General features: G+C 56.9%; 50 protein-coding genes (2 of these 50 cut by a window edge). 27 read left to right on the forward strand and 23 right to left on the reverse strand.

What is annotated here, in order from left to right; all coding sequences use genetic code 11:
• From ccoN to FEM03_RS10885, 5 genes are all read right to left on the reverse strand, one after another.
• A protein-coding gene (gene ccoN / locus FEM03_RS10870) for a cytochrome-c oxidase, cbb3-type subunit I (RefSeq protein ID WP_138086279.1) crosses the window boundary here: on the reverse strand, positions 1-1,108 show its 5' portion. The gene continues 1,307 nt to the left of window position 1, outside the view; only the first 1,108 of its 2,415 coding nucleotides appear in the window; its start codon is at positions 1,106-1,108; its stop codon lies off the left edge, out of view.
• On the reverse strand, positions 1,095-1,283 hold the full coding sequence (locus tag FEM03_RS24750; protein WP_206170965.1) for a hypothetical protein: 189 nt from the start codon (positions 1,281-1,283) through the stop codon (positions 1,095-1,097). Before FEM03_RS24750 ends, ccoN begins: the two co-directional genes overlap by 14 nt.
• Before the next feature lie 281 nt (positions 1,284-1,564).
• Positions 1,565-2,320 (reverse strand): GDSL-type esterase/lipase family protein, encoded by a 756-nt coding sequence (locus FEM03_RS10875; RefSeq protein WP_138086280.1) that lies wholly within the window; start codon positions 2,318-2,320, stop codon positions 1,565-1,567.
• Positions 2,321-2,718: 398 nt separating this feature from the next.
• Positions 2,719-4,761, reverse strand: a complete 2,043-nt coding sequence (locus FEM03_RS10880; RefSeq protein WP_138086281.1) for a DUF4132 domain-containing protein — start codon at positions 4,759-4,761, stop codon at positions 2,719-2,721.
• A 146-nt stretch (positions 4,762-4,907) separates the two neighbouring features.
• Positions 4,908-6,674, reverse strand: coding sequence for a hypothetical protein (locus FEM03_RS10885; RefSeq protein WP_138086282.1), 1,767 nt, complete (start codon positions 6,672-6,674; stop codon positions 4,908-4,910).
• Positions 6,675-6,840: 166 nt separating this feature from the next.
• Here FEM03_RS10885 and FEM03_RS10890 point away from each other — a divergent pair, with 166 nt between their 5' ends.
• The 8 genes from FEM03_RS10890 (at position 6,841) to FEM03_RS10925 (ending at position 14,786) form a co-directional block, all read left to right on the forward strand.
• Entirely contained in the window at positions 6,841-8,223 is a 1,383-nt protein-coding gene (locus tag FEM03_RS10890; RefSeq protein ID WP_240772750.1) for an MBOAT family O-acyltransferase, read from the forward strand.
• 27 nt (positions 8,224-8,250) lie between these two features.
• On the forward strand, positions 8,251-9,975 hold the full coding sequence (locus FEM03_RS10895; protein WP_166442784.1) for an alginate O-acetyltransferase AlgX-related protein: 1,725 nt from the start codon (positions 8,251-8,253) through the stop codon (positions 9,973-9,975).
• 233 nt (positions 9,976-10,208) lie between these two features.
• Complete coding sequence (locus FEM03_RS10900; protein ID WP_240772741.1) at positions 10,209-10,541, forward strand: Dabb family protein; 333 nt, start codon at positions 10,209-10,211, stop codon at positions 10,539-10,541.
• A gap of 16 nt (positions 10,542-10,557) precedes the next feature.
• Positions 10,558-12,042 carry a glycoside hydrolase family 10-like protein gene (locus FEM03_RS10905; RefSeq protein WP_138086285.1) on the forward strand — a complete coding sequence of 495 codons (1,485 nt, stop codon included), beginning with the start codon at positions 10,558-10,560 and terminating at the stop codon, positions 12,040-12,042.
• A gap of 64 nt (positions 12,043-12,106) precedes the next feature.
• Positions 12,107-13,138 (forward strand): NUDIX domain-containing protein, encoded by a 1,032-nt coding sequence (locus tag FEM03_RS10910; protein ID WP_138086286.1) that lies wholly within the window; start codon positions 12,107-12,109, stop codon positions 13,136-13,138.
• 57 nt (positions 13,139-13,195) lie between these two features.
• Complete coding sequence (locus FEM03_RS10915) at positions 13,196-13,507, forward strand: dihydroneopterin aldolase (RefSeq protein WP_425501959.1); 312 nt, start codon at positions 13,196-13,198, stop codon at positions 13,505-13,507.
• Between the two features lie 55 nt (positions 13,508-13,562).
• Positions 13,563-14,213, forward strand: coding sequence for an RNA polymerase sigma factor (locus FEM03_RS10920; RefSeq protein WP_240772742.1), 651 nt, complete (start codon positions 13,563-13,565; stop codon positions 14,211-14,213).
• 72 nt (positions 14,214-14,285) lie between these two features.
• Positions 14,286-14,786 (forward strand): hypothetical protein, encoded by a 501-nt coding sequence (locus FEM03_RS10925; protein WP_138086288.1) that lies wholly within the window; start codon positions 14,286-14,288, stop codon positions 14,784-14,786.
• 472 nt (positions 14,787-15,258) lie between these two features.
• Here FEM03_RS10925 and nadE read toward each other — a convergent pair whose 3' ends face one another.
• The 3 genes from nadE to FEM03_RS10940 form a co-directional block, all read right to left on the reverse strand.
• A complete protein-coding gene (gene nadE, locus FEM03_RS10930; protein ID WP_138086289.1) occupies positions 15,259-17,286 on the reverse strand; it encodes an NAD(+) synthase in 2,028 nt (675 codons plus the stop codon).
• 106 nt (positions 17,287-17,392) lie between these two features.
• Entirely contained in the window at positions 17,393-17,617 is a 225-nt protein-coding gene (locus FEM03_RS10935) for a hypothetical protein (protein ID WP_138086290.1), read from the reverse strand.
• A gap of 61 nt (positions 17,618-17,678) precedes the next feature.
• Positions 17,679-19,289: an FAD-dependent oxidoreductase gene (locus FEM03_RS10940; protein WP_138086291.1), complete on the reverse strand. Its 1,611-nt coding sequence runs from the start codon at positions 19,287-19,289 to the stop codon at positions 17,679-17,681.
• A 109-nt stretch (positions 19,290-19,398) separates the two neighbouring features.
• Between FEM03_RS10940 and FEM03_RS10945 the strand changes: the two genes are divergently transcribed.
• Complete coding sequence (locus tag FEM03_RS10945) at positions 19,399-20,418, forward strand: hypothetical protein (RefSeq protein WP_138086292.1); 1,020 nt, start codon at positions 19,399-19,401, stop codon at positions 20,416-20,418.
• A gap of 46 nt (positions 20,419-20,464) precedes the next feature.
• Positions 20,465-21,394, forward strand: coding sequence for an AEC family transporter (locus FEM03_RS10950; protein WP_138086293.1), 930 nt, complete (start codon positions 20,465-20,467; stop codon positions 21,392-21,394).
• A 21-nt stretch (positions 21,395-21,415) separates the two neighbouring features.
• Here FEM03_RS10950 and FEM03_RS10955 read toward each other — a convergent pair whose 3' ends face one another.
• Positions 21,416-22,381 carry a lysophospholipid acyltransferase family protein gene (locus FEM03_RS10955; protein WP_138086294.1) on the reverse strand — a complete coding sequence of 322 codons (966 nt, stop codon included), beginning with the start codon at positions 22,379-22,381 and terminating at the stop codon, positions 21,416-21,418.
• 42 nt (positions 22,382-22,423) lie between these two features.
• Between FEM03_RS10955 and FEM03_RS10960 the strand changes: the two genes are divergently transcribed.
• On the forward strand, positions 22,424-23,425 hold the full coding sequence (locus tag FEM03_RS10960) for a M20/M25/M40 family metallo-hydrolase (RefSeq protein WP_166442785.1): 1,002 nt from the start codon (positions 22,424-22,426) through the stop codon (positions 23,423-23,425).
• A 197-nt stretch (positions 23,426-23,622) separates the two neighbouring features.
• Here FEM03_RS10960 and FEM03_RS10965 read toward each other — a convergent pair whose 3' ends face one another.
• The 3 genes from FEM03_RS10965 to FEM03_RS10975 all read right to left on the reverse strand — a co-directional run bounded on the left by FEM03_RS10965 (position 23,623) and on the right by FEM03_RS10975 (position 26,068).
• Entirely contained in the window at positions 23,623-23,865 is a 243-nt protein-coding gene (locus FEM03_RS10965) for an acyl carrier protein (RefSeq protein ID WP_138086296.1), read from the reverse strand.
• Between the two features lie 157 nt (positions 23,866-24,022).
• Positions 24,023-24,439, reverse strand: coding sequence for a hypothetical protein (locus tag FEM03_RS10970; protein ID WP_138086297.1), 417 nt, complete (start codon positions 24,437-24,439; stop codon positions 24,023-24,025).
• 33 nt (positions 24,440-24,472) lie between these two features.
• Positions 24,473-26,068, reverse strand: a complete 1,596-nt coding sequence (locus tag FEM03_RS10975) for a glucose-6-phosphate isomerase (protein WP_206170975.1) — start codon at positions 26,066-26,068, stop codon at positions 24,473-24,475.
• A 265-nt stretch (positions 26,069-26,333) separates the two neighbouring features.
• Between FEM03_RS10975 and FEM03_RS10980 the strand changes: the two genes are divergently transcribed.
• The 11 genes from FEM03_RS10980 (at position 26,334) to FEM03_RS11025 (ending at position 40,769) form a co-directional block, all read left to right on the forward strand.
• Positions 26,334-28,682 carry a glycosyl hydrolase family 28-related protein gene (locus tag FEM03_RS10980; protein ID WP_138086299.1) on the forward strand — a complete coding sequence of 783 codons (2,349 nt, stop codon included), beginning with the start codon at positions 26,334-26,336 and terminating at the stop codon, positions 28,680-28,682.
• A gap of 79 nt (positions 28,683-28,761) precedes the next feature.
• Entirely contained in the window at positions 28,762-30,072 is a 1,311-nt protein-coding gene (gene xylA, locus FEM03_RS10985; protein ID WP_138086300.1) for a xylose isomerase, read from the forward strand.
• A 540-nt stretch (positions 30,073-30,612) separates the two neighbouring features.
• On the forward strand, positions 30,613-31,185 hold the full coding sequence (locus FEM03_RS10990; RefSeq protein ID WP_138086301.1) for a hypothetical protein: 573 nt from the start codon (positions 30,613-30,615) through the stop codon (positions 31,183-31,185).
• Between the two features lie 271 nt (positions 31,186-31,456).
• Complete coding sequence (locus FEM03_RS10995; RefSeq protein WP_138086302.1) at positions 31,457-32,194, forward strand: TetR/AcrR family transcriptional regulator; 738 nt, start codon at positions 31,457-31,459, stop codon at positions 32,192-32,194.
• 48 nt (positions 32,195-32,242) lie between these two features.
• Positions 32,243-33,379, forward strand: coding sequence for an ABC transporter permease (locus tag FEM03_RS11000; RefSeq protein WP_138086303.1), 1,137 nt, complete (start codon positions 32,243-32,245; stop codon positions 33,377-33,379).
• A gap of 3 nt (positions 33,380-33,382) precedes the next feature.
• Positions 33,383-34,090, forward strand: coding sequence for an ABC transporter ATP-binding protein (locus tag FEM03_RS11005; RefSeq protein WP_138086304.1), 708 nt, complete (start codon positions 33,383-33,385; stop codon positions 34,088-34,090).
• A gap of 6 nt (positions 34,091-34,096) precedes the next feature.
• Positions 34,097-35,038, forward strand: a complete 942-nt coding sequence (locus FEM03_RS11010; protein WP_138086305.1) for an efflux RND transporter periplasmic adaptor subunit — start codon at positions 34,097-34,099, stop codon at positions 35,036-35,038.
• A gap of 9 nt (positions 35,039-35,047) precedes the next feature.
• On the forward strand, positions 35,048-35,281 hold the full coding sequence (locus FEM03_RS24755) for a hypothetical protein (protein WP_206170977.1): 234 nt from the start codon (positions 35,048-35,050) through the stop codon (positions 35,279-35,281).
• Positions 35,190-36,044: an alpha/beta hydrolase gene (locus FEM03_RS11015; protein WP_240772743.1), complete on the forward strand. Its 855-nt coding sequence runs from the start codon at positions 35,190-35,192 to the stop codon at positions 36,042-36,044. The genes FEM03_RS24755 and FEM03_RS11015 overlap by 92 nt, the downstream gene beginning before the upstream one ends.
• 90 nt (positions 36,045-36,134) lie before the next feature.
• The gene (locus FEM03_RS11020) at positions 36,135-39,185 is read left to right on the forward strand and encodes a DUF1553 domain-containing protein (RefSeq protein WP_166442786.1); all 3,051 of its coding nucleotides are present in this window, start codon (positions 36,135-36,137) and stop codon (positions 39,183-39,185) included.
• A 192-nt stretch (positions 39,186-39,377) separates the two neighbouring features.
• On the forward strand, positions 39,378-40,769 hold the full coding sequence (locus tag FEM03_RS11025) for a DUF1501 domain-containing protein (RefSeq protein WP_138086307.1): 1,392 nt from the start codon (positions 39,378-39,380) through the stop codon (positions 40,767-40,769).
• A 63-nt stretch (positions 40,770-40,832) separates the two neighbouring features.
• Here FEM03_RS11025 and FEM03_RS11030 read toward each other — a convergent pair whose 3' ends face one another.
• The 4 genes from FEM03_RS11030 to hemW form a co-directional block, all read right to left on the reverse strand.
• Entirely contained in the window at positions 40,833-42,083 is a 1,251-nt protein-coding gene (locus tag FEM03_RS11030) for a beta-ketoacyl-[acyl-carrier-protein] synthase family protein (protein WP_240772744.1), read from the reverse strand.
• Positions 42,084-42,122: 39 nt separating this feature from the next.
• Positions 42,123-42,644 (reverse strand): GtrA family protein, encoded by a 522-nt coding sequence (locus FEM03_RS11035; RefSeq protein WP_138086309.1) that lies wholly within the window; start codon positions 42,642-42,644, stop codon positions 42,123-42,125.
• A gap of 36 nt (positions 42,645-42,680) precedes the next feature.
• On the reverse strand, positions 42,681-43,598 hold the full coding sequence (locus FEM03_RS11040; RefSeq protein ID WP_138086310.1) for a sugar phosphate isomerase/epimerase family protein: 918 nt from the start codon (positions 43,596-43,598) through the stop codon (positions 42,681-42,683).
• 91 nt (positions 43,599-43,689) lie between these two features.
• Positions 43,690-44,805: a radical SAM family heme chaperone HemW gene (gene hemW, locus FEM03_RS11045; protein ID WP_206170967.1), complete on the reverse strand. Its 1,116-nt coding sequence runs from the start codon at positions 44,803-44,805 to the stop codon at positions 43,690-43,692.
• 53 nt (positions 44,806-44,858) lie between these two features.
• On the opposite strand from hemW, the gene FEM03_RS11050 reads away from it, so the two are divergent.
• From FEM03_RS11050 to FEM03_RS11060, 3 genes are all read left to right on the forward strand, one after another.
• Positions 44,859-45,866, forward strand: a complete 1,008-nt coding sequence (locus tag FEM03_RS11050; RefSeq protein WP_166442787.1) for a squalene/phytoene synthase family protein — start codon at positions 44,859-44,861, stop codon at positions 45,864-45,866.
• Positions 45,867-45,930: 64 nt separating this feature from the next.
• Positions 45,931-46,197: a hypothetical protein gene (locus FEM03_RS11055; protein WP_206170968.1), complete on the forward strand. Its 267-nt coding sequence runs from the start codon at positions 45,931-45,933 to the stop codon at positions 46,195-46,197.
• A gap of 6 nt (positions 46,198-46,203) precedes the next feature.
• A complete protein-coding gene (locus tag FEM03_RS11060) occupies positions 46,204-47,085 on the forward strand; it encodes an EamA family transporter (protein ID WP_138086314.1) in 882 nt (293 codons plus the stop codon).
• A 13-nt stretch (positions 47,086-47,098) separates the two neighbouring features.
• Here the strand turns inward: FEM03_RS11060 and FEM03_RS11065 are convergent, their stop codons facing one another.
• Positions 47,099-47,608 (reverse strand): cation transporter, encoded by a 510-nt coding sequence (locus tag FEM03_RS11065; RefSeq protein ID WP_166442788.1) that lies wholly within the window; start codon positions 47,606-47,608, stop codon positions 47,099-47,101.
• 44 nt (positions 47,609-47,652) lie between these two features.
• On the reverse strand, positions 47,653-48,390 hold the full coding sequence (locus tag FEM03_RS11070; RefSeq protein WP_138086316.1) for a L,D-transpeptidase family protein: 738 nt from the start codon (positions 48,388-48,390) through the stop codon (positions 47,653-47,655).
• Positions 48,391-48,553: 163 nt separating this feature from the next.
• Here FEM03_RS11070 and FEM03_RS11075 point away from each other — a divergent pair, with 163 nt between their 5' ends.
• The gene (locus FEM03_RS11075) at positions 48,554-51,256 is read left to right on the forward strand and encodes a beta strand repeat-containing protein (RefSeq protein WP_138086317.1); all 2,703 of its coding nucleotides are present in this window, start codon (positions 48,554-48,556) and stop codon (positions 51,254-51,256) included.
• Positions 51,257-51,346: 90 nt separating this feature from the next.
• On the opposite strand, the gene FEM03_RS11080 is transcribed toward FEM03_RS11075, so the two are convergent.
• Both FEM03_RS11080 and FEM03_RS11085 read right to left on the reverse strand, forming a co-directional pair.
• Positions 51,347-52,225 (reverse strand): hypothetical protein, encoded by an 879-nt coding sequence (locus FEM03_RS11080; RefSeq protein WP_138086318.1) that lies wholly within the window; start codon positions 52,223-52,225, stop codon positions 51,347-51,349.
• A gap of 3 nt (positions 52,226-52,228) precedes the next feature.
• Positions 52,229-53,515 carry a polysaccharide pyruvyl transferase family protein gene (locus FEM03_RS11085; RefSeq protein WP_138086319.1) on the reverse strand — a complete coding sequence of 429 codons (1,287 nt, stop codon included), beginning with the start codon at positions 53,513-53,515 and terminating at the stop codon, positions 52,229-52,231.
• Between the two features lie 135 nt (positions 53,516-53,650).
• On the opposite strand from FEM03_RS11085, the gene FEM03_RS11090 reads away from it, so the two are divergent.
• Positions 53,651-54,430: a creatininase family protein gene (locus tag FEM03_RS11090; RefSeq protein ID WP_138086320.1), complete on the forward strand. Its 780-nt coding sequence runs from the start codon at positions 53,651-53,653 to the stop codon at positions 54,428-54,430.
• 121 nt (positions 54,431-54,551) lie between these two features.
• On the opposite strand, the gene FEM03_RS11095 is transcribed toward FEM03_RS11090, so the two are convergent.
• The 3 genes from FEM03_RS11095 to FEM03_RS11105 form a co-directional block, all read right to left on the reverse strand.
• Entirely contained in the window at positions 54,552-55,325 is a 774-nt protein-coding gene (locus FEM03_RS11095) for a transporter substrate-binding domain-containing protein (RefSeq protein ID WP_138086321.1), read from the reverse strand.
• A gap of 53 nt (positions 55,326-55,378) precedes the next feature.
• Positions 55,379-56,026, reverse strand: a complete 648-nt coding sequence (locus FEM03_RS11100) for a hypothetical protein (protein ID WP_138086322.1) — start codon at positions 56,024-56,026, stop codon at positions 55,379-55,381.
• 153 nt (positions 56,027-56,179) lie between these two features.
• Positions 56,180-57,388: the end of a PVC-type heme-binding CxxCH protein gene (locus tag FEM03_RS11105; protein WP_138086323.1), read on the reverse strand. The gene runs 2,967 nt beyond the window's last position; 1,209 of the gene's 4,176 nt are visible here — the last part of the coding sequence; its start codon lies off the right edge, out of view; the stop codon is at positions 56,180-56,182.

Genomic DNA, 57,388 nt, shown 5'->3' on the forward strand with positions numbered 1-57,388 from the left:
AGTAGAACATGCCGGCGGCCATGAAACCGTTCCAGCCGAGGGTGCCGGCGTGGACGTGGCCGATGGTCCAGTCCGAATAGTGGGAGAGGGAGTTGACGGCGCGGATGGAAAGCAGGGGGCCTTCGAAGGTGGCCATGCCGTAGAAGGTGACGGCGGCGACGAAGAATTTGATGACGGGATCGGTGCGCAGTTTATGCCAGGCACCGCGGAGGGTGAGCAAGCCGTTGAGCATGCCGCCCCAGCTGGGGGCCCAGAGCATGAGGCTGAAGAGCATGCCGAGCGTTTGCAGCCACTGGGGAAGGGCGGTGTTGAGAAGGTGATGCGGGCCTGCCCAGATGTAGATGAAGACGAGGGACCAGAAGTGGATGATGCTCAGCCGGTAGGAATAGACCGGGCGTTCTGCCGCTTTGGGCAGGAAATAATACATGATGCCGAGGATGGGGGTGGTGAGGAAGAAGGCGACGGCATTGTGGCCATACCACCATTGGACAAGGGCGTCCTGAACGCCTCCGAAGATGGGATAGGCGTGGGTCCAGGAGGTGGGGATTTGCAGGTGGTTGACGATGTAGAGCATCGCCACGGTGATGATGGTGGCGATGTAGAACCAGAGGGCGACGTAGAGGGAGGGTTCGTTGCGCTTTTTGAGGGTCCAAAAGAAGTTGATGGCGAAGACCACCCAGATGAGGGCGACGGCGATGTTGATGGGCCAGATGAGTTCGGCGTATTCTTTGCTGCGGGAGTAGCCGAGGGGAAGGGTGATGGCGGCGGCAACGATGATCAACTGCCAGCCGTAGAAGTGGATTTTCGAGAGCAGATCGGAGGCAGTGCGGACCTTGCAGAGGCGCTGGGTGGAGTAGTAGATGCCGGCGAACATCATGTTGCCAACGAAAGCGAAGATGGCGGCGTTGGTGTGGAGAGGCCGCAGGCGTCCGAAGGTGAGCCAGGAGGTGTTGAAGTTCAGCTGCCAGTAGTTGAGCTGGGTGGCAACGAGGACGCCGACGACCATGGCAATAAAGCCCCAAAAGACGGCGGCAAGCATGAACCAGCGGACGGTTTTGTCATCGTATTCAATGGTGATGGTGGTTCCGAGTTTATCAGGGGGTGTCATGGTGGGGTGATTTGACCTTGGGTTGGGGGTTGCCTGGGCATTGAGGCGGATCAAGAGGAAGCAGGGCCTCTTGTTCCAAGCTGTTGCGGGTGCCTTTCTGGCTGCCCAAAAACAGGATCACAAATCCTCCTGCCAGCAATAAACTGAGAAAGATGGTGACAGCTAATGCTTCCATTCTGAACGACCGGGTTACCTGATTTCCAGGTATCTCAATAGAGTCGCAAAACAGGTGTCAATCTCTGCACATATTGGGCATTGGATGCCGCTTCTTGAGATCGCGCGAGGGGTGGGTTGTGGGGCAATCAGACACTTTGAGGCGCTTGTTTTTCGAAGGGTTGGAGGCCTTCAACGACTGGGGGCACGCACGCGCGGGAAGTGGCTGGGCAAGTCACGCCGGTCGCCGTTGTCGGGGTGAATGAACGAGGGTTGACGCCAGGGGCGATTGGGGAGGGAATATCAAGGCAGATAACGTTGAAGAACTTCATGCCATTTGAGGTATCCTGAGCCGTTCAAATGGATCCCGTCGGATGTGTAGCGTGGATCCAGTTGATTGCCGTTGGAGACCATCGTGGAATAGAGATCGATGTAGATGATTTTTTGTCCATCAGCGATGGTTGCCATTTCTGTGTTAAACTCCTTGATGGACTGGGTAACGGCAGGACTTAGATTCATGCCTGTGGTGGAGCGCCACACGTCGGAATTGATGGGCAAAACGCTTTGAAGAAACAGTTGGGTTTGTGGTGAGGTGGTTTGGATTTGCACAACGAGATTGCGGTAATCTGCCATCACCTCGCTGCTGGGTCTGCCTATCCGAAGATCGTTGATGCCAATCATGAGGAAAAGCTGTTTGGGATGATGCTGCAGAATTTTGTCCAAGCGATGACGCAAACCTTCGATGGTGTCGCCGGCAATACCCCGGTTCAGCGCCGGACGTCGCAACAACTCGTTCCAAGGACAAAAATCGGTGATCGAATCTCCGGCGAAAATGATCGTGGCCTCTTGTGGAGGTAGAACGGCATAGGTGTTGGCCCGTGCTTGATAAGCGGGCGAGTCAAAGTAACTGGGGGCCCTCAACTCAGACCGTGACGATGGCAAGATCTTTGCAAGCAAATAGGAGACTCCGCCTTTTTTATGGACAAAAATCACGCCTGCTCCCAAGAATAACAGGTTGAGGACCAGGGAAAGGGCAAGGATCGTTCGCAATCGTTTCATGGTTCGATGTCCGATTCATTAAACAAGGACACTTCATCTCTCAAGTATAGTTGTCTCGACCGAGCATCCCGACACTGACTACGTCCTGGACGCCACCGATGTGCAGCAACTAAAAAAGGAAACCGATGACTACGCCGCAGTGTTGGTCGCACCCAGCTCCACCATCGCTCAGCGCAAATCACAAACGCAGCAATTGCGTGCCTTGTTTCGCGAAGCCCACTAGCAACTCGTCGGCATGGTCCGCCTCATCAAACGCTTCGAACGAGCCTCAGGCGGCCCCGCGATGATGTCCGCCTATCACGCCTCACGCGTGATCCGGGTCATCGCGCACCGTTCTGAGAACGGCACCGTCACGTCCCCGCTCGCTTAGACGATTAAGGACTCCTGCATGGGGCGCATCATCCATCTCCACTGTTCTCAGATGCAGGGATGTCATCTCGCCAACCGGTGTCTCGGGCCGCCTTGCTGGCGGCAATAAACAAACCGACATCTCGCATCACTTCGCTGAAGACGACGGCTGGCACCGCTTGCAGTGGTAGAGCTTCCGCCCTGCCGCACGCGAAGAATTTCACCCTGACAATGTGTAGCCAGATGATCAATTGCCCGGTCGTTGCAGAGGGACGAACGTTTTCAGTCACTTTGAGTGCGGCCCGGATGTCTAGTTTTAGGAATTCCACCGAAGGCTCAAACTGGCTGGGACCTCCGTGAAATTGGTAGTCCCAGCCTCGCTGTCGGCAAAGAGCGGCAAAAGTTCCCTGATGGAGAACTTCGCCTTTGAAGCGTGTGTCCTCGGTCTGGTCCTCTGGGCTGGCGTCCTGCCGATGAACTTCTCTCAAGGCCTGCTGGAAAGGCTGGATCAATCGCCGGGCCAGCACCCACCGCTGCCAGGCTTGAAATTGGTCATCGGACAACTCAGCCGGATGCCAGAGTCGCACCGAATCGGTGTCCGTCGGCGTGAAAAGTTCGCCCTCAATGGTAACCCATCGTCCGTCTTCGTTGGCCTTTTCGAACGGTTCGAATCCGACGACGGTGTCACCCGCCTCCCAAAGCAGCCGTCGACTCAAAGGACCAACGAGCGGATGAGACAGGTAATGGCTGCGCCACACCCCACCAGAAATCCGACGTCCGAGGCACATCATCGCTTCCAACCTCAGGATTTGATCCCGCCAGGTTTTCTTCAGGTTACGCAGTAGCATCTGCATTTCCGCCACGCTTTCGGAGTGGTCGCGCGCCACGCTGGCAGGAGGCTTGAAACTGGGTGGTGATGTCCCGTCACTCCACAGGAGAGTCGGGGTGCCGGTTCTTGCGAAGGCGAGGCTCACTGAAAAATCGCCCACTTTATACCCTAATTCACCGCTGCTCGTGAAACCATGATCTGGCACCGATGTTTCCTCCAGAACGGCCCACTCGGCACCACTGCGTTCTTCGACGGCAGTCACCGCCTTCGCGACGCCTTTGCGGGTGGACTTGTGCTTCGCCGCCGTCCGCAGCCGGACGATAGCCTGGGTGGCCGAGGAGTCTGCCTGCTGGCTCAGGACATGGGCGCAGGCAGCCGCGATTTTGGCTGATCGCGGACCGATGTTTTTGAGTTTGAGAAGGCAGCGTTCACCTGCGTCACGGAGATGGTCAACCAAGTCAACGTGAGGAATGCAGAGCCAGATTAGAGCACGTAGGAGATCGGTGAAATCTTCATCCAGCAGGTCCTTCCGTCCTGATACGTATCCCCGGAATCTCACTTCCAACGGACCGTCTCGCCCCAGCGATTCGAGAATATCACGCATGATGAGCGTGAACACGGGCAACTCCATGACGAGAGCCCCCGCTTCACGGAGATAAGCCTTGCCCGGCTTGGCAGAGTGCTGGCTATTGGCGAGCGCGAGGAGCGCATCCCATGTTTGACGTAAGTCGGCGGGCAGCGAGTTCTGCCAATTCCATGCCACCGCCGTCCATGCATCACGGATGTCCGGTAGGACGTCGTCGGTGGAGAGTTTCAATGCCACCGAGAGTCGCCTCATCAACGCCCGGTGCGCCTTGTCGGTTGCTCGTTTAGAAATGAGAGGCAGGTGTTTTCTTAGACACGTGAGCAACCGGATGGAGAACTTTCCAATCGTCTCCTGATGCTCGGTCCACTGAACCAATTCATCCAGCGGAAGACTGGAGAAAGGGTATCTTTTGGCAGCCTGAGCCTCAATCCAGCCGCACACGGCGGAGTCCGCGGCGGAAACGCCTCTTTTCAGCAATTCGCCCACAAGGCGCAGCACATCCCAAGATGAATTTTCTTGGTGATGGTGATAGCAAAGCCATTCGAGCGCCGCTTCTAAAACTCCCTGTTGTTCCTCCCGGCTGAGGTTTATTGCCGGATGCGGGTTGTTTCGAACCGGGTAGGGGCGCCACGTTTTTAGGCATGCTTGTCTGAAGCGTTCGAACTCGTCTGCGGTCATTTTGGGGCGTGAGCTGATTGTTATCTAGATAGGGTTGCAGTGATCTGGATTACCCATGATTAGTCGACAGCCTTGATCGCGCCACTTTTCCAGATCGATGGATATATCGGGGTTGGCGGATTTCTCGATATGAGACCCGAGTTGCTTCAACGTCTTTTGCCAGCACTAGCGTCCTTCCCGAGGGCGGGCGGCCGGTTCTGAGTTTCGGGGGAATCCTGAACTTGATGCATGACCATTTGGGGGAAGGGAATGGCCCAGCCGTGTTGGTTGCAGGAGTCGACGGCGAGGCGCTGGAGGGCGCGCTGGAGGGCGGGGTAGTTGTCGGCCTGGTCGCCGGTGAAGCGGGCGACGAGGATGTAGTCGAGCGATGACTCGGAGGCGCTTTTGAACTCGACCACCACGACGACGAGATGGGCGGGGTCGACTTGTTTGAGGAGGCCGGCGGTGATTTCTTCTTTGAGGATGTTGGGGATGGTGGTGGTGGCGTCTTTTTGATGACTGTAGTCGATGCCGAAGGTGGTGGAGACGGCGAATCCGTTGTGAAGGGAGGTGGCGTCGAGCTTCATGAAGTCGGCGGTGGCGATCCAACGGTGCTGGCCGCCACGGACGTCGAGTTCGACGTAGTCGGGGCCGAGGGCGATGACTTTGGCGAGGTCGGTGCCGTTGATGAGGATCCATTCGCCTTTTTTGCAGGGGAACCAGGTTTCGTCCTTGGTGGAGACGCGTGAGGTCATCTCCATAAGTTGCTCAAGGGGGAGTCGGACGCCGGGGCCACCGATGGCGGGGTTGGTGAGCTGGGTGAAGAGGTTGATGCGGCCGACTTTCCAGGGGACGCCGTTGATAAAGACGCGTTCGCCTTCGCGGACGGCACCGAGGTTGAGGAGCATGCGGACCTGCTCCATGTAGTTGGTGAGTCCGGATTTGGCGGCAAGGATGAGGCCGATGAGGGTGAGAACGGCGAGGGAGCCGAGGAGCCAGTCGCCGCGTGCGTAGAGGATGAGAAGGGCGGCGAGGAAGGCGAGGACGATGCTGACGCCCTGATGGAGGACATCAAGGAGGCGGGCGGCGAAGCTGAGTCGTTGATACTGCCGGAAGGGCAGGTATTTCATGATGTAGAAGTAGATGGCGCGCAGGACGGCGAGAACGATGATGAAGGTGAGGAGGGCGAGGAGGATGTTGAGTCCGCGGGCGAACACGGCGTCGCGTGCGGAGAGGGCGATCTGGCCCCAGAAGTCGGCACCGGTTTTGCGGAGTTCGGTGAGCTGGTAGCGGAGGACTTTGGCGCGGTCGGTGGCTTCTTCGAGCCGGGATTGCCAGGTTTGAGTGCCTTTATTGAGCAGGTCGAGGAGGGCTTTTTGATTGGCGGGGGTGGCGTTGGCGGAATTGCGTTGTTTGATTTCGCCGATGAGGTTCTCGATGTGGAGGAGGGCGGCCTGGGCCTGGGTGCTGCGATCGTCCTGGATGGCGATTTGTTGTTGGAGGGCTTCCATGGCACGGGGGCGTTTGGTGAGTTCACGGAGGTCGCCGATGAGCGGGGTGATGAGAGATTGGAATTCTTCCTGAACGGTGGGTGGGGTGGTGGGTTCGGAGGTGCCGTTGTAGTCCTGGTCGCTGATGCCGCTGGCGATTTGCATGAAATCGCGCTCGAGTTCGAGCCGGCGTTTGTCGAGGTTGGTGATCTGGGTTTCGAGGTCGGTCTTGACGGTCGGGTCTTTTTCCGCAGCGGCACGTTTGCGCAGGTCGCTGAGCTGGCGGACGATGTTCTGGTAGTTGTCGTGAAGGGTGAGGAGGGTTTCGGTGGTGCTGGAGGTGGTGGTAGCGGGGGCGGAAGGGGGGACGATTTCGGTTTGGGCCGGAAGGAACGGGCTGAGCAGGATCAGCAGAAGAGGGATGAGGAGATGGCGACCGGTCATGGTGGGGTTAAGTAGGAGTTCTTGGGGTGGAATGGCAAGCGTGGGATTATGGAAGAGGTGGATTCGACGGGAATGTGTGTGTTTTAATTGCGTGGGGGAGTTTCCTGCTTATTGGCAGACGGTGGTCTTTAGTTCGCACGTTTTCCTTTTCTATTTTTTGCCGCTGGTGGTTCTGGGGTATTATTTGATCCCCAAAATCGGGCGGCATTTGTTTCTCACGGTGGTGAGTTATGTGTTTTATGGGTGGTGGAATCCGTGGTTTACGTTGTTGATGCTGGCTTCGACGGCGGTGGATTACTGGTGCGGGAAGGTGATTGCGAGTGGGGAGGCAGTGGGGGATCGAGGGCGAATGAGGCTGGGGATGTTGATTTCGGTGACTTCCAATTTGGGGGTGCTGGCGTTCTTCAAATACACGGCATTTTTGATGGAGAGTGCGCAGGGGATGGCAAGCTGGATGGAGTGGGGGGTGCTGCCGGTGCCGGAGTTCTTCCGTAACATTGTGCTGCCGGTAGGGATTTCGTTTTATGTGTTTCAGAGCATGAGTTATTGCATTGACCTGTATCGGGGTCATGCGAAGCCGGCGGATTCGTTTGTGGATTTTGCGTGTTATGTCGCGTTGTTTCCGCAGCTGGTGGCGGGTCCGATTGTGCGTTACGGGAGTGTGGCGGAGCAGTTGCGCAGCCGGGTGCACACGGTGGAGAATTTTTCGTTGGGGGTGACGCGGTTTTGTTTGGGGTTTGCGAAGAAGATCATGTTGGCGGACCCGATGGGGGCGATTGCGGACGGGGCGTTTGGGGCGGGGACGGGGTCGCTGACGACGGCAATGGCGTGGGTGGGTATCGGGGCGTATGCGTTGCAGATCTATTTCGATTTTTCGGCGTATTCAGACATGGCAATTGGTTTGGGGCGGATGTTTGGGTTTCATTTTATTGAGAACTTTGCGTCGCCGTATAAGAGCGTGAGCATCACGGATTTCTGGCGGCGCTGGCACATTTCGCTGTCGACGTTTTTGCGGGATTATCTGTATATTCCGCTGGGGGGGAATCGGAAGGGACCGGCGCGGACTTACATCAACCTGATGGCGACGATGTTGCTGGGGGGGTTGTGGCATGGGGCTTCGTGGAATTTTGTGGCGTGGGGGGCGATCCATGGCGGGGTGCTGGCGTTGGAGCGTTGGTTTGGCAAACATGCGTCGCTGGCGCGGTTGCCGAGGGTGATCAAGATGGCCTACACGTTGGTGATTGTGCTGGTGGGCTGGGTGTTTTTCCGTGCGGAGAATTTTGAGGTGGCGGTGGGGTATTTGAAGGTGATGTTTGTGGGGGCGGAGGTGCGTCCGACGGCGTTGATGTTGCAGGCGGAGTTGTTGAGCGGGGCGAATTTGGTGACGATGGCGGTGGGGTTGTTTGCCGTGTGGTTGATGCCGAACACGCAGACGATATTGCGTCGGTTCGTGTTGTGGAAGGCGGTGCTGGGGCTGGTGCTGTTCGTGGTGGCGGTGGCGATGATGTTCACGAGTGGGTTCAGTCCGTTTTTGTATTTCCAATTTTAAGTTCCTAGAAATTTTTGTATGTCGCAGATGCATAATCCTTACGCGGAAGAGCGCGATCACACGGTGTTTGAGATTGGCCACGGGGTGGCGTGGGTGGTGGCGGTGGTGTTCATGTTGTTGTTGAGCGTGCCGCCTTTGGTGGAGCATGTGGACAAGGGGCTGAAGGAAAAGTGGGCGGAGAGTCCGGTGGGGAGGTTGCTGGGGTGGAAGCCGAAGGAGACGACGTTGCTGGCGCATATTCGCGCGGTGGAGGGCGGGCTGGATGCGGCGGGGTATAGCACTTGGATGCGGCAGACGACGCAGGGCTGGCTGACGAGGGAGTTTGCGTTGGGAAATCGGAAGTCGTTTATTGGCTATGAGGGGTGGTTGTTTTATCCGCCCGACTTGAGGGCATTGACGGGGCACGGTCCTTTGAAGAAGGAGCCGGTGAGTGTGATGAAGGCACCGGAGTTGGCGAAGCTGCCGGAGACGCGGGATGTGATTGTGGCGTTTGCAAAACAGTTGGAGGAGCGCGGGGTGAAATTGGTGTTGGTGCCGGTGCCGTTGAAACCGATGATTTATCCAGAGCATGTTTCGCCGTTGATCACGAATGAGTGGATCACCCACCCGGATGCACCGGCATTTTATGAGTTGCTGCGTCGGGAAGGGGTGGAGGTGTTGGATTTGACGCCTGATCTGGCGAAGGTGCGCAGCAAGCGTCAGCATGTGTTCGTGCGCGATCCGGACCGGCGCGACAGAGAGGCGGTGGCACAGGCGCAGGAGGATGCGCGGAAGTTACAGAAGGCGTTTTTGATGCAGGACACGCATTGGAGTCCGGAAGCGATGCGGGTGGCGGCGGAGAAGGTGGCGGGGTATTTGCGGGAGAATCATGGGGATTTATTGGAGCCGGTGGAGGAGATGATCCGGGCGGAGGACGGGGTGATGAGGAGCAGCTTGGGGGACCTGGTGCATTTGCTGGACCCGAAAGATGCGGACAGGATGTTTGCGAAAGAGGAGGCGTTTCTGCGGGTGATCGGTGAGGGAGCCCGCAGTCGTGAGAGTGGCCTGGTTCTGTTGGGGGACAGTTTTGTGAACATTTATGATGATGCGAGTTTGGGGTTTGATGATCCGGCGGTGGACAATCTTCAAGAGCCGAGGATGCGGGCGGGTTTTGCGGAGCAGCTGGCGGTGGTGTTGCAGCAGCCTCTGGATGTGATTGCAATGAACGGGCGGGGTTCGACGGAGGTAAGGAAGGAGTTTGCGCGGCGTCCAGATGACGAGGTGCGGTCGAAGAAGGTGGTGGTTTGGGTGATTGCGGCGCGGGATGTGTTGTTGAGCCGAAGCGCGGCGAAGCAGGCGGACATTGAGTGGGGATTCGTGGAATTTAATCCGAACAAGAGCAAGGCTGGGGCTGAAGTGGCGGTAGCGAGCAATGGGGAGATGCGGGTGGTGGTGGAGGCGATGTTGAGTGAGAAGTCGCCGAACCAGAGTCCGGTGGGCACTCCGTATCGGGAGGCGTTGCATGCGGCGGTGTATGATGTGGAGAAGGTGGTGGAGGGAAAATTGGAGGCGCAGCAGGTGATCGGGATTCAGTGGACGTTCAGGGACAAGGTGATGCAGCCAACTTCGGATTTTGCCGAGGGAGGCCGGTATCGGTTGACGTTGGTGCCTTGGGATTCGAAGCCGGAGTTGCAGGGTTTGAATCTGGAGGACACGACATCGGTGTTTGATGCGGAGCGGTGGTTTGTGGAGAAGGCAGAGGTGATGGAGTGATGAATGGGGAAGTAAGATTTTGCTAGTGGACTGAAGACCGACGAAACGTCGGTTGTCCCAGTGGTGGTTTGTGGAAAACGTCCATGATCCCAGTGTGGAGGTGATGGTGGTGAGGTGCTCGCACTCATTCCAGGGCCGATTACTATAAGAAGCATTGACGATTTCGTTCGTCTGGGGTTCCATTTGAGCTTATGAAAGCTTTCGCTGTTGTTACTCTGCTACTGTTGTTTTTTATGAATGCATCGTCTGTTTCTGCTGAGGCTCCTTACCGCCACATTGTGTTGTTCAAATTCAAGGAGTCGGCGACGCCGGAACAGGTGAAGGGAGTGGAGGAGGCGTTCAAGGCGCTGCCGGGGAAGATTGACACGATTGTGGATTTTGAGTGGGGGACGAACGTGAGTCCAGAGGGCAAGGATGACGGGTTCACGCATTGCTTTTTTGTGACGTTCAAGGACAAGGCGGGTCTTGAGGTGTATCTGCCACATCCCGATCACAAGGCGTTTGGTGCCGGGTTGAGGGAGATCCTCGACAAGGTGCTGGTGGTCGATTACGTGGCGACGAAGTGAGGTTTTCTTTCTCAAGATGATCAATTTGCGATGGCTGGTCGGGGTGTTGGTAGCGGTGACTGGCGTGGCTCCGGCTACTGTGTCAGCGCAGATGCCCGCTCCGCCGTTGCCGTTGCGGGAATTTCGGGGGGCGTGGGTGGCGACGGTGCATGGGGTGGACTGGCCGTTTGAGCCTGGCGATCCATCGGCGAAGCAGCAGAAGGAGCTTTTGCAGATCATCGAGAAGGCTTCACAGTTGCGGTTGAATGCGTTGATTTTTCAGGTGCGACCCGCGGGCGATGCGGTTTACAAGTCGGATCTGGAGCCGTGGTCGCCGTATTTCACCGGCGTGATGGGTCGGGCACCGAATCCGCCCTGGGATCCGTTGGAGTTCATGGTCAAGGAGTGTCATGCGCGGGGCATTGAGGTGCATGCGTGGTTCAATCCTTATCGTGCGCTGGCGAACACAAAGCATAAGGGAACGGGCAAACACATTGCCGCGCGGCATCCGGAGTGGTGCTGGAAGTATGGGAATTACACGTGGATGTGCCCTGGGGAGCGTGGGGTGCAGCAGCTGGGGATTGACGTGATCACGGATGTGGTGCGCCGTTATGATGTGGATGGCATCCACCTGGATGACTATTTTTATCCGTATCCGATCAAGGACAAGGCGGGAAACAAGATTGAGTTTCCTGATGATCGTTCATGGAATGCCTACAAGGCGACCGGTGGTGGACTGACGAGACCGGAGTGGCGTCGGGCGAATGTGGATGGATTTGTCCAGAGGTTGTATACGGCGATCAAGGCGGAGAAGAGATGGGTGAGGTTTGGGATCAGTCCGTTTGGAATTTGGAGACCAAACAACCCGGCGGGGATTGCGAAGGGGGCGTTGGATGCGTTTGAGGACCTTGGCGCGGATTCGTTGCGGTGGTTGCAGGCGGGCTGGTGTGACTATTTTGCGCCGCAGCTTTATTGGCCGTCGGAGCCGAAGAATTTGAGTTTCCCGTTGTTGTTCGACTGGTGGATTTCGCAAAACACGGCGCGTCGGCATGTGTGGCCGGGGATGGCGTCGGAGAGGGTGTTGAAGGACCGGCAGCCGCATGAGATTTTGAAGCAGATCAGTCATACCCGAATGCGGGGGAACTACATGCCGCCGGGGCACATTCACTGGAACTTCACGGCGCTGGCGAAAAACAAGGGGACACTGGCGGACCTGTGTGTGCAGCGGGCCTATCAGAACATGGCGATCCCGCCGTCGGCGGCATGGTTGGGAAGTGAGAAACCGGCGGCACCTTTGATGAAGCTGGAGGCGGGATCGGCAACCTGGGGATATGCGGACAATCGGCTGGATTCTTTTGTGAAATGGTGGCTGGTGCAGAGTTTTGAGAACGGCCGGTGGGTCGACAAGAAACTGCTGCCTTCGGACGTGCGGAGTTTTGCATTGACCAAGGAGATGACGGGATTGTCAGTCCGTGCGATAGGGCACACCGGGATGGCGAGTGAGCCTGCGTTGGTGCGGTGAGGCAGGTGGTGATTGAAGGGAATTTGCTTGGCTTGGTGGCGATTTGGTTGCAGGTCAGGGATGAATGATTCGAAATCTGATTTTTGACTGGTCGGGGACGCTGGCGGATGATTTGGCGGCAGTTTTGACGGCGACCAATGGAGTGCTCGGACATCATGGCCGTGCGGTGATGGATCGGGAGGAGTTTCGACGTTTGTTCCGGCTGCCTTACACGGAGTTTTATCAGGACGTGTTGCCAGGGATCTCGCTGGAGTCGGTGAAGGAGCAATACATGAAACATTTTCCATCGGATCATTCGGTGGTGCCGATGCTGCCGTTTGCGAGGGAGTTTCTGGAGTTTGGTGTGGCGACAGGGAGGCGGATGGTGGTGATGAGCAGTGCGCCTGAAGAACATGTGCGGGCGCAGGCGGAAGCAAATGGGGTGACGCATTTTTTTGAGGCGATCTGGGGTGGGATCATCGACAAACGGATCGCGGTGCATGAGTTGCTGGCGGAGATGAAGATGAGACCGGAGGATACGGCGTTTGTGGGCGACATGCGCCATGATATCGATGCGGGGAAGGCGGGTGGGGTGCTGTCGGTGGCGGTGGCAACGGGATATGAGTCGGTGGCGTTGTTGATGGAGTCGGTTCCTGACGTGGTGTTGCCGGATTTGTCGAAGCTGTCGTTGCTGTTGGGTGGGGCGCTGCCGGTGGCGACCGTGGGGGCGTTGATTTTTGATTCGAAGGGGAAGGTGCTGCTGGTGCGCACACACAAGTGGCAGAACAGGTGGGGGATTGCCGGTGGGAAGATTCGACGTGGGGAGTCGGCGATGGATGCCTTGCACCGTGAGACGATGGAGGAGACGGGATTGGAGATCGGCGACGTTGAGTTGGTGATGGTGCAGGATTGCATTGAGCCCGAGGAGTTTGAGTCGTCTGCGCATTTTGTGTTGTTGAACTACACGGCGACAGTCGTGGGTGATGATGACATTGAGGTCACATTGAATGACGAAGCGGAAGAGTTTTGTTGGGTTTTGATGGAGGAGGCTTTGAACATGGATTTGAACAAACCGACGCGATGGTTGATCGAAGAGGTCGCCCAAAAAAAGAGATGAATTGCCATGAGTGATGAAATTTTGATTCAGGGATTGGAGTTGCCGGTGCGCATTGGAGTGCCGGAAGCGGAGCGTGCTGCGTGGCAGGTGTTGCGTGCAGACATCCGGCTGAAGCTGGCGCGTGGGTTTGATGAGATGGCTGACGATTTGTCAGAGACGGTGAACTATGCGGAGTTGAGCGATGCGGTGAAGGCGCTGGCGGCGGAGAGGCCGCGGCAGTTGTTGGAAACGTTGGCGGCGGAGCTGGTGGCACTGGTGCTGAATGCCGATGGAGTAATGGAAGTGGAGGTAATGCTGAAGAAGCGAATTTTGCCCGGCACCGATTTTGTTGCTGTTCGAATGCATCGAATCCGGGAATCGCAGGCGTAGATTAAGAAACGCTTGCGTGGGCGTCATCCCGCAGTTTTGCTAACCAGGATGAGTCATGAATTTGTTATCCCCTACAAAAGCACCTTCCACCATCGGGTCATGGATCGGGCAAGCCAAGATGTCTGAGCTGCCTACCTCCACCGACCCGGATTACGATTTGATCGTCCGTTCCCAGAACGGCGACACGCACGCGTTCGATGATCTGGTCCGCAAATACACGCCCAAGCTTTATGGGCTGGTCTACAACATGACGTCGAACCGTGATGACACGGCTGACTTGTTGCAGGACATTTTTGCCAAAGCCTACCGTTCTTTGAAGCGCTTTCAGGGCAAAAGCACGTTCTACACATGGATTTATTCCATCAGCGTGAACATGACGCTGAATTTCCTGAAAAAGCGTGGTCGCTACACGAAGTTGAGCCTGGATGATGTGGACAACGGGATTCAAAATGACCCGGATTTCATCAAGCTCACCTCTGGGGGAAATCCCTTGAAGGATGTTAATGTTCATGAACTGCAAAAAAGGTTGAACGAGTCGATGCAGAAGCTGTCAGAAGACCACCGAACAGTGGTGACCCTCTATGACATTCAAGGTTTGCAGCATTCAGAAATCAGCAAAATCTTGGGAGTCAGTGAAGGCACGGTCCGTTCGCGGCTCTTCTATGCCCACCGGCAATTGCAGAACTATTTGGAAGACTTCAGATAATCGATTCTTCATCTAAAACGACTCGACCACTTTGATGAATTTCCTACCTTCAGTGTAAATTATACTCCACCTATGAGCGACTTCGATGACATTCAGAGATTGATCAGGCTCAAGCGACATGAGCAACCCCCCGAAGATTTCGTAGACGACTTTGTCCGGTCATTTCAACAGCGCCAGCGTGCTGAATTGTTGCAAAGCTCCGCCCGTGGATTGCTTTGGGAAAGAATGGAAACTTATTTTGAGGGATTTTTTGCTCCCAAACTGGCATGGGCGACCGCAGCCGTGGCGGTTGTAGGCGTGGGATGGTTGGCGATGAAGCCAGCGGGTGAGATTTCCAGCTCAGGATCATTGGCCCAGCATGCTGTGCCTAGCGCGTCAGTTGATGTGGCGGCGGCTGGGATGCCGATCACGGATCAAGAAGTGGCGGAGTATTTGTTGAGCCGTCATTATGATGGGATTTTTGCGAACGAGGAGCGCCGTCCTGTGGTTCAGTCTCCGCAATTTGAGCAGCCGTTCGATACTCAACACGGTGGGTTGCTTCCTGTTGGGTTCACGCTCGAGCCACAAAGGTGAAGGGCTGGTCAGGTGATTTAGATTTTAACAAAAGGCCGCGAGCAATCGCGGTTTTTTTGTCGGCGCATCGCGGATTTTTTGATCTCAAAAGTCAAGCCGTCGGTCTAGCCGCCCGTCCCAACGGGACGACTCATAAAAGCCGGCAGAAGGTGCCGGGTTAAGGAGTCGCACAGGTGGCGTCCTGTCGGGACGCTTCATTTTAGGGGCGGAGCAGTCATTTCTCCGCATTAAGCGTCCTCACAGGACGCAACTCATGTTTTGAAACGAACCCGGCACTGGGTGCCGGGCTTTTATGAGGCGTCCCGTTGGGACGCAGCCCCGGAGCGATCACGGATGAGGACGGTATTTGCTGCATCGTCTTATCAAGGGGGCGACCCTTGTAAAACTGGCTCTCCAAGCGGCTGGGTGTGACTCCATTCCTTCGGTCGCGATGCACGGTCGGAGGATTGAAGCTGGGAAATCATGGGTGGAATCACAGCGCTGGATTCTGCGAGAGATAGTTGCGCAGCTCGGCGAGTTCGATTTCGAATCCGCCGCTCAGGATGGGCCAGCGGCACCACGTTTTCGGGTCGAGGTTCTCATCGTCATAATGGAAGCTGGGGGCGTAGCGTTCGCGCTTCCATTGGTTGCGACTCCACAGTCGGAAGAAGCGGTCGGTCCACTCGCCCAATTGGGCGGCCTCGATGTCGGGGAACTGCACGCGCATGATCTTGAAGACATCCATCGGACCTTGTTTGTCTCGGATGGCAGCACGCTCGATGGCATCGAGCAGCGGGTAGGGCATGAGATCGTTTTCGTCGGTCTGGGCTTGATCAGGGGGACGAAGCTCGGCCGTGGGCTGCTGAACGTTGACGGCCCGGAGCGTCGGGATGGCGAAGGTCTGGGAGCCGATGAGTGGTCCTTCAGTTTCCATCCAACTCAGCCACTCGCGCAACCATGCCTTGTCGATGCCGGCAATTGGGGCGAGCCCGCCGCTGGTGTCACCGTCCATGGTGGCGTAACCAACAGCGGCTTCACTGCGATTGCTGGTGGAGAGAAGCAGGGCACCGTTGATGTTCGCGAGCATCCAGATGCCGGGGGAGCGAACGCGTGCCTGGATGTTCTGCAACGCGATGTCGTCGGTTTTCCATTCCAGTTGTCGTCCCAAGGCGTGTTCGATGGTGGAAACGTAGGCTTGATGGATCGCGCTGACATCGAGTTCGTAGTGATGGGCACCGAGGGCTTCCGCGATATCGAAGGCGGCTTGTTTGGTGACAGGGCCACTGTTGTCGGTCGATTGATAGGCGGTCGTCAGCAACTGCCGAACAAGCTTGCGGTGGTTGCCATCGGAGAGGATGTCCAGCTTCCAACCCGGAGACGAAAGGATTTGAACGAAGCGGTCGACTCCGAGTTCGTCGACGGCGAATTCGACCATTAGAGCCACCAGGCAGGAAATGGCGGCAGAATCGGCTCCGCCGCTGAGGGAGACAATAAATCCGCGCGACCGGCTCTTGCGCATGTAATCGAACAGACCAAGGGCGGCGGCGCGGGAGAACTCTTCGTGTTTTTGCCGGGGTTGATGCTCCCAATCGCTCAGCGTTGGAGGTGGCGGCGCATCGGCCAGGGAGATATCCGGCCAGAGAAAGGGCGAGCTGACGAGCAGATGCTGATCGGTGATGAGCGAGGGGCGATGGCTGGCGGTGCGGGCCTGCATGAGCCGGGTGAGTTCCACATCAACGGTGGCGGTGGTGACGCGGCACTCTTCGAAAGTGAAGCGCGGACCTTCGGCAATGAGGCGTCCACCACTGGCGATCATGGCATCGCCGTCGTAGATGGCGCGACCGGCTTCATTGCCGACGAGGTTGGCGTAGATGTAACTGACCCCAAAAGCGCGCGAGCCTTCGAGGACAAAACGTTTGCGGATTTCGGTTTTGCCGAAGGCGAAGTGACTGGCGCTGGGATTGAGGATGAGGTCGGCTCCGTGGGCGGCCAGCAGAACGCCGGGACGTTGGGCGACCCAGGCGTCTTCGCAAATTTCGAAACCGATGCGGATGCCACCGACATCGAACAACAGATCGCCGATGGGGATGGATTCGCCTTCGGGGGTGATGTGAATGTCTCGCTTTTGCACCGGCCAGGCTTTGAACCAGCGGGGTTCGTAGTGGAGTCCATCGCCAGCCAGATGGCGTTTGGCGACGAGGCCGAGGAGCCTGCCGTCCACGGCCAGTGCCACGCAGTTGAAAACCGCGTTTTGATGGAGCACGGGGAGGCCGAAGGCGACGATCAACCCCCTGGTTTCGGGAAGCAATTTTTGCAGGGTTGCCCAGGCTCGCTGGCAGGTGTTGGAGCTGAGGAAGGCATCCTCGCAGCCATAACCGGTGATGCAGAGTTCGGGAAGGCAGAGGACGGTGGCTCGCTGGGCACGCGCGGATCTGACCGCCTTCAAAATCCGGGAGGCATTACCGTGCCAATCGAGCGGAGTCTGATTCAAAACGGCAGCGGCGAGATGCAGGAGTTTCATGCGTGGATTGAAGAGGGAGCGCTTCGGTGGGGACGCAACTTAAACCACAACCAGGCACAAATTCACCTGAATTCATCACGCGGAAGACGGGATGTCAGGCAGATTGCTATTCGGTCCCTAGGGGCGGCTGGGGGTCGTCAACGCCTTCATCGCCATGTGAGAGATCTTCTTTGGGATGCAGCGTTTCGTCATCGGTGTTGGGCTCTTCTTCGTCAATGAGGTGAGTTTTCATGCCGACTGAATCGGGACTGGGGATTTGATTGGTCTCGAAGGTTTCGTCTGCCGGCAGTTCAATCGAATCACTGAGGACGAAGCTGTCCGGTTCAAGCATCGAGCAATTGGGTGGTGCCATGCCGACTGGAATGGCGCTGATTTGCGACTTGCGCGGCTGTTTAAAATTCTGGGGGACCGTTGAGGTCGGTGGCTTTTTCGGGCTGGCCGGGGATGAAGTCGATGACCTGGTTTTGTTGGCGGAGTTTTTCCTGGAGGGCTTGGATGTTGATGGACTGGACGGGGACTTCTTCTTTGATGGCTTGTTGGGCGGCAAGGCCGGCGGCTTGTCCGGTGATCATCCAGACGCTTTCAAGTCGCAGGGTGCAGAAGGCGACGTGGGTGAAGCTGGCGGCGCAGGGGACGAGGAGGTTGGTGGTTTGCTCGGCTTTGGGAGTGAGTGAGCGGTAGGGGATTTGATAGGCGTAACCCATGCGCCAGATGCGGCCTTCGTTGATGAATTCGGTAGGGGAGAGGGCGAGGCGTTGGACGTGATGGCTGTCGATGAAGTGGCTGGAGTTGCCGATGGTATCGGATTTGCGTCGGTCGGTGGTGACGTCGTGCTGGGTGACGATGGTTTCGCCGATCATGCGGCGGGCTTCGCGGACGTAGAGCTGGTAGGGGAGGTGGTGGTTGTCAGTGAACTCGTCTTTGTGGAGGCCGAGGGATTTCATTTCGTCCTGAACATGGGTGGGGACGGCGGGGTCGCTGGCGAGAAAATGGAGGAGACCAAGGGTGTAGTCGAGGTGATCGTTGTAGATGGTTTTGCGTTGGTCGTAGCTGGCGTCGGACCAGGTGAACTGGCCGCCGAAGTGGCCGAGGGAAATGACAGCGGCTTGTTTGTTGTTGAGTTCGAACTTGCCGTTGCGGCGTTTGTAGAGGTCGAGGATGTTGTCGAGCTTGGTGGGTTTGTTTTTGGCGGTCTGATCACGAAACCAGTGGGCGAGGATGGCGTAGCGGTTGGGATCGTAATTTTTTGGGGCGGGGATGGGAACCTGGAGATTGGGATCTTTGGCGACGGTGAGGCGGAAGTTGTAGTTCATGGGCGCGGGATGGGCGTCGCCTTCGGTGTAGTCCTTGGCCCAGCCGCTGATGCCGGGGAGGAGATTGCCACTGTCGTCGGTGGTGCGGGCGGTGCGTGGAGTTTTGTCGAAACGGATGCCGGCGGCTTCCTCGTTGAACTGGGCTTTAGATTCGCGACCGATGGTGTAGCTGACGCCAGCGCGGGCCATGAGGTCTCCTTCGTAGCTGGCATCGATGAATTGTTTGGCGTTGATGATGGTGCCGTCGGTGAGGGTGATGTGAGTGATGCGGGGGCCGGTTTTGTGGACTTGGGTGACGCTGGCTCCGTAGCGGATGTCGACTTTGGTTTCGGCGAGCATGGCGTCGTAGGTTTTCTGGGCGACGCTGGATTCGAAGTAGTATTCGGGTTGGTTGGTGCCGTAGTGCGTGCCGAGCCGGGGGTAGAATTCGTCGGAAAAACCGCCGATGGTCCATTTGAGCATGTGCTCGGATTCGGCGGTGTTGATGCCGCTGGTGCTGAGTCCGCCGACGTGTTTCTCGGGTTCGATGAGGATGACGCTGGCTCCCTCGCGGGCGGCAGTGATGGCGGCAGCGATGCCACAGGGGACGCCGCTGTAGACGACGATGTCGGTGTTGAGGGTTTGGGGTTGAGCTTGGGTGTGGACGAGGCTAGTCAGGGAGAGCAGGAGAATGTGCCAGAGTTTTTTCATGGGAGGAAGATTCGGTGGTATGGAGTGCAGTCCGGTTGCGGAAGGCTTGGACAGAGGAAAATGATTTTTTGCTGGCGGAGTGTCGGGATGGGGGGATGGTTAGGCGCTTATGAGCGACAATATTCTGGAGAAGACGCGCTGTTATCTGTCTGGTCCGATGGATTTTGTGGGGTCGCGGGTGATTGAAAAGTATCTGGGTTGGAGGGCGATTTTGACACCGATCTTAAAAGGGTTTTCGATCCGGGTGTTGGATCCGTGGAACAAGCCGATCATTCGCGGGCATAGCAATTATGGTCAGGAAGGGGTGTTGCCGAACAAGGAGCAGTATGAGGCGGATTTCTGGACCAATGCGCAGACGAGGGTGCAGTTTGAGCGCGATTTTTGGGAGACGGTGCACATCGATTTAAGGATGACGGATTTGTCGGACTTTGTCGTGGCCTTTGTGCCGACGAATGTTTACAGCGTGGGGACGGTGCATGAGATTATTGTGGCGAGATTGCAGTTCAAGCCGGTGTTGTTGATCAGTCCGCCGGTGAAGTATGATTTTTTCCCGGAGCTGGCGGAACTTTCGGACGAGGTGAAGCGGGCGTTGAAGTTTGCGGGGTTCAAGGAAAATCCGCAGGGAATTCCGAGTCAGTGGTATGGAAATATTGTGGGTGGTCGGAACATGTTTGATGGGTTTGGCTGGGAGGGGATCGACATCAAGCGACCGGATTTTTATGAGGTGTTGATGCAGCAGGTGCTGGAAGATGCGAAGCCGGCGGAGGAGTCGGGGGCAGATTGGGAGCGGTGGGTTTGTGTGCGCAACTGGATGGCCGAGGCGCAGGCACTGAAGTCGCTGAAGGGCGGGGTGCTGGATTATGTGAAGTTTGCGGATGATCGGGAGCGGGGCCTGTTTGAAGCGGAATTGAATGAGGGCAAGGAACGCGAGAGACGGTATTTCTGGCACAATCAACCCTACACGCCGAAGCGGTCGTTCTTGTATCAGTTCCTGTGCATAGCGAGCGGGTATATTCCGCCCAAGTTGAACATTCTATCGCAGTTGAACGCCGAGGGGCAGGTGGTGCCGGTGTTGCAGGAGAGTGTGGATGATGACTGGTTGTTGATCTCCACGGAACACGAGAATTGATTTTATCTAGATGAAGGGATGAGGGCGAAGGGGTAAAGGAAGCGCGATGTTTTTGTTTGAGCTGTTTCTGAATGTTTGTGCGCCGATTTTTGTGGTGGTGGGGTTGGGGTGGGTGTTGGATCGGAAGTTTAGGCTGCACCTTGAGACGCTGGTGAAGCTGAACATTTATTTGTTGGTGCCGGCGTTCATTTTTTGCCGGGTGCTGGATACGGAACTGGGGGAGGGCGAGGCTTTGAAGATTGTGGGTTTCACGATGGCGACGATCTTTGCCATGTTCGTGGCGAGTGCGGTGTTGGGTCGGCTGCTGGGCTTGAATGAGCAACGCAAGCGGGCGCTGGGATTGGCGACAATGTTTTACAATTGCGGCAACTACGGGCTGCCGTTGGTGACGCTGGCGTTTGGTCACGAGGGGGCGGCGGTGCAGGTGTATGTGCTGGCGACGATGAATGTGGCGACGTTTACGATCGGGCTGTTCCTGGCGCAGAAGAAGGGCGAGGTGGGTGATGTGGGGCAGCACTGGCGGACACTGATGAAGGTGCTGCGGCAGCCGACGTTGTATGCGCTGATGGCGGGAATGTTGTGCCGATGGATGGGCTGGAGGGTGCAGGAGGTAAACTGGCTTTGGCAGCCGTTGGACTTGTTGCAGTCGGGGTTGATTGGATTCGCGCTGGTGACGTTGGGGGTGCAGATGTCGCAGACGCGACCGGAACCGTTTAGGGCGCCGCTTTGGGCGGCGTTGGGGACGCGACTGGTGATGGGACCGCTGGTGGCGGTGGGGTTGGTGAATGTGCTGGGATTTTCGCCGCTGGTGGCGGGGTCGCTGATATTAGCGGCGGGGGCACCGACGGCGGTGAACACAGCGCTGCTGGCGCATGAGTTTGAAGGGGACGTGTCGTTTGCGACTTCGGCGGTGTATTACAGCACGATTTTTAGCATGGTGACGACGACCGTCACGCTCGCCCTATTGAAAGGCTGAGGGAGAAGCACTTTTCTCTTTTCACTTCTCCCTTTTGACTTGGCCGAGCATGTCACGGAAGGGTCGGCTGGTGTTGGCGTAGTCAGGGTATTTGGGGTCGGGTTCGAGACCGGGAAGGTAACGCCAGTGTTTATACATCCATAGCCAGCATTCGGGGCGCTGGCGGATGTGGATTTCGAAGTGATCCCAGGCGGCCTGGGACATGGCGGCGGGCGTGGGATAGTCGGTGGGGTGGAGGATCTTGAATTGGAAATGATAACTGCCGTCGTCGAATGGGGTGCAGAGGCCGGCGACGATGGGGAGGTCGAGGCGTTGGGAAAGGCTGGCGTGGAGGGTGGTGACGCAGGTTTTTAGGCCGAAACATTCAATGGCGGCGGCGGTTTTGTTGGGTTTGATGGTGAGGTCGGTAAGCAGGGCAACGTGTCCGCCGCGCTTGAGTTCCTTCATGAGGCGAAGCATGGCGCCTTGCTGGGGAATGACACGATGGCCACTGTTTTGACGAAGGCGGGTGAAAATGGTGGTGAGGGAAGGGTTTTTGAAGTTTTGGGCGACGACGATCAGGGGGACGTCGCGAAATCCCATGATGAGGCTGATGAGTTCGAAGTTGCCGAAGTGGGGGGTGACCCAGATGGCACCTTTCTGCTTGGCGATGGAGATGGCTTGTGGGACCTCGGGGTGGTCGTGGAAGAGTCCGTCGATGTTGTCCCGTGTGAGCCGAAGGGACCAGAAGAGGTCAAGAAAGGTGCGGGCGAACGTGTGGTAAGAGGCGATGGTGATGCGGCGCACCTGATCGGGGGTGATGTTTTGGTCGGAAAAAGCGGCGTAGAGGTTGGTTTTGGCGGTGGTGCGTCCACGGTAGTCGACGAGGTAGGCGATGGAGCCGAAGATCTGGCCGAGCAGAATGATGAGGGGGCGGGGGAATTGGGGCAGCGCCCAGGTGGCGAGTCGGACGAGGACGGTTTCGATGGCGGGACGAAGGTTCTTCACGTTTGCGGTTTGGTAGTGGCGAAAATGTGTTTAGATTGGGACATGTCCGACACGCTGACCTCTATCCTGAACAAGTTGCTGAATCAACCGACCGCTCCCTTTCATGAATACCATGTGAGAGAGGCGATCGAACAATTGTTGCTGGATGTGCCGCATGTGGATCTTTCGCATGACGCGTTTGGCAACTTGCTGGTGACTTATCGCAAAGGCAAGCGCCGGTCGACGCCGACCTGGGTTTTGGGGGCGCACATGGATCACCCGGCTTTTGTGAAGGTGCCGAACAAGGATGAGTGGGATTTCCTGGGCGGAATGCCGAAGGCGGTGGTGGAACTGGAAGAGAATGTGGCGCAGCGCAAGGAGCATGGCGATTTTGCGCCGTGGGATTTTGATGCGGTGGTGGACAACGGTCGGGTGCAGGCACCGGCTTGTGATGATCTGGTGGGTTGTTCGGTGATTGTGGCGGTTTTCAAGGAACTTGCCAGGCTGGGGCTGGATGCGACGGTGCATGCGGCGTTTACGCGGGCAGAGGAGGTGGGTTTCCTCGGAGCGTGGCATTTGGGCAAGAACTGGCCGTTTGGCAAGGAGTCGGTGTTTTTGTCGGTGGAGACGAGTCGTCCGGTGAATGGCGCGGAGTTGGGTGAGGGGCCGATGATTCGTGTGGGCGACCGGCTTTCAATTTTCGACAATGAGCTGACGAAGATTTTGGTGAGCACGGCGATGGGGCAGGGCATCCGGGTGCAGCGCTGTTTGCTGGATGCGGGGGCTTGTGAGGCTTCGGCGTTGCAGGCGTGCGGGATTCGCAGTGCGGGAGTGAGTGTGCCGCTGGGGAATTATCACAACCTGGATGATGATCAGGTGCTGGCACCGGAGTGGGTGTATTTGGAAGATGTGCAGTCGATGGTAAACCTGTTGGTGGCGCTGGTGGGTGTTGATCAGCACGGGTTGGAGGAGCGTCCTTTGGAGGAACGGGTGAGCCTGCGGATGAAGGAGTTCAAAAAGCACCTTGAGGCGGGCAATTCGAAGTTTGAGGCGTTGGCGGTTTAACTGGAAAAGCCAGATCGCCATGAGAAAACCGCCGGCCTGCAGGCTGGCGGTTTTTTTGTGGAGCCGGATTCAGATGAAGGCAGATCAATGAGGTCGGGCGGATGGGATGCGGGCACAAAAAAAGGCGAGGTAAACCGCGCCTTTTAATGATGATGGGAACGTTCGAGGTCCCGTTTGTCGGTGGGAGTCAGCGGGGATTATTCCGCGTTCTCTTCAACATAACGGATAACGTCGCCAACGGAGAGGAGTTTTTCGGCTTCTTCATCGGGGACGTCGATGCCAAACTCTTCTTCGAAGGCCATCACAAGTTCCACGGTGTCGAGTGAGTCTGCGCCCAAATCTTCAATGAATTTGGCTTCAGGGGTCACTTGTTCAGGGTTAACGCCGAGTTGTTCGACGATGATGTCCCGGACTTTGTCTGCGAAGTTGGTGTCGGCCATAGATGAGAGTTAGTAGTTGCTTTGAGTGGCGCAGCTTTACCGGGTGAGTCGAATTTGGCAACCGGGAAAATGCGATTTTTTTGAATGCGAAATGCTCAATGTGAAAACGTCAAGCTGAGAATGACGATGTGGTGGGAAAACGCAGGGGTATTTTTGTTCAAAATAGGGCTCCAGGAGATTTGCCGGACTTGAATCGCTTGAGGTCCTGACGCTCCGATTGCTCCTCGGGGGTGAGTTCCCTGGCGTCGGCACGATGGCGGTAGGTGAAGCCCAAGACGAAGCAGGAAACATCCGCGACGAGGAAGACCATGGCGACGATGATGCCGTAGCGCTTGAGTTTTTCATCAATTCGTTTGTTGCGATTGACCGAAAAATGGTCGCGCGGTCCCTGGACTTTTGCCTGGTAGAGCCGACGCCAGCTGCGGGGATTGCGGGCGATGCTGAAGGTAAGCAGGAACAGTGCGGTGAGAATGATGCACGCGATTTGGTAGACCAACGGGAACCGGACGGTTTCCGCGCTGGCCTGGGCAATGACGGGTGCTAATGATGTCGTGAATGAAAACGGAAACGGCATTTCGAGTTCATTCTAGGGATGCAGACATTAAACTCAAGATGATTGTCCCACCCATGTGAAGAGATCGTCACCGGGAGAGTCGGCAAGCTGAACCTGAATTTGTGGATCGTTGGCGGCAAGGTGGGTGAGACAGTGGTAAACTTCCTCGGGATCGGCCTGGATGGAAACAGCGATGACGTTGGCGGTGGCGCTGCCGGCATGGGCGATGGCATTGCGCACGGAGGTGAGCACTTTGAGAAAGTCGACGGCGGCCTTTTTTCCGGCTTCGACGCCTGGTTGGTGATAGGCGTTGATGTTGACGAGGCTGGCGTAAAAAGAGACGGCGCGTTCGAACAGGGCGACGAGCATGCCAACGGTGTAGGGGGTGGCTTGTTCGATGCTGAGGGTGACGGATTCGCGGTCGCTGTCGAAAAGCGCTTTGCGGGTGCCGCGGAGGAAACCTTGAAGGTAGTCGCTGGCGGTGGTGTTGGGGTCGACTTCGACCTGGGGTTGATCGGAGCCCTTGCGAACTTCGATGAAGGTGGCGAAGAAGTTGTTCACCCCATCGCGTAGCTGTTGCACATAGGCATGCTGGTCGGTGGAACCCTTGTTGCCGTAGACGGCGATGCCTTGGTTGACGACGTTGCCGTCGAGGTCGTGCTGCTTGCCGATGGATTCCATGACGAGCTGCTGGAGGTATTTGCTGAGCAGCATGAGGCGGTCCTTGTAGGGGAGGACGACCATGTCCTTGGCACCTTTGCCGTTGCCGGCCTGATACCACATGAGGGCGAGCAACATGGAGGCGTTTTGCGCGGTGGGAAGGGTGCGGGTTTTCTCATCCATGGCTGCGGAGCCGGAGAGGATGAGGTCGATGTCGATGCCCTGGAGCGTCATGGGCACGAGGCCGACGGTGCTCATGATGGAGGTGCGGCCGCCGACCCAGTCGGTCATGGGGAAGATTTTGAGCCAGTCGTTTTCGGTGGCGTAGGCTTCGAGTTTGCTGCTGATGCCTCCAGAGGCGGTGCCGGTGACGGCGACGGCGTGTTTCGAGAAGTCGAGTCCGGCGCGTTCATAGGCAGCGCGGGCTTCGAGCATGCCGTTGCGGGTTTCGGGGGTGCCGCCGGATTTGGAAATGACGACGGAGAGCGTGGTGGCAAGGTCCGCTCCGATGTTGGCGATGGTGCGCTGGATGCCGTCGGGATCGGTGTTGTCAAAGAAGTAGGTTTGCAGCGGGGCGCTGTGCGCGTCGACGAGGGCGTCGGTGATGAACTGGGGGCCAAGGGCGGAGCCGCCGATGCCGATGATGAGAAGCTTGCTGAACTTGGCTCCGTTTTGGGCGGTGATTTCGCCGCTGTGGATTTTGGAGGCGAAGACTTTGCAGTCGGCGATGTCGTTGTCGATGCCGGCGGCAAGTTCGGGAGTGGGGGCGAGGGCAGAGTTGCGAAGCCAGTAGTGGCCGACCATGCGTCCTTCATCGGGATTGGCAATTTCACCAGCTTCGAGTTTTTTCATATCCTCGAAGGCACGGGCAACGAGCGGCTCCATTTTGGCGAAGAAGCCGTCGTCGAAATTCATGCGGCTGATGTCGAGGCTGAAGCCGAGATCGGGGTAACGAAGAAGGTGTTGCTGATAGCGCGTCCAGAGGTTCATCATGCTGGCACACAAGCAGGGAAGGGCGTTTTCGCAAGGATTTGCGCGCTCTGGAGGGATTTTCGTTGATGCACATTTATGGAGCGGCGGAGAATGGAGGTGGGATAGTGCCCAAATAAACAACGGTCAGCACCACAAATGCCTCGCATTGCACAAAAACTGATTGGTGCCGTCGCCCCAAAAGATTAGGTATTAGCATGCTTAAATAAAGAGCAATTATTTGGCATTATTCCACGGAATTATGTAATTCGAAGGGCTAATATATATGGTTAAGACATTGTCAGGACATTTGGAAAAGTTGGTTTTGGTGGTCGCGGTCGTGTTGTTTGGGGGTGAGATCAGGGCACAGGAGCTTCAACCGTTTATTTTCAATGTCACGAAGTCGGCGGTGGCCGGGGATGTGGTGGGGATTCATGGAGATCAGTTTGGAACGGCACCGACGGTGTGGATCGACCGCTTGGAGCCGGGGGACAGCCATCCAAATCCTGAAATGCAGCTGACCGATGTTTTGACGAAGTCGAATCAGTATATCGGCGTGCGGTTGCCAACCAATCTGGCGCTGGGAGTGTATGCGATTTTTGTGAAGTCGGGCACCAAGACGAGTGCGCCGGGTTGGGTGAACCGGGCGGACGGGTGGCATTATCTGGATCTGGCGGGGCGGGAGATTGCGCCATCGTTTCCGTTTCGCATTACCGGAAGAAATCTGGCATTTCCAGGGGCGACACCACAGGTGCGCTTTGTGAACGCGGCAAATGGCGGGGTGCTGGCGGCTTCAGGGGTGGGATCGACCGGGGATTCACTTGGAATCAAGTGTGTGGCTCCGCTGGGTTTGTCGATCGGAGCTGAATATCATGTGGAGGTGAACAACGGCTTGGCGAATCTACCTTCGGCGTGGGTGCGAATGCCGGGTCAACCGTTGCTGGTGCGGGCCATCGGGTTTGATCTTTTTGGACTTGGCGTGCCTTGGGGGTCGGATTTTGCGAAGATGCTGGGCAGGGTGATCAATGTGAAGGGGATTGGTTTCAATGCGGTGGGAAATGGGGTGGCTGATGACCGGGCGGCGATCCAAAAGGCGATTGATACGGCGTCGGCAATGGGTGGCGGGGTGGTTTATCTGCCGAGTGGTGTTTATGCGATCGGGGTGACCAGCAGTGGCGGGGTGGATTACAATTTGGTGATGAAGTCCAATGTGGTTTTGATGGGTGAGGGAATGACCAGGTCGACGCTGGTGACGACAGGTGGGGGTTCAGGGTTGCACGCGGGTTTGGTCTATGTGCCGCCGGGGCATACGACGCTGGGCTTTTACAATCTGACGATGCGTGGCGGTCCGAAATGCTCGATGGTGGTGAATTACTTTGCTGCGATTCGCGCTTTCATTGCGGGCTGCCGGTTGGAAAACCATGGAGGGCAGGGCACACGTTCCATCGCGTGGCGGGAAGGGGCACAAACGGTGTTGAAGGACTCGCAATTCGTATCCACCCAAATGAAAAGCGATGCGGCCTATTTTGTGGGGCAAAACGATTTGATCGTGAAGAACTGCTACTTTGAGTATCATGACGGACGCATCCGCTTCACGCTGGGTGAGCGCGTGCAGGTGGAAAGTTGCACCATCGCGAGGTCGGTGGAAACGGATGGTTTGGAAACGCCCACTTATGGCGGGTTGGTATCTCCAGTGGACGACTTTTCCCTTTTGAGCACCAGCTTCATCAAGCTTGGCAATGGGCTGATTCCTCGGGCGAACGACGGCGAGAGTGTGCTTTGCGAATATCCTTCGGAGCACTACGCCCTTGGTTCAGCAACGGCCGGCGGGGTGGATCTATTGTCGGACAGTTCCGCAGCGTGGAAATCCGGTGGTTTGGTGGGTTTGGAGGTGATGATCATCAAGGGCCCTGGTGCCGGACAGCGGCGCACGATCAGTGGCAACACGGGGAACAGTCTGACCGTTTCCCAGGCGTGGGACGTTCCGCCCGTGGCTGGGAAGAGTTACTACAATGTGACCAACCGGTGCAAGCGGCACATGATCAAAACCTGCATGTTCAACGGAATGCCGAGTGGCATCTGGTATTACCGCACTCCGATTGATGATCTGGTGATTTCAGGCAATCAATTTGTGGACACGGCTTATACGGTCTTGGTGCGCGCCAATCAGCGGGTGGTGGCAGAGAGCTACAGTTTCGGGAATGAGTTCAACACCATGTCGGGCATCCTGATTGAGAAAAATACCTCGCGGCTTTCCTCGCCTGCCCTGAGCAATGGACCGGCGACTCCGGTGATTGATGCGGTGTTGACCAGCGGCAATCAAATTTACGGCAATTTCTACTATGATTGCGTGATGCGTGGCAATGCCTGGATGGGAAACAACGCGGAGAAGGACTGGGGCACGCATATTGGTTTGACGGCTGGTCCGGTGGTGGACAATGTGAGCGCAAGTGCCGTTGGAATGATTGTTCAGGGCAATTACTTCTCGAACAACCTGGTAGGCATCAATCTCGGAACAGGTAATTCACAAACGGTCATTCTGGGAAATGTCTTTGTCAATGTGCAGACGCCGCTTCAGCAAACGCGGCTTCCGGGCTTTTCATCGGAATCGGTGGGAACGGTGTTTGCGCCGTGAAGCCGATGGCGACGGTGTTCATTTGATCGATAGGGATAAACTTGACGCGGACGCCCAGTCCGGCTGAAATGGGCGGCTTATGAGCGAAGCGTTTCCTGACATTCCTAAAATTCAGTTCGAGGGCCCCAAGTCGAAGAACCCCCTTTCATTCAAACAATACAATGCGGATGAAGTGGTGGCGGGCAAAACCATGCGGGATCACTTCCGCTTTGGGGTTGCCTACTGGCACGCGATGCGCAACACGCTGTCGGATCCCTTTGGCGGCGGCACCTCGCAGAAGCCTTGGGACGACGGAACGGAGAGCGTGGACAACGCGCGTCGCCGTGCGCACGTGTGTTTTGAGTTCATGGACAAGCTGGGGATTGACTACTACTGCTTCCATGATCGGGACATCGCTCCTGAAGGCGCATCGTTGAAAGAGAGCCACGCGAATCTGGATGCGGTGGTGGATGAGCTGGAAGGTTTGCAGAAGGCGACGGGCAAGAAGCTTCTTTGGGGCACCGCATCGTTGTTTGGCAATGCCCGATACAATCAGGGCGCGGCGACGAGTCCGAGTGCGGCCGTGTTTGCTTATGCTGGAGCGCAGGTGAAAAAAGCGCTGGAAGTGACGCATCGTCTTGGCGGCGAGGGTTACACCTTTTGGGGTGGTCGTGAGGGTTATGCTTCGCTGTGGAACACCGACATGAAACGTGAGGTGGATCACCTGGCGGCGTTTTTGCACATGGCGGTGGCACACAAGAAGAAGATCGGATTTACCGGTCAGTTTTACATTGAGCCAAAACCACGTGAGCCTTCGACGCACCAGTATGATTCCGACAGCGCCGCCTGTTTGAACTTCCTGCGTCAGTATGATTTGCTGGAGCATTTCAAGCTGAACATCGAGACCAACCACGCAACGCTTGCCGGTCACACGATGCGTCATGAGTTGGAAGTGGCTTTGGCGGCAGGGGCCTTGGGTTCGATTGATGCGAACACCGGCGATGAACTGATTGGTTGGGATACGGACCAGTTCCCGACAGACATTTATTTGACGACGCAGATCATGTTGGTGTTGTTGAAGATGGGCGGATTCACCACCGGTGGATTGAACTTTGACGCGAAAGTGCGTCGCGAAAGTTTTGAACCCGTCGATCTTTTCCATGCGCACATTGGGGGGATGGATGCGTTTGCACGCGGCTTGAAGATCGCATCGGCGATCATTGAAGACGGTCGTCTCGATGGTTTTGTGAAGCAGCGTTACAGCAGCTTCGACAGCGGCATCGGTGCACAAATTGAGAAAGGCGAAGTAGGCTTTGAAGAACTTGAAGCCTACTCCTTCGCCAATGGCGAACCCGTCATCGGTAGCGGACGTCAGGAGATGCTCGAAGGCTTGGTGAACGAGTTTATTTGATTCCGGGTAGAGATTAATCAACCGGCGATTTCTGGGATGCCAGAGATCGCCGGTTTTTTCGGGTCATGTCCAAGGTGGAAAGTAATTGGTGATCTTCTTTTGGCTTGCCACTGATCCAGTCCACCACTTCGTTTAAACCAAATTCCATCTATTGCTGAAAATAATCTCAACATCCGGAGGCCAGACTGATTTGATCACGTTAAATCCCTAACCAAGAAATAGATCATTCCAACCTCCCATGAAGAAGATTTTATCCCCGAGGAAGGACAACCAATTTCTGATTAACTTCTGCTCTCGCTTGATCGCCGCCCTTCATCTGAATGGATGAAAGCAGGCCTCGAAGCGGCTAATGTCAGCCAGCAGATGCGAAGGATGAAGCGCGAAAAAAGAAGTTCGACCTGCCGATAATGTTGAGGCAGTTTTTGAAGGAGATCCAACAATGACATGCAAAGCCGACCACCACATTTGTCAATAGTTTGCACACTGACCCCATTTTACCCTGCATTAAAACCTAATCCTGTGCCGATCCCTCTTTAACCAATGAATCCAGACGTAATCGATCTAACCGAAGAGGATGTAAAAAGGGGATTCCAAATCGCTTGCTATACAACTGCGCAGCGTCGCCGACGTTTATTTATTGCGGTCGCCCTTTCTGCGCTGCTCGCATTATTCGCTTCTTTGTCGACTTCGAATGAGGCCCATATGAAGATCGGTTCATTCGATTACTCTAAAATGTTTCAATATAGCCTGAAGGTTTTTTCGTTTGTTTTTGTTGGTGGATTCGCATTTTATTTGACTTCAAATCTTCAAAAATCGCGTCAAAAACGTTATAGTGCATTAATGGCAAGAGAATGGAAATCAGTAACAGGTGGTGTTGCTAAAGTCAGTCTACATGACGGTTTCTTCAATCTTCTGTTCAGCGAATCTGAAGAAAAGTTTTTCACAACACAAATCAAGTTGATAATTGAAACGCAGGATTACTTTGTGATCGTTATTGGGAATGATCAAAAGGAGCGATTTATCCCACTTCCAAGAAACAATCTTGTGAGTAGCTGGCTAGACGTAAGTGCGGATGGGATAAAAAAGGAAAATGTTTCAATAAAGTTAACGTAGGCCCCAAATCAAGCACCCTTAGCAAATTCTCGTCATAGGTCCTGTGGGTCGTAGTATTTGGCCATGACGAAGCCGCTTCGCGGAAGGGTAGGCCCACCGCACGGCGCAACCGCGAACCAGCTGTCTGACAACTCTGTTTTTCCCAGATCGCGCTGGGCTTCGACCGAATGGTGGGATGCATTTGGTTGGGGAAAACAGGTTTCTGCAACCAGAGAGTGGTTGGCATTGATAAATTATTTGACCGGTGGTCAAATAATCGCATAATGCCTCTGTGGCCTCTGAATCACTCCCTGTTACCCGCAAAGAACGCGAGTTCTTTGCGCGTGAGAAGTTGATTCTGACCCAGGCACGTCGGCTCTTGATCGAGAAAGGTTTTCAGGCCTGGAACATGGATCAGTTGGCGGAGGCCGTGGAGTATTCAAAGGGCACGCTCTACCAGCACTTTACTTCGAAGGAGGACCTCGTGCTTGGCGTCGCTACCGATTCACTCAAGACGCGGGCGGATTGGTTTGAGAAGGCGAGCAAGTTCAAAGGCACCACTCGTGAGCGCAGTCGGGCGATTGGTTTTGCATGCTGTGAGTTCGCCGAAAAATGTCCGGACTACTTTCACATTGAGATGATGCTGAAGTCGGCCTCATTCTGGGAGAAAGCCAGTGAAAAGCGGCGGTTGGCCCATGCATTCCAGAGTGCGCGATGCTGGCGCTTGCTAAACAACATTGTGGTGGAGGCAATGGCCCTCGGGGACCTGCCCAGAGATGGACACACTCCCGAGCAGGCGACTTTTGCCCTGGTTTCCGTAACCGTGGGGAGTCATGTGATGAGCCAGGAACCGCAGATTCTAGTCCAGGCTGGCATCACGAATCCGATGAAGGCCGTTCGCCTTAACCAAGACATGGTTTGTGATGGGCTGGGATGGAAACCGCTTATGAAGGATTTCGACTATTCCGAGACCGATCGTCGGATCGTGAAGGAAGTTTTCCCAGATGCTGTGAACTGGCTGAATGGCTGAGTTTTTTTGCCACTAGAATGACCAGGAGTCAAAAATGGACCGTTAGATATGAATTTCATCGCCCTCCGCATGTTGATGTCAGACCGAGCCAAATATTGGGGCCTGGTTTTTGCATTCGCATTCTCGACCTTCCTTCTGCAGAACCAGATCAGCATCTTTTGCGGCATCATGATGCGCACGGGCAGCCAGATTTTGGATGTCACCGATGCGGACGTTTGGGTGATGGATCCTTATACGGAGTATTTTGAGCAAACCAAGGCGCTGAAAGACACAGACCTGACGCGTGTGCGAGGGGTTCCGGAGGTGGATTATGCCGTGCGGCTGTTCAAGGGCAATCCGACTGCCCGCACGCTTGCGGGAAAGTTTGCCTCCACCTTCACTCTGGGGGTGGATGACAGCACTCTTGTTGGAGTGCCGCGCAAGATGATCATGGGCAGTTGGGAGCGTTTGACTGAAGCGAAGAGCATCGTGATTGATAAAGCGGGATACAACCTTCTGTTTCCGGGTGAACCCTTGGAACTGGAACGAATTCTCGAGTTGAATGACCACAAGGTCACGATCGTTGGCATATCGGATGCCGCTGCTCCATTTGTCAGTTTTCCAGTCATTCATGCTCGATACAGCGAGGCGGTGAACTTCCAGGGTCGGGAGCGAAATCAAATGAGTTTTGTTCTCGCACGGCCAAAGCCTGGGGTGTCGCCTGAAAGTCTCGCCAGACAGCTTGAACAGGCGACGGGACTGAAGGCCAGGACGACTCGTGAGTTTGCGTGGGATTGTGTGGTTTATTACCTCAAGAACACCGGCATCCCGGTGAACTTCGTCATTACCATTGCCGTGGCTTTGGTGGTCGGACTGGCGGTTTCGGGGCAGACATTCTACATGTTCACGGTCGAGAACCTTCGTCAGTTTGGGGCTCTCAAGGCCATCGGAGTTACGAATACCCGACTGGTCTTTATGGTTCTTTTGCAGGCCGTTGTTGCCGGGGCGATCGGCTACGCCATCGGCACCGGAATGGCCGCTGCCTTTTTCACCGCCACCCTCAATGGCATGGCTACACGCGGAATCATCCTCATGTGGCAGGCGGTCGTAGGTGTCGGCGGGGTGATGGCGCTCGTCGTGGCGGCCGTCAGCATTCTAAGCGTCCGCAAGGTCCTCGTTCTTGAACCCGCCAGTGTCTTTCGTTGACCCATGAATGCTTCTCCATCTTCACTCGCGGTGCGTTGCACGGCCGTCCAAAAACATTTCGGCGGAAACGAGGCGCGGGTTCAGGTGCTGCGCGGCGTGGAGTTTGAAGCCAGGCAGGGCGAGATCACGTTTTTGGTCGGTCCGAGCGGATGTGGAAAAACCACACTGATCTCGGTGATTGCGGGTCTTCTTGATCCCAGTGACGGGGAAATCGAGGTTCTGGGACACCGTCATGGTCAACTCCAGGGAGCCGATCGAGTGGTGTTTCGGCGTCGGAATCTTGGCTTCGTTTTTCAGCAATACAATCTGCTGCCTTCGCTGACGGCTGCGGAAAACGCGGCGGTGCCTTTAATGGCCGATGGCATTCCTCGAAACGCAGCGGTCAAGAAGGCCGCTGAACTTCTCGATCGCCTTGGCCTGGGTTCCCAAGTCAATGCCATGCCGCGGGTGCTCTCTGGAGGTCAGCAGCAACGTGTGGCTCTTGCCCGCGCGCTTGTTCATGAGCCTGCTCTCATCATCTGCGATGAGCCCACCTCCGCCCTTGATCACAAGACCGGCGAGTCGGTCATGCAATTGCTCGCCACCGCCGCGCTTTCTCCGCAGCGGGCGGTCATCGTCGTCACGCACGACAACCGCGTTTTCCATCACGCCCACTCCATCGCCCATATGGACGATGGTCGGGTCACTCACGTCGAAACCCAGCGCCCCTGAACGTCCATGAAAATACCGATACTTCCCATCCTCGCCGTTGGTTGCCTGATCGCAGCCGTGCACACCGTCATCAGCAGTCAGCCTCAGCGCAGCTCCACTTCGCCACCGAAGATGCCGCCGCGCAGTTTGTATGAAAAAACCATTGCGGCCATGGGACTGGTGGAGCCGAGCAGCGAGATGATTTTCATCGGCAGTCACCGGAGCGGAGTGGTGCAGGAGGTGCTGGTGACGACGGGTCAAAAGGTGCGGGCGGGAGATGCCTTGATCCGGCTCGACACGCGGGAGCTGGAAGCAACGCTGAAGGTGGATCGTGCCCAATGGTTGGAGGCTCGGTCGCAACTTCGTGTGGCGCAGTCCCAGTGCATGCAGTCCCGGCGCAGCTTTGAATACGCCCAAAAGCTGGCTGGCACCCGGGCGATCTCAGAGGAGGAAGTGACTGACCGCAAAACAGCGCTGGAGACCGCCCTTGCCCGGGTTGAAGCGGCCGAAAGTTCCATCGCTCTGGCAGAAGCGCGCATTCAACTGACTGAAACCGAAATCAAAAAAAGCACCCTGCATGCCCCGATCGATGCCACGGTGCTTCAGTTGAAGATCCGGGCGGGGGAGGCGGTGTCGGCGACACCTGCTGCGACGCCTTGGTTAACGCTGGGGCAGACCGACACTCTCCACCTCCGTGCCGATGTGGACGAGCACGAAGCTTGGCGCGTCAGGCCCGATGCGGAGGCGACTGCGCAGGTCAGGGGAAATCCGGAACTCCAGGCCGCACTCGAATTCGTGCGCTTCGAGCCATTGGTCATCCCCAAGAAATCGCTCTCGGGGGATGCCACCGAGCGCGTCGATACCCGGGTCCTTCAAGTCATCTACCGGGTGAAGAAAGGCGATGCGCCCGCCTTGTATGCGGGTCAACAGATGGATGTGTTCATCTTGGCGGGAGGCTCGACACCGTGACTCCTTCTCATGACCCACACATTCTCGTTAAGGAATGAGTTCTCCAAGCAATCGTGGGAAGCAGCAATCATCGGAATGATCTTGGGTTTGATGGCGTTTTATGGGAATGACCAAATTTTTGAAATGCATGGGATGGGGAATGATGTTGCTGATGGCGATGGTTGGTGTTCAGGGGCAGGCGCAGGAGAAACCGAAGTGGAAGAAGGTGCTGCCGGATTTGCCGGAGTCGGTGGAGTTGTTTGAGAATGTGGAGATTGCGAAGCCGGAGGGGTTTCCTTTGTTGGTGAACGTTTATGTGCCGAAGGCGGAGGGAGCACATCCGGGGCTTTTGTTGATCCATGGCGGGGGATGGCAGAAGCGGCAGATTGATTCGGACATGCCGTTGGCGGAGCGACTGGCGGCGAGGGGTTATGTGGTGGTTCAGGTGAGGTATCGACTGGCGCAGGATGCGATGTATCCGGCGGCGGTTCATGATTGCAAAACGGCGCTGCGATATGTGCGGGCGAATGCGGCGAAGTATCGGTTGGACAAGGAGCGGGTGGGAGTGATGGGCGGTTCGGCAGGGGGACATTTGAGCGGGTTGATGGGGATGACAGGTGGGTTCAAGGAGGTTGAGGGCGATGGAGGTTTTGGTGAGGAGTCGACGCAGGTGAAGGCGTGCATCGTGATGGCGGCGACGATGGATTTGATGGAGGCGAACAAGGAAAAAAACGGGGAGAGTCATGTGGCGTTTTTTGGTCCGATTGGGGAGAAGCGGGAGGTGTATTTGCAGGCTTCGCCGATCGAGCATGTGAAGGCGTCGAGTCCACCGACGTTGTTCATTGAAGGGGAAAAGGACACGCTGAAGATCGGGCGTGCTGAGATGCAGGAGAAGTTGAAGGCGGCGGGAGTCGCGACGGAGTTGGTGACCTTGAAAGGTGCGCCGCATCCGTTTTGGATGAGTCAGCCGTGGTTGGATGAGACGGCGAAGGCGGCGGGGGATTGGTTTGACCGCTATTTGAAGTGATGGAGTGAAGGAGGGTTCCCGGGTTCGGAAATGTCCTAATCCCGGGCTGGGGCGCTATGAACTGAGGTGCTGAATTTTGTTATGAATTTGATGGGTCGAATTTCTGCTTTGATCTTTTTGCTGACTGCTTTGACGGCAGAAGGTGGAGAGGTGCAATTTAATCGGGATGTGCGGCCCATTCTCTCGGACAAGTGTTTTGCTTGTCATGGTCCGGATTCGGCGACGAGGGAGGCGGGATTGCGGTTGGACACGCGTGAAGGGGCGATTGAGGGACTGGCAGTGAAGCCGGGGGATGTGGGGCACAGTGAGTTGATGGCCCGTGTGGTCAGTGAGGATGGGGATGAGGTGATGCCGCCGCCGGAGTCGAAATTGGGTAGGTTGAGTGAAAAAGAAATCGATGTTTTGAAGCGGTGGATTGAGCAAGGGGCGGAGTATCAGTTGCATTGGGCGTTTGAGCCGGTGCGGATGGAGGATGCGCAGAAGGACATGGATGAGGTGGTGCTGAAGAAGCTGCGGGAGAAGGGGTTGTCGTTTCAGCCGGAGGCGGACAAGTCGACGTTGATTCGCCGGGTGAGTTTTGATCTGACCGGATTGCCGCCGACGGTGGCTGAGGTCGAGGATTTTTTGAGCGATAATCGCGTGGATGCTTATGAGCGGTTGGTGGATCGTTTGCTGGCTTCACCGGCTTACGGAGAAAGGATGGCAGTGGACTGGCTGGACATGGCGAGGTATGCGGACAGTTATGGATTTCAGGTAGACAAAATGCGTGTGGTCTGGCCTTGGCGGGACTGGGTCATTGATGCGTTCAACGAGAACCTGCCGTATGATGATTTTATCACCTGGCAAGTGGCGGGGGACTTATTGCCGGGGGCGACGGACGAACAAATTTTAGCGACGGCGTTTAACCGTTTGCATCAACAGGAGTCTGAGGGCGGAAGTGTGGAGGAGGAGTATCGGCGTGAATATGTGGCGGATCGTTTGCACACTTATGGCACGGCGTTTCTGGGGCTCACATTCGAGTGCGCGAGGTGTCACGATCACAAGTATGATCCGATTTCGCACAAGGAATATTATGAGATGGCGGCCTTCTTCCAGAACATTGATGAGGCGGGATTGTATTCGTATTTCACGGAGTCGGTGCCGACGCCGACTTTGGTGATGAAATCGGAGGATGGTTCTGGGCGATTGAAAGATGCGAAGTTGGTGGTAGCAAAGCTGGAGGGTGAGGGGAACGGATTGAAGGCGTCGAGGCGTGAGGCGTTTTTGAAATGGAAAGGTGAGTGGAACGGTGGGGTGGAGATGAAGGGTGAGTTGGCGAGATTCAAGTTTGATGAGGTGGTGGATGGCAAGATGCCGAATGCGATTGAGGGAGGTGAGCCTGCGTTGTTGAAAGGCGAAAACCGGTTGGCGGAAGGATGGGAGGGGAGCGGGGTGTTGTTGACGGGAGATGATGGGGTGAGTTTGCCGGTGGGGAATTTTCGGCGTGATCAGCCGTTTGCGGTTTCGTTGTGGATGAAGGCGTCGGAGGCGGCGGAGCGGGCGGTGGTTTTTCATCGTTCGCGCGCCTGGACGGATGCGGCGAGCCGGGGATATGAGTTGCTGATTGAAGAGGGCAAATTGAAGTGGTCCTTGATTCACTTCTGGCCTGGGAATGCGATCTCGGTGAGGACGAAGGACAAGGTGAAGGTCGGTGAATGGACGCAGGTGACGGTGAGTTATGATGGCAGCAGCAGGGCGGCAGGGTTGAGGATGTTTGTGGATGGCGTTGAGGCTCCGGTGGAGGTGGTGCGGGATGCTTTGACGAAGGAGATCACCGGGGGAGGCGGGGACACGATCACAATTGGCGAACGGTTTCGGGATCGGGGATTTAAGGGGGGAATGGTCGATGATTTTCGGGTGTTTGAGCGGGAGTTGGGGATCTATGAAGCCGGGGTTTTCTTTGATGGCAAGAGGTCGGAGGATGAGGGAGCGTTGTTGGAGTTTTATCTGGCTCAGGTGGATGAGGCGTGGGGGAGTTATCTGGAGCGATTGCAGAAAGCGCGGCGTGATTTGGCGGGGCTGACGGATGGCATGCGGGAGATGATGGTGATGAAAGAATTGCAGGAGCCGAAGAAGGCGTATTTGCTTTTGCGCGGGGAATACAACCAGCATGGCGAGGAAGTTTTTGCGGATGTGCCGGAGGTGTTGCCGCCCTTGCCAGAGGGGGTGAAAAAGGACCGGCTGGCGTTGGCGAATTGGACGGTGGATGCGAAGAATCCGCTGACGGCGAGAGTGACGGTGAATCGTTTTTGGCAGTCGGTGTTTGGTCGTGGATTGGTGAAGACTTCGGAGGATTTTGGGAGTCAGGGCGAGAGGCCGCTGCATGGGGAGTTGCTGGATGTTTTGGCGGCGGATTTCGTGTCGGGTGGTTGGGATGTGAAGCGGTTAATGAGGAAGATGGTGATGAGTCGAACGTATCGGCAGGGCAGCTTCAATTTTGAGGACAGGCAAATGATGGTGGATGATCCTGACAACGAGTGGTTGTCGCGCGGGCCGAGATTTCGTTTGCCGGCGGAGATGATTCGGGACAATGCGCTGGCGGTGGCGGGGTTGCTGGATGGGGCGATGGGCGGGGCGCCGGTGAATCCGTATGAGATGAGTGAGGCGTTCAAACCGGTAAAGGATTTGAAGTTGGCGGGGTTGCATCGGCGCAGTCTTTACACGAGCTGGCGCAGGACGGCTCCGGCTCCGGCGATGATTGCTTTTGATGCGCCAAGGCGGGCGGTTTGCAGTGCGAAACGTGAGCGCACGGATTCACCGTTGCAGGCGTTGGTTTTGTTGAATGGTCCCCAGTTTGTGGAGGCGGCGCGGGTGATGGGGGAGAGGGTGTTGAAGGAATGTGGTGATGATGTGGAGAAGATGATTGAAGGGATTTTTATGAGGTGTTTGAGCAGGATGCCGGACGAGAGGGAGAGGGACATTGTAAGGGTTTTGCATGCGGAGCAGTTGGAGCATTTTAGGAAACATCGCGAAGAGGCGGCGGAGTTGCTGAGGGTGGGTCAGGTGGGGCGTGATGAGGAGCTGGATGTGGTGGATGTGGCGGCGGCGACAGTGCTGGCACAGGCTTTGATGAATCACGATTCGAGTGTGGTGAAACGGTGAAATTTTTGGAGGTGTTATGATATGACGGAAGATTGTTTGCGAGATGGAAACGGGGAGACGTTCGGGGTGACAGGCAAAATGCCTGTCACACCCACAGGCTACAAGCCTGTGTCACCGCTCCGCGGCGAAGCTCCCAACCCGACAGGCTACAAGCCTGTCACACCCACAGGCTACAAGCCTATGTCACAGGGGATGAGCCGACGGACGTTGTTGAATCGATTTGGGATGGGGCTGGGTGGAATGGCTTTGTCGGAGATGCTGGCGAGTGGTGCGGAGAAAGGGGTGATGGGAGGGAATCATGTGGCGCCGAAGGCGAAGCGGATCATTTATTTGTTCATGTCGGGCGGGCCGTCACAGGTGGATCTGCTGGATTACAAACCGTTGTTGAATCAACGTCATGGGGAGCAGTTGCCGGATTCGGTGCGGGGGGCGCAAAGGCTGACGGGGATGTCGGGGAACCAGTCGTCGATTCCATTGGTGGGGTCGCCGTTCAAGTTTTCACAGCATGGGGAGTCGGGCGCGTGGTTCAGTGAGTTGCTGCCGCACACGGCGTCGATTGCGGATGATCTGTGTGTGGTGAAGTCGATGTTTACGGAGGCGATCAATCACGGTCCGGGCGTGACGTTTTTACAGACGGGTTCACAGATCGCGGGGAGGCCGAGTTTCGGTTCGTGGTTGAGTTATGGGTTGGGTCAGGAGAATGCGAATCTGCCGTCGTTTGTGGTATTGATCACGAAGGACAAGACGGGGCAGCCGTTGGGATCGCATCTCTGGGGCGGTGGGTTTTTGCCATCGAAACATCAAGGGGTGTTATTTCGGGCGGCGAAAGATCCGGTGCTGTATTTGGGGAATCCGGCGGGGGTGAGCGAGGGGAGTCGGCGGATGATGCTGGACCGGTTGAAGGAGCTGCATGAGCATCAGTTTGCGGGCACGCCGGATGTGGAGATTCAGAACCGGATTGATCATTATGAGATGGCGTATCGGATGCAGTCGAGCATTCCGGAGGCGACGGGGATTGAGGAGGAGCCGGAGTCGGTGCTGGATTTGTATGGTCCGGATGTGAAGACGCCGGGGACGTTTGCGGCGAATTGTTTGCAGGCGCGGCGCATGGCGGAGCGCGGGGTGCGGTTTATCCAGTTGTATCATCAGGACTGGGATCACCATGGCGGATTGCCGGGGGCATTGCCGAAGCTTTGCAAGGAGACGGATCAGGCGGCGGCGGGACTGGTGCGGGATTTGAAACAGCGGGGGATGCTGGAGGACACGCTGGTGGTGTGGGGTGGGGAGTTTGGGCGGACCAATTATTGTCAGGGCAAGATCCAGCCGAACTTTGGGCGGGATCATCATCCGCGCTGTTTCAGTTTATGGATGGCCGGGGGTGGCGTGAAGCCGGGAACGGTGCACGGGGAGACGTGTGAGTTTGGCTATAACGTGGTGAGCGGCGGGGTGCATGTGCATGATTTTCATGCGACGCTGCTGCACTTGCTGGGGATTGATCACGAACGGTTGACGTATCGTTTTCAGGGGCGGCGGTTCAGGCTGACGGACGTGCATGGGCACGTGGTGAAGGAGTTGTTGGTGTGACGGAAAGTAGAAGGCTCGTCCCGGGCCTTGGCAGATCGGGATGAAAGGCTCGGGACGAGCCTTCTACGTTGTTTTTTGGAGGATCAGACAGGAGTCGATGCCGCCGAAGCCGAAGGAGTTGTTGAGGACGGCGGTGACTTTGGTTTCGCGGCCGTGGTTGGGGAGGTAGTCGAGGGTGATTGGGCAGTCGGTGGACTCAAAATGGAGGGTGGGAGGGAGCCATTGGTTCTCAATCGCGAGAGCGCAGATGAGGGCTTCGACGGCACCGATGGCTCCGAGGGAATGACCGGTGTAGGCTTTGGTGCCGGAGACGGGTGGGGCGGATTTTTCGCCGAAGAGAGTGGCGATGGCGGTGGCTTCGTTGAGGTCGTTTTGCGGGGTGCTGCTGGCGTGGGCGTTGATGTAGGACATGTCGCCGGGGTTGAGCCGGGCGTCGTCGAGGGCAAGCTGCATGGCGCGCCGGAGGGGGGTGCCGTCGGGTTTGGGGATGGTCATGTGATGGGCTTCGCAGATGAGGCTGCTGCCGGTGAGTTCGGCATAGATGCGGGCGTTGCGGGCACGGGCGTGGGAGAGAGATTCGACGATGATGATGGCGGCTCCCTCGCCCATGACGAAACCGTCGCGTTGGGTGTCGAAAGGACGGCAGGCGTGCGCCGGGGGATCGCCTTGCCAGCGGCTCATGGTGTGGATTTGATCAAAGGCGGCGTAGGTGAGGGGGCTGAGGGGGGATTCGCTGGCACCAGCGATGACGATGTCGGCGGCTCCCTGACGGATGAGGCGAAGGGCGTCGGCAATCGCGACGTTGCCGCTGGCGCAGCTGTTGGAGTGGGTGGTGGCAGGACCCTGGGTGTTGAAGTGGATGGAGAGGTTGCCGTGGGTGCTGCCGCCGTAGATTTGCAGAGCGAGGGCGCGGCTGACGGATTTGGGTCCGTTTTCGAGGAAGAGGTGGTGCTGGTGTTCGGCGTCGGCGATGCCGCCGAGGGCGCTGCCGAAGCTGATGGCGGTGCGGGTGGGATTGGTCTTGCTGAGGTCGAGGCCGGAGTCTTCGATGGCAAGCTGGGCGGCGACCATGGCGAGGGTGGTGCAGCGGTCCCAGCGTTTGGTTTGATGGGGGGCGAACCAGAGGCTTGGATCGAAGTCGCGGATTTCGGCGGCGTGCCGGGCTTTGGTATGGGGGGATTCGAAGCGGGTGAGGCGGCTGATGGCACTTTTTTCGGCAAGCAGGCCGGACCAGAAGGCGGATTTGCCGATGCCGATGGGGGTGACGGGACCGAGGCCGGTGATGACGGCGCGGCGATGAGGGTCGAGATTCAAGATCTTGAATTTGAGATTTGAGATTTGATTTGAAGGAGGTCAGCCCTTGAAGACAAAGAATTTGCGGGCGACGAAGTTGATGAGGGCGGCGGCGACGGTGTTGCTGAAGATGGCGATGTTGGTGGGGATGTCGAAGCGACGCACAAGTTCAGGGCCGGCGACCTGGCTGATGACAAAGGCGATGAGGTTGATGAGGGTGAAGTAGAGGAACTCCATCCAGGGACTGTGTCTGCCGCGTTTGAACACGAGCATGACGTTCATGTAGTAGACAAAAAAGTTGGTGATGAAGAACGAGATTCCGTTGTTGATGAGAAGGTTTTTGGCGCGGAGTTCCTTGGTGAGGGGTTCGCCGTTGACGATCATGCCTTCATAGGCGGGGATGACGGTTGTGGAGAGAAGGACGATGATGCCGACACTGACGACGGTGGCGAGGATGCCACAGAAGCCGTAGACGCCGAGTTGGACGATCCAGGGCAGGTCACGCTCTTTGATGCGGCGCAGCATTTCTTTGGGAGGGGTGCGGAAGTAGAAAATGAGAGCGTCGATGATGTCCTGTTTCATGAGAAGTTGAGATGATGGGAGATTGAGGAGATTTGGTCAGTTGCCGAAGCGGGATTTCCAGATGGGGAGTTGTTGGGCGACGACGGATTGGCGTTGGGTGGGAGAGAGTTCCCAGACCCAGGGGATGTCTTTGGGGATGAGGGGGATAAGGGTGTCGAAGTCGACGTCGCCGCCAGTAAAGGGAACGCGGTGGTCCTGGGCGGGCCAGGTAACGTCGTGGATGTGGCATCCGATGAGCCGCGGGGCGATTTTGGTGAGGAATTCGAGGTGGTTGAGCAGTCCGAGATTGGCTTTGCGCTGGACGTGGCCGAAGTCATGCCAGAAGCCGATCCATGGGCTGTCCTTGTAGTGGTCGACGAGCTGAAACATCTCGGCTTCACTGGGAACTTGTTCGAAATGGCTGCGGGTTTCGATGCCGAGTTTGATGCGATGTTCTTCGCAAAGGGGAAGGAGGAGGTCGAGGGCGGAGCGAGAGCGGTCGAGGTAACGCTGGGCGACTTTGGCGCGCTTGGTGACGAACTCGAGTTTGAGCCGGTTGTAGTCGCGCGAGTAGATTTTGCCCTGGTCGACGAGGGTTTCGAGGCGGTCGGTGTAGGGTCGCATGCGCACGCAGCCGAGGTGGATGACGACGCGGTCGGCGCCGAGTCGGGCGGTGGTTTCGAGGGTGCGTCGGGTGAGGTCGAGGGCGCGTTCGCGTTCGGCGCGGCGCAGGGAGGTGTATTCGTAGACGTCGGGGGCGTCCATCATGACCTCGACGGGCGAGGGGCAGAAGTTGTGGACGCTGGAGATCTTGATTTCGCGGCGGTTGACGCGGTTGATGATGTCGGGGAGGTGGGTGACTTTGAGGCCGTGGCTGAGTTCGATGTATTCAAATCCGAGGCGCAGGGCATCCTTGACGATATCGTCGCCTTCGAGATGGCGATGGCTGTTCCAACAGGAGGAAAGGGACAACATGAAAGGCTAAAGGATAAAGGCGAAGGGATAAAGACTGAAACGGAGTTGAGCACGCTTCATTCTAAATTCATCATTCATCGTTCAAAATTCATCATTTAGGCTCCTCAGGGATGAGGGTTTCGGCGATTTGGTCGACGAGGGGTTTGCCTTCGCGGGTGAGATGGAGGTGGGTGGGGGTGAGGTGGATGAGGTTTTCGGTTTGAAGGGTGGGGAGCCAGTGGGCGATGGAGGGGGCAATGCGGCTGAGGGAGAGGCCTTCGGCGGTGCGGAGTTCGAGGGCAATGCGTTCCATGAGCCATTGGTTGTCGGTGAGGTCTTCGGATTCGACGATGGGGACGCGGTTTTGACTGAGGAGTTCGTTGTAGCGGGTGGTGTCGGAGATGTTTTTCCAGCGGGTGCGTTGATGCGTGCTGGAGGCGGAGGGGCCGAGGCCGAGGTAGTCGGCGCCCTGCCAGTAAGCTTGGTTGTGAAGGGAGCGGCGGCCGGGAAGGGCGAAGTTGGAGGTTTCGTAGTGTTCGTATCCGGCGGCTTCAAGGAGGTCGATGGTGGTGCCGAAGTGGTCGGCATCGCGGTCCTGGTTTTGATCAAGTTCGCCGGTTTGGTGGCGCTGGAGGAAGTCGGTGTCTTCTTCGTAGGTGAGGTTGTAGCAGGAGAGGTGGTCGGGCTTGAGGGAGAGGCTGTGGTGGAGTCCGGCGGTCCAGATGTCGAGGGTCTGGTGGGGGATGGAGAACATGAGGTCTAGGTTGAGGGCGGGGATGCCGGCGTCGCGGAGGATGTGGAAGGTTTCGGTGGCTTCGTCGGGGGCGTGATCGCGGCCGAGCAGGGTGAGGGTGGGTTGGTCCCAGGCCTGGACCCCGAGGCTGACGCGGGTGACGCCGAGGTCGCGCAGAAGCGTGGCTTTGGCGGGGCTGACGGTTTTGGGATTGGCTTCGAGGCAGAGTTCCTGGAGGTCGGAGAGGTCGAGTCGCTGGCGCAGGCCGTGGATGAGGGTGGTGAGGTGGGAGCGACTGAGGGCGGTGGGGGTGCCGCCGCCGAAGTAGATGGTTTTGGGTCGGAGATCCAGCTGGCGTTGGTGAAGGGTTAGTTCGTTGAGGATGGCATCGACAAATGCGGCCATGTCGGTGTTGCCGGGCGTGTGTTTGTAGAAACTGCAATACGGGCAGACGCGGTGGCAGAAGGGGATGTGAAGGTAGAGGTGCTGGATCAAGGAACGGTGAATTTAGCTTTACTATGCCCGGCTTGCATCTTGCTTGTTGTCTGATGAGTGACGAAAAAGATTTGGGGGGCAAGTTGCTGGCGGAGGTTTCGCGCAGTTTTTATCTGACGTTGAAGGCGTTGCCGGAGGGGGTGCGGGAGCCGTTGTCGCTGGCGTATTTGATGGCGCGGGCGGCGGACACACTGGCGGATACGACGGTGGTGCCGGGGGAGGTTCGACTGGGGTGTTTGAGGGATTTTGATGGGGTGGTGCAGGTCGGGGCGGAGGAACAGGGGTTGATGGCGCGATTGAAGTCGGAGTTCATGCCATTGCAGGAGGATGAGGGGGAGCGCAAATTGCTGGACCGGCTGCCGGAGGTGGTGAAGGCTTATCGGGCTTCTGATGATGTGGACCGGACGATGACGCGCGGGGTGTTGGGTCCGATTGTGAAAGGGCAGATGCTGGACATTGAGCGGTTTCCGCAGGATGGACAGGTGAGGGCGCTGGTGACGGCGGCGGAACTGGATGAGTATACCTGGCTGGTGGCGGGGTGTGTGGGGGAGTTTTGGACGAAATTGTGCGTGGCGAAGTTGGGGGCGTCGTTTGCATCCGGGACTACGGCGGATGAGATGGTCAGAAAAGGGGTGAATTATGGGAAGGGGTTGCAGTTGGTGAACATTTTGCGGGATGTGGCGAAGGATGGTCGGATGGGCCGTTGTTATCTGCCGCTGACGGAGATTGAGGCCGTGGGGTTGACCATGGAAGAAGTGAGGGCGAAGCCGGCGGTGCTGCTGCCCTTGACGGTGAAGTGGCGGGAGCTGGCGCGGGAATATTTGATGGATGGTCTGGCTTATGTGGAGGCTTTGGAGATGAAGCGATTGCGGTATGCGACGGCGTTGCCGCTGTTGTTGGGGTTCAAGACGCTGGTGCTGATTGAGCGGGCTTCGCAGGCAGAGTGGTTGGCGGGATTGAAGGTGCCGAGGGGGGAGACGACGAAGTTGTTGTTTGAGGCGGGCATTGCTTCAGCGACAAGAAACGGGATCAGCAAACTGGCAGCCAAGTGCATGGGGTAGGGGCGGTGTGGTTTGTGGTGACATGCATCAGGTTCGATGCTCCAATGACCCAATGATGAACTGGATGGTTGAGTTTAGCGCGTTTACCATGGTGTTTTCTGTCGTATTTGCGACGGCGACGGTGGTGGTGCATGTAGCGTTTGCCTTGGCGGTGTGGATCGACGCGAAGGAGGTGATGCTGCGCACGGGGGCGAGGACTTTTCTTGTGGGAGCAGGTCTTTGGGGATTGGGAATCTTGGTGACCGGAGTTTTGGGAGCGGGGATCTACTGGTTGATTCATCATTCGACGCTGCGGTTGGGGCCGGTGACGGCTGGAAAGAGTGAAGAGTAAAAACATATGAGTTCCTGGGTGTTTCTATGGGCTGCCCTTGGGGCGCTCACCTATGTGGCGGCAGCTTTGACTTTAAAGCGGGCGGCGGAGCTGGGGGCCGGGCTGTGGCATTCGACCTGGGTGTCGAATGTGCTGGTGGGTTTGCTGTTCCAGATTTTGTTGCTGTTTCCTGGCGAGTGGATGCCGGTGGAGATGTGGTATCAACCGATGTTGGTGGCGTTGTTGTTTCTGGCGGGGCAGGTGCTGACGTTGTTTTCGTTTCAGCGCGGGGATGTGTCGGTGGCGACGCCGGTGTTGGGTTTGAAGATCGTGATGGTGGCGGTGTTGACGACGTTGATCATTGGTTCGGCGTTGTCCTGGCAGTTGTGGCTGGCGGCGATTTTGAGCACGTTGGGGATTGTGTTTTTGAATCAGAAGAGCGCGGTGGGTGGCGGAGGAAAAACGGGGATTACGGTATTGAGTTCCGGCATGGCGGCGGGATGTTATGCGTTGTTTGATGTGCTGGTGCAGAAGTGGTCGCCCGCGTGGGGCATCGGGACGTTTTTGCCGGTGATGATGGGGATGGTCGGAGTATTTTCGTTGCCGGTGGGATTCTTGTTTCCTTCTCCGCTGTTGAAGATGCCGACTCAGACGCTAAAGTGGTTGGTTGGCGGGGGGCTGCTGTTTGCGTTGCAGTCGATTTTTCTGGTGGCGAGTATTGGCTATTTTGGCCAGGCAACGACTTCCAATGTGATTTATAGTTCACGTGGGTTGCTGAGCGTGGCGGCGGTGATGTTAATCGGGCATTGGTTTAGCAATGCCGAAAAGGATCTGGAGGCGGCTGTGATGAAGAAGCGCTTTGTCGGAGCGGCGCTGATGTTTGTGGCGATCCTGCTAGTGCTGATCTGACCGTTGAGAGAGCTTATTTGCCAACGGAACCATGGAAGCCTGCTTTGTTCAGGGAGGCGATGAGATCAGATTCGGTGAAGTCGCCTTTGACGGTGAAGCTGTTCTGTTTGTTGACGATGTTGTATTCGGTGACACCGGGTGTCGATTTGACGGCGTCGGTCATGGCGTTGACGCATTTCTGACAGCAGAGATGGACGCTGGTGACGGTGGCGGTGGTAAGTTTTTTAGCAGGTTTGACGATCGTGGAAGAGGCGGCGGCGCTTGGTTCGGAACTGGTGCCGTAGTAGCCAGCGTCCATGATGGCCTCGACGGCTTTTTTGGCATTGGTTTTGGATTTCGAAACGATGGTTACAGTTTCACCTTCGGCGGTGACCGTGACGTCTTTGAGGTCGGCGGCGGCTTTGATGATGCCGTTGGTGCAGCCTTTGCAGCAGTTATGCACGCCTTCGAGGGTGACGGTGGTTTCGGCCTGGGCAATGGTGCTGACGAGTAGAAGGAAGGAAACTAGGATGGTTGATTTCATAGGATGAGATGTGAACGTCTGGATGGCGACCATTCTTGGGGGAGTTATTGCACGGCGACAAATTGGATGAGGTGAGGTCGTGCACGGGGATGAAGTTTTTCGAGCAAAAGACGCATGGTTTCTTCAGACATGGCGGTGCAGCCTGAGGTGGGTTCGTTGGGGGTTGGCCAGAGATGGAGGAAGATGCAGGAGCCGGAGTGGGGGCGATTTTTCGGATTGTGGGTGACGAACAGGCCGAGCCGATAGCTTCCTCCAGACGGGATCATGGACTCGGCGCTCTGCCAATCGCGGGTGACTTCACGAGTGTCGACGATCTGGTTGTAATGGTGCGAGTTTGGGTCATCAACCCCCGCATGGTGGGGGGTCATCCGATGGTAGGGGAGGTTGGAGTGGACTGAGGCGGCTTCTCCAAAAGCATACGGAATTCGGAACACACCAAGGGGAGTGCGTTTGTCGCCTTCGCGTTTCAGGGGAATGGAGGCCGGTCGTTGGATAGAGTGTTCGCCGATGCCCCATGCAAGGCCATTACGACCCAGTGAAACGGGGCTGGGACCGAGGGTGGATTGCCATTGATCAAGGTGTCGTTCGAGCAGCCAGAGGTGTCCGGCAGTGGACGAGATGGTGCTTGCCTGAACGACGACGATCTGAGTGCAAGTGGGATCAACAGCGGTGAGGAATTCGGGCGGTATGGTTGGAGCGGGAAGCGGGCTTTGCATGGTGTGACAGCCGAGGAGGAGGATGCAGCAGATGGCGGGCAGGACTGATGGGAAGGGGGGATTCAACAGGGAAAGTTTGAAAAGGGTTGATCACTGAGATGGCAGGATTGAGAGCGCAGCAGTTTTTTCTTGTTTAGCCTCAGCAAGTTCGATACGATTCGGGTTCGGTTCGGTGTGCTGGACTTTTGCTCAAGCATTTACGGCCAATCTTGTTTTGTCATCTGTGAAAATGCGTTTTTATTTCAGGTCTTTGTCGATGCTGGCAGCGGTGGCTGGATTGAGTTATTGCGGGGCTGATGTGAACGCGGCCACGATGGTTTGGGATGTCAACTCGGGAACCGACGGGGCTCAGGATGGCAATGGGACGTGGACGAATGGTGCTGGGAACTGGTTCAATGAAACGGTGCCGTTGCAGAATCAGAATTGGAACAATGCGGCCAATGATACGGCAGTTTTCGGTGCGGGCGGAACGTTGGTCAGCCAGACGGTGACGGTTTCAGGGACGGTTAACACGAATGGGATGGTGTTCCGTCCTTTGGTGGCGACCTCCCCGGCCTATATTTTTGGTGGAGCAGGCACTGTGGCATTGGCTTCCGGATCGACGATTTCGGTTTTGGATGGTGCGTCGGGCCTTGGTGCCAATCAACGGATCACTTTTGGGTCGGCGATTTCGGGGGAGAATTTAACGATCCAGAAAACCGGCGGATCGGCTCTGGCTTTGATGACGATTTCGGGAACGAATAGTTTGACGGGCACCTTGTCGCTTCGGAATACAGGAGCAGCCACTGGCGGACTTTTTGTGCAGGTGAACGGACAGAGTTCTCTGCCTTCGGGGACTTTAACGGCGGTGGACGGGGGGGCGGATGCGACGCTGGTGCTTGGGGCGAGGGGGGCTTGGGCAGTGCCGTTTGTTTTGAGTGGCGTTGGAGCTGGCGGCAGGGGCGCAATCCGTATGGATGCCAATGGCACGATCCTGACCGGCAGCATCACCTTGGCAGGCAATGCGAGCATCACGAGCAATACGGGGTCGACTCTTTCCACGATCAACTCGAACATTGGTCAGTCGGTGGGGCCGTTTAGTCTGACGTTGGGACGTCAAGGCGCTGGCACCAATACGGTGGTGCTGGGCGGTAACAACACCTTTACTGGCGGGCTGACGATTGATATCAATGAAGTGAGGATCAACAACCTGGGAGCGTTGAATTCAGCGGCTCCGAATGTGGTGACTTTTGCCTCCAGCGCCAACAACAAAGGTTTGGTGCTTAATGGATTTTCGGTGAGTGTGGCTGGTTTGGTTTCATCGGGTGGGACGGGCACCATCAGTGTGAGAAATTCGAATGCCGCAGCGGCGACTCTGACGATTGATACGCCCACCTTGGGGGCGTCGCCTTTTGGTGGGGTGATTGAGGATGGCGTGGGTGGCGGCGCTCTGTCAGTGGTGAAGAACGGGGCGGGAACTCAGGCACTTAGTGGGGCCAACACGTTTACGGGCGGACTGACCTTGAATGCAGGCCAGCTCAATATCAACAGCGCGACGGCCTTGGGAGCGACAGCCAGCACGTTTACCATTAACGGCGGCACGGTAGGCAACAGCAGTGGTGGGGCAATCGTGAACGCCAACAACAACGCCATTGTTTGGAATGGGAATTTCATCGCTTCTCCATCGTCGGCATTGGATCTTGGTGTTGGGGCAATTTCTTTGGGATCAGCTGCCGGCACCGTTCGTGATGTGAATGTGACGGGTGTGCTGTCACTGACTTTAGGCGGCAGTATTTCCGATGGCGCCACTGCCACTGGAGTTAGCAAATCGGGAGGAGGCACGCTGGTATTGGGTGGGATTGACAGCACTTACACGGGGCTAACTTCGGTGACGGGTGGGAATCTTCGAATTCGCAGTGACAAGGCGTTGGGCGGCACGGCGGCGGGAACCATTTTGGCAGCGAATACGCGCCTTCAGTTGGAGAACAACATCACGGTGACGGGCGAGGAACTTATCACGCCTTATATTGAAAACCTAAGCGGTGCCAACACTTGGAATGGCAATGTGCAGGCGGCGATTGGAGCGACTTTGACGTTGGATGCTGCGGCGGGAACTTTGCGGATTACCGGAGATGTCAATGCGGCTTCGACAGATCTCGTTGCGCATACTTTTAACGTGATTGGGTCGGGGACGGGCGAGGTGGTGGGAGCGATCTCTGGAACGCTTAGCGTTAACAAGACGGGAAGCGGCACATGGGTGTTTAGTGGGGCGAATGTTTACACGAGCGCCACCAATATCAATGGAGGCAACTTACAGATTGGCAGGTTGGGGGTTGGGCAAAGTGGCACGGGCGCGGTGAATTTGACGAATGTGAGTTCGGTATTGTCCGGGACGGGTAATGTGCGTGGCAATGTGAGTGTCACCAATGGCATGATCCGCGCGGGAGACAATGGGGGGGCGGGGGTGGGAACGTTGATGTTTGCCACGAGTGTGACGTTCAGTCCAAGTTCGTTGGCGACGGTGGGTGAGTTTACTTTGTTGAGCAACGGGGTCGGGGACAAACTTAGCATCGCGAGCAATCTTACCTTGAATGCGAACAGTCGTTTTGATGTGGTTTTTGATCCCACTTATACGCTGACGGTGGGTGACTCATGGGACATTGTCGATTGGGGTGGCAGCCTGGGGTTGAATGGGTTTGATGTGGGTGGGGATCGTGATGGGGCGGGGGATGCGCTGGACAACCTCAATCTCCCGGATTTGACGTTGCTGGCGGGATATTCGGGTCAGATTTGGCAGGTCACCAATTTTAGTGGCAGCGGGGCGCTCACCGTTAGTATTGCCAATGTGCCGGAGCCCACACGGGTTTTGTTGTTGGCTGGTGGGATGCTGGGCTGGTGGTGGCGGCGGCGGCGGTGGCGGTGGGTGGGTGGTTTGATTTGGACGGGTGAATGATGGGGGCAGGGTGGCTGCCTGGGGTGGATGGCCGGAATGATGAAACTGACAGGCAGCATGCCTGTCTCACGCACAGGCTACAAACCTGTGTCACTCTTTGGGGGCTTGTCTTGAGATGTTTTTCTCAGTGAAAAGGGTGTTGGGGCCGATGGAGAAGTCTTTGGCCTGATTGAAGATGATGGTGTCGGTGACGCTGTGGGATTTGCCGGTGAACTTGAAGGCGGGTCCGAGGTTGTCGTGGACGATGCAGTTTTTGTAGGTGGTGGTGCAGCGATCAACGTCGGCGACGCCGCCTTCTATGGAGCCGTTCCAGGCGATTTCGGCTCCAGCGACGTCCATTTGCACTTCGCCGTGGGCGCTGATGCCTTCGTCGCCATTGGAAAAGGCACGGACGTTTTCGAGTCGGATGCCGACCCACTTGTTATGGATGTTGAAGCCGTCGTTGGAGGCATGTTTGGCGGTGATGTTGCGCACGATGATGTGGGAGCAGGCGATGGTGATGCCGCTGGTCCAGGGTTTGGGCGGGCAGAGGATGGTGTGTTGGCCGGGGGTTTTGGAGGCGGGCCAGCGGAAGTAGATGGAGCCGTCGGGGAGGACGCCCATCTGGCCGGGCTTGACGGTGGCGGGCGGATGGTAGAGTCGGGTTTTGATGATTTTGTCGTTGCGTGCCCGCTCGGCGGCAGTGTCCCAGGCGAGAGTAATGGGGATTTCTTCGATGAACAGTCCGGTGCATTGACCGTCCTGATCAAGCGGGTAGGCGGCGATGGGACCGGTGGAGGTCCACAGGTTGCCTTCTTTTTTCCAGGTATGGTTGGTGATATCGACGCCGAGATCGATGGTGAGTCCCTTGCCGTCAAAGATGACAGGGTTTTCGGGCGTTCCGCCTTTGGTGAGGATGAGGGGCTGGTCGGTGATCTCGCCGGACCAGATCGATGTGGCAACAAGGAGGGACGCAAGAATGAAGCGCATGGGTTATGAGATGAGCTTTTTGAGAGTCTGCATGCCCTCGGCTTGCTTCTGGTGCACGAATGCCATGGCTTTTTCAACCTTGGCAAGGGCGCCTTCGTAGTCGTTGTGGATGCTCATGAGGATCTCGAACATTTTTTCGGCGGGGGTGCTGTCGAATTCGGGCAGCCATTCAGAGAGACCGATGTCCTGGAACATCCAGCATTTGGGCGAGTGAAATTCGGAATAGGTGTGGATGATGGGAGTGCCGTTTGCCAATGCGATGATGGGGGAATGCGGTTCGTGGCAGACGACGGTGTGGGCGCGGGCGAAAACGGAGGCGGCTTCGTCGGCGTTCCAGAATTCGTCGAGGTTGACGACGTGCTGCTGGATCTCGGGAGGAAGTTTGTCGTAGATGAAGCGTTTGTTGTGCTCCATTTCCTTGTAAACTTCGGGGGCGATGAGGACTTTGAGGCCAGTTTTTTTGACCCACATGGTGATGAGGTCCTGGTAGACCTTGGCGCGGCGTTCGTCGTCCGCGATCATCTGTGGAGTGGGGTTGAGAGGGTTGAGTTTTTGCGGACGATTGTCGTCGACACCGGGGCTGGTGGGGGTGTGGGTGCGGAGTTGGATGGTGATGAATTTGCGGTCTTCGAGTCCGTGCTTTTTCATGCGGGCAAGGCCGCGTGTTTCGTCGCGCACGTCGATACCGAAGCAACCGTCGGGTCCGAATTCGAGGACGGGCGTTTTGACGTTGGCGGCTTTGAGGATGGCGAGAGTTTTGGATTCGCGGGTGTAGATGAAGGAGGCGTTATTGAGGTGATCAATGCGGGTTTCCGCGCCTTCGCCACTGACCATGTCGGTGAAATACGACTGGCCGTAGAGGCCGTAGGGTTTGCCGACCTTGCGGCAGTGGACCATGAAGGTGGTGTCCTGGCCCATGCCGGAGTTGCGCATGAAGAAGTCGGCGCGGGCGATGGCTTTTTGGACGGGTCCGTCGTTTTCAGTGAGCTTGCCTTGGACGATCTCGACTTTGGGGAATCGGGTGCGCAGCATGGCTTCGACAGGCTCGTTGACGTGGGCGGCCCAAAGAATGATGTGGACGTCGGGAAGATGTTGTTCGAGGACGCGAAGGGTGCCGGGGGTATGGCCGATGTCGCCAATGTTTTTAACAGCCCAGGCGGAGTGGAGGAGGACGGTTTTTTTGATTGCGGGGGACTGGGAGAGGGACGGAAGCGAGGAGGCGCCGAGGGCGAGTCCGGTGGCTTTAATGAAGTGGCGGCGAGAGGAAGGGGAGGAAGCTGCGGAAATCATGGTGAGGAATAAAGGGGAACGGGATGGAGATGGAATTTCTTCCAATGGGTGAGCGGGTATGGGATAGGGTGAAAAGGATGTCGAGTGTGGTGAGAAGATTGGTTAGACTTGGTTGTATCAATTCGATTTAAAAGTATGAAGCCAAAAACTGTTTTTCTTGATGAGATGACCAATCCGGAACTGGAGGAGTTCCTGAAACGTCATCACACCGTGTTCATTCCGGTGGGCGCGACGGAGCAGCATGGCCCGCATTCTCCGCTGGGCACGGATGTGTTTTTGCCGAAGGAGATTGCGCGTAGGGTGGCGTTGGAGAGGGGTGATGTGGTGGTGGCTCCGGCGTTGCCGTATACGTTGTCGTATCCGCATCAGGGGTTTGTGGGCGAGTTCAGTTTGCGGATTGAAACGTTCATGGCGGTGATTCGTGATGTGGCGGTGTCGTTTGCGAAGAGTGGGTTCAAGAGGATCGTGTTTTTGAATGGTCATTTCGACAACACGTATGCGCTGGCCTATGCCTGTGCGCAGGCGGCACCGGACATGCCGGCGGATGCGAAGGCGTTTCCGTTCAACCATTGGGATGGATACACGGCGGAGCAGATGCAGGCATTCGGCATGCATGCGGGGGTGGGGGAGACCTCGATGGTAATGGCGATCAATCCCGATTGGGTTGACGCCGAGAAGTTGAATGTGGAGCATCCGCGATTTCCGGAGTCGAAGACGAAATCGGCGGCCTTGCACACGGCGTTTTTTTATTCGAGTCCGGGCAGTGTTTATCGGATCACTGAGAGTGGCACTTGGGGCGATGCAACGGGGGCGACCGCGGAGAAGGGGGAGGCGTTTTTGGAACAGGGAACGCGATCGGTGATTGAGCTGCTGGAGGACATGGAGCGCATGCTGGCGGAGACGCCGATTCGGTGAGGTGAGGTGGGGGACCGGGAGGGCGGACATTCGTGTCCGCTTTAGTTGGAAAAGAGGCTTCGCCGTTGAGGGAGATGACGCGGACAGGCTGCGTAGCCGCGAAGCGAATGTCCGGGCTCCTTTATCTCAGCATGAAAGGGATTCCGGCGGCTTGCATGGCGGCCTTTTCTTCGGAGAGGTATTGCTCGGCGAGTTTTTCGAAACCGCCACTGGCTCGGAACTTGGTGAGGAAGGCGTTGATCTGCTGAAGGAGATCGGGGGTGCCTTTGGCGAGGCCGATGGCCCAAGTTTCCTCGGTGAAAGGCTTGAGGAGGGCGCGGGTGGTGTCGGGATTTTTCTTTTGGTAACGGTAGATGCTCAATTGGTCGTAGAGGAAGGCGTCGGCGCGGCCCTGAATGACTTCGAGGACGCAGGCGGCGTCTTCGGAAAAGGCGGTGCGCTTGGTGTTGGGAAGGTTTTTGGTGGCCCAGGATTCGCCGGTGGTGGAGGATTTGACGGCGAGGCGGCGGTCGGGGGACTTGAGGTCGTCGATGGACTGGATGGGGGAATCTTTGGCAACCAGCAGGGCAAGAGCGGTGAAGGCGTAGGGTTCGGAGAAGTCGATGGTCTGGCGGCGTTCGTCGGTGGCGGTGAGGGAGGAGATGATGAGGTCGATGTTGCCGGATTTGAGGGCGGTGGTGAGGCTGCCGAATTCCATGGGGACGATGGTGAGGGGGCGGCCGAGATCGGCGGCGAGGGCTTCGGCGATTTTGACGCTGACGCCATCGGGTTTGCCGGAGCTGTCCTGGGTTTCAAACGGGGGGTAGTTGAGTTCCATGCCGACGCGAAGGGCATTGGATGGGCCGGGATTGCAGCCGGTCAGGAGCGTCAGGCAAAAAAGAAGGATGAGGCGCATGGGGGAGTTTGCGCCTTTGGCGGACGTTGGCAAATGATACGGTGGGTGATCAGTCAGTTGGATTGACTGACGATCCAGGGGAGGGTGCGACCGTCGATCTCTTTGCTTCCGGCCCTGGCGGCGCGACCACGAAGGATATCACCCTCCGCGTGGTGGGTTTTGACGCCGGTGACATAAAGGGGCTTGTCCCATTCGACGTAGCTGGGCACGTGGTAAACTCTTTGGCAGGGTTTGCGCAGGGCATTGACGACACGGGCGGTTTCACCTACTGGGCCCCCTTCGTGGTAGCGATGGCAAAGGAGTGAGCCGTCGGGATAGACATGGGTGATCTGGACGACCATGTATCGGTATTTGAGCTGGCTGAAGTGGACGGTTTCCAGTTCTTTTTTGCGGAGGATTTTGCGGATGCGTTCGGCGTTTTCGAATTCTTCTTTTCTCGTTTTGGCGAGGGCGGTGCGGTGTTCGATAGCTTGATCCGGTTGCAGATTGAAGGTTTGCTGAAGGTCGGTCGGCAGGTTTTCGAATTCGATTTTGGAGGCTCCGGTGTCGTGCATGATGCGGATGCCGTCGGGTTCGACTTTGAGGAGTCGGGCGTTGTGATAGGTGGCGTTGTGAACGACGAGTTTTGGCCAGGTGGTTTCTTGGGCGGCTGCGTTGTGTGTGACGAGCAGGAGGATCAGGATGCAAAAAAGAGGTCGCATGCTGGGGTTTGACGGAGCGAATCGGTTTTCATTCGATGGGGATGCAATTTCAGGCGGGGATCAGTGTGTTTTGGTTGCGCGCCAAAAAATAATGACCCCGGCAAATCGATGGACTTGCCGGGGTCGGATAAATTTTTTATAACGAGTGCCGAACTACTTGGCGAACGGATGTTCTTTGAGGAGTTGGTCGGTGGTGTAGAACATCATGCGGCCGGGGTTGGCGTCGCGGATGGGTTTGACCTGGGAAGGTTTGATCGGGTCGGCTTTGTTGCCAAAGCTGTTGCGGACAAAGGTCAGGACGTCGGCGATGTCCTGGTCGTTCAACATGCCGGCGAAGGGCGTCATGGGGACCTGACCGTCGTATTTCTTGCCGTTGACTTCGAGGGGGCCCATCAAGCCATACATGGTGAGTTTGATGAGGCGGTCGGCATCTTCGGTGACCCATGGGCTTTTTTCGATGGAGGGGAAGGCGGGATCAAGGCCTTTGCCGTTGGGTTGGTGACAGGTGACGCAGTGGCCTTCGCGGAAGTAGATCTTCTGACCGGCAAGGAACTGGGCTTTGGCTTCAGCATCAAGGTGCGCGGGAGCGGCGAGTTCGACGTGGTCGGAGACTTCTTTTTCAACGAGTCCTGAAAGGCGGGTCTCGGCGGTTTTATTGGCGTTGGTGCTCCACTCGTCGAGGGGTTTGCTGGAGGTGATGGCGACGATTTTCTTCGCAGCAGCAATGTCGGGGAGCCACGAAGCAGCGACGGTGGCTTCGAGTCGGACGCGACCATTTTCGTCGTTGGCGGCTTTTTCAAGCAGGGCAACGGCGTCGGGGATGCGGTCGAAGTTGTAGCGGATGACGCGGACGGCGGCGGCGCGGGCGCGGGCATCTTTGGCGGCGAAGACCTGATTGAGCAGGGCGGGGTCGACCTGGTTGAGGCCCCAAGTGGTCCAGAGAGCTTCGAGCAAGTGGTGCTCGTATTTGGCGTCGTTTTTGTCGAGGGCGGCAACCCAGGTTTTGAGCGCAGGGAGCACTTCGGCGGCGGGGCGGCCGCGCAGTTCGTTGCGGGTGCGATAGCGGGCGCGGAGTTCAGGTTCCTTCAAGTTGTTGAGGAGGGTCTCGATGGAGGCTCCGGCAACTTGAGCGGGCTTGACGAGCGGGCGGCTTGGGTAGGTGATGCGGTAGATGCGGCCGTGGACGTGGTCGCGAAGGGGATCGCGGGCGTTGTGTTGCATGTGGCCGATGAGGACGTTGTGCCAGTCGATGACGTAGAGGGAGCCGTCGGGGGCGAACTCGAGATCGACCGGGCGGAAGTTGCCGTCAGTGCTTTTGAGGAGGTCGTGACGGAAGGTGGTTTTCCAGCCGGTGCCGTTGTC

The sequence above is a fragment of the Phragmitibacter flavus genome (assembly GCF_005780165.1).
In the GTDB taxonomy this organism is placed as follows: Bacteria; Verrucomicrobiota; Verrucomicrobiia; order Verrucomicrobiales; family Verrucomicrobiaceae; genus Phragmitibacter; species Phragmitibacter flavus.

Excerpts from the sequence above, each read along its gene's own strand:
- FEM03_RS24750 (WP_206170965.1), bottom strand. The coding sequence starts at position 1,283 with ATGGAAGCATTAGCTGTCACCATCTTTCTCAGTTTATTGCTGGCAGGA.
- FEM03_RS10875 (WP_138086280.1), bottom strand. The coding sequence starts at position 2,320 with ATGAAACGATTGCGAACGATCCTTGCCCTTTCCCTGGTCCTCAACCTG.
- FEM03_RS10880 (WP_138086281.1), bottom strand. The coding sequence starts at position 4,761 with ATGACCGCAGACGAGTTCGAACGCTTCAGACAAGCATGCCTAAAAACG.
- FEM03_RS10885 (WP_138086282.1), bottom strand. The coding sequence starts at position 6,674 with ATGACCGGTCGCCATCTCCTCATCCCTCTTCTGCTGATCCTGCTCAGC.
- FEM03_RS10895 (WP_166442784.1), top strand. The coding sequence starts at position 8,251 with ATGCATAATCCTTACGCGGAAGAGCGCGATCACACGGTGTTTGAGATT.
- FEM03_RS10900 (WP_240772741.1), top strand. The coding sequence starts at position 10,209 with ATGAATGCATCGTCTGTTTCTGCTGAGGCTCCTTACCGCCACATTGTG.
- FEM03_RS10905 (WP_138086285.1), top strand. The coding sequence starts at position 10,558 with ATGATCAATTTGCGATGGCTGGTCGGGGTGTTGGTAGCGGTGACTGGC.
- FEM03_RS10910 (WP_138086286.1), top strand. The coding sequence starts at position 12,107 with ATGATTCGAAATCTGATTTTTGACTGGTCGGGGACGCTGGCGGATGAT.
- FEM03_RS10920 (WP_240772742.1), top strand. The coding sequence starts at position 13,563 with ATGAATTTGTTATCCCCTACAAAAGCACCTTCCACCATCGGGTCATGG.
- FEM03_RS10925 (WP_138086288.1), top strand. The coding sequence starts at position 14,286 with ATGAGCGACTTCGATGACATTCAGAGATTGATCAGGCTCAAGCGACAT.
- nadE (WP_138086289.1), bottom strand. The coding sequence starts at position 17,286 with ATGAAACTCCTGCATCTCGCCGCTGCCGTTTTGAATCAGACTCCGCTC.
- FEM03_RS10935 (WP_138086290.1), bottom strand. The coding sequence starts at position 17,617 with ATGCTTGAACCGGACAGCTTCGTCCTCAGTGATTCGATTGAACTGCCG.
- FEM03_RS10940 (WP_138086291.1), bottom strand. The coding sequence starts at position 19,289 with ATGAAAAAACTCTGGCACATTCTCCTGCTCTCCCTGACTAGCCTCGTC.
- FEM03_RS10945 (WP_138086292.1), top strand. The coding sequence starts at position 19,399 with ATGAGCGACAATATTCTGGAGAAGACGCGCTGTTATCTGTCTGGTCCG.
- FEM03_RS10950 (WP_138086293.1), top strand. The coding sequence starts at position 20,465 with ATGTTTTTGTTTGAGCTGTTTCTGAATGTTTGTGCGCCGATTTTTGTG.
- FEM03_RS10960 (WP_166442785.1), top strand. The coding sequence starts at position 22,424 with ATGTCCGACACGCTGACCTCTATCCTGAACAAGTTGCTGAATCAACCG.
- FEM03_RS10965 (WP_138086296.1), bottom strand. The coding sequence starts at position 23,865 with ATGGCCGACACCAACTTCGCAGACAAAGTCCGGGACATCATCGTCGAA.
- FEM03_RS10970 (WP_138086297.1), bottom strand. The coding sequence starts at position 24,439 with ATGCCGTTTCCGTTTTCATTCACGACATCATTAGCACCCGTCATTGCC.
- FEM03_RS10975 (WP_206170975.1), bottom strand. The coding sequence starts at position 26,068 with ATGAACCTCTGGACGCGCTATCAGCAACACCTTCTTCGTTACCCCGAT.
- FEM03_RS10980 (WP_138086299.1), top strand. The coding sequence starts at position 26,334 with ATGGTTAAGACATTGTCAGGACATTTGGAAAAGTTGGTTTTGGTGGTC.
- xylA (WP_138086300.1), top strand. The coding sequence starts at position 28,762 with ATGAGCGAAGCGTTTCCTGACATTCCTAAAATTCAGTTCGAGGGCCCC.
- FEM03_RS10990 (WP_138086301.1), top strand. The coding sequence starts at position 30,613 with ATGAATCCAGACGTAATCGATCTAACCGAAGAGGATGTAAAAAGGGGA.
- FEM03_RS11000 (WP_138086303.1), top strand. The coding sequence starts at position 32,243 with ATGAATTTCATCGCCCTCCGCATGTTGATGTCAGACCGAGCCAAATAT.
- FEM03_RS11005 (WP_138086304.1), top strand. The coding sequence starts at position 33,383 with ATGAATGCTTCTCCATCTTCACTCGCGGTGCGTTGCACGGCCGTCCAA.
- FEM03_RS11010 (WP_138086305.1), top strand. The coding sequence starts at position 34,097 with ATGAAAATACCGATACTTCCCATCCTCGCCGTTGGTTGCCTGATCGCA.
- FEM03_RS24755 (WP_206170977.1), top strand. The coding sequence starts at position 35,048 with ATGACCCACACATTCTCGTTAAGGAATGAGTTCTCCAAGCAATCGTGG.
- FEM03_RS11015 (WP_240772743.1), top strand. The coding sequence starts at position 35,190 with ATGGCGATGGTTGGTGTTCAGGGGCAGGCGCAGGAGAAACCGAAGTGG.
- FEM03_RS11020 (WP_166442786.1), top strand. The coding sequence starts at position 36,135 with ATGGGTCGAATTTCTGCTTTGATCTTTTTGCTGACTGCTTTGACGGCA.
- FEM03_RS11025 (WP_138086307.1), top strand. The coding sequence starts at position 39,378 with ATGAGCCGACGGACGTTGTTGAATCGATTTGGGATGGGGCTGGGTGGA.
- FEM03_RS11035 (WP_138086309.1), bottom strand. The coding sequence starts at position 42,644 with ATGAAACAGGACATCATCGACGCTCTCATTTTCTACTTCCGCACCCCT.
- FEM03_RS11040 (WP_138086310.1), bottom strand. The coding sequence starts at position 43,598 with ATGTTGTCCCTTTCCTCCTGTTGGAACAGCCATCGCCATCTCGAAGGC.
- FEM03_RS11050 (WP_166442787.1), top strand. The coding sequence starts at position 44,859 with ATGAGTGACGAAAAAGATTTGGGGGGCAAGTTGCTGGCGGAGGTTTCG.
- FEM03_RS11055 (WP_206170968.1), top strand. The coding sequence starts at position 45,931 with ATGGTTGAGTTTAGCGCGTTTACCATGGTGTTTTCTGTCGTATTTGCG.
- FEM03_RS11060 (WP_138086314.1), top strand. The coding sequence starts at position 46,204 with ATGAGTTCCTGGGTGTTTCTATGGGCTGCCCTTGGGGCGCTCACCTAT.
- FEM03_RS11065 (WP_166442788.1), bottom strand. The coding sequence starts at position 47,608 with ATGAAATCAACCATCCTAGTTTCCTTCCTTCTACTCGTCAGCACCATT.
- FEM03_RS11075 (WP_138086317.1), top strand. The coding sequence starts at position 48,554 with ATGCGTTTTTATTTCAGGTCTTTGTCGATGCTGGCAGCGGTGGCTGGA.
- FEM03_RS11080 (WP_138086318.1), bottom strand. The coding sequence starts at position 52,225 with ATGCGCTTCATTCTTGCGTCCCTCCTTGTTGCCACATCGATCTGGTCC.
- FEM03_RS11085 (WP_138086319.1), bottom strand. The coding sequence starts at position 53,515 with ATGATTTCCGCAGCTTCCTCCCCTTCCTCTCGCCGCCACTTCATTAAA.
- FEM03_RS11090 (WP_138086320.1), top strand. The coding sequence starts at position 53,651 with ATGAAGCCAAAAACTGTTTTTCTTGATGAGATGACCAATCCGGAACTG.
- FEM03_RS11095 (WP_138086321.1), bottom strand. The coding sequence starts at position 55,325 with ATGCGCCTCATCCTTCTTTTTTGCCTGACGCTCCTGACCGGCTGCAAT.
- FEM03_RS11100 (WP_138086322.1), bottom strand. The coding sequence starts at position 56,026 with ATGCGACCTCTTTTTTGCATCCTGATCCTCCTGCTCGTCACACACAAC.